At 69.3% G+C, this 55918-nt stretch carries 52 protein-coding genes and 3 pseudogenes (2 of these 55 running past the window's edge); 40 read left to right on the top strand and 15 right to left on the bottom strand.

All coding sequences use genetic code 11. The annotated features are described in order from the left end of the window. The 3 genes from ACLBWX_RS13145 to htpG all read right to left on the bottom strand — a co-directional run. A protein-coding gene (locus tag ACLBWX_RS13145) for a DEAD/DEAH box helicase (RefSeq protein WP_447677505.1) crosses the window boundary here: on the bottom strand, positions 1–232 show its beginning. It extends 1415 nt beyond the left edge of the window; only the first 232 of its 1647 coding nucleotides appear in the window; it begins with the start codon at positions 230–232; its stop codon lies beyond the left edge, outside the window. A 165-nt stretch (positions 233–397) separates the two neighbouring features. Further along, positions 398–559, bottom strand: coding sequence for a hypothetical protein (locus ACLBWX_RS13140; protein WP_447677504.1), 162 nt, complete (start codon positions 557–559; stop codon positions 398–400). A gap of 253 nt (positions 560–812) precedes the next feature. After that, entirely contained in the window at positions 813–2648 is a 1836-nt protein-coding gene (gene htpG / locus ACLBWX_RS13135) for a molecular chaperone HtpG (RefSeq protein ID WP_447677503.1), read from the bottom strand. Between the two features lie 278 nt (positions 2649–2926). On the opposite strand from htpG, the gene ACLBWX_RS13130 reads away from it, so the two are divergent. Further along, positions 2927–3175: a hypothetical protein gene (locus tag ACLBWX_RS13130; protein ID WP_447677502.1), complete on the top strand. Its 249-nt coding sequence runs from the start codon at positions 2927–2929 to the stop codon at positions 3173–3175. 40 nt (positions 3176–3215) lie between these two features. On the opposite strand, the gene ACLBWX_RS13125 is transcribed toward ACLBWX_RS13130, so the two are convergent. Then, positions 3216–6104, bottom strand: a complete 2889-nt coding sequence (locus ACLBWX_RS13125; RefSeq protein WP_447677501.1) for an EAL domain-containing protein — start codon at positions 6102–6104, stop codon at positions 3216–3218. A 213-nt stretch (positions 6105–6317) separates the two neighbouring features. Between ACLBWX_RS13125 and ACLBWX_RS13120 the strand changes: the two genes are divergently transcribed. After that, positions 6318–6665, top strand: coding sequence for a hypothetical protein (locus tag ACLBWX_RS13120; protein WP_447677500.1), 348 nt, complete (start codon positions 6318–6320; stop codon positions 6663–6665). A gap of 65 nt (positions 6666–6730) precedes the next feature. Here the strand turns inward: ACLBWX_RS13120 and ACLBWX_RS13115 are convergent, their stop codons facing one another. Next, a complete protein-coding gene (locus ACLBWX_RS13115) occupies positions 6731–7732 on the bottom strand; it encodes a hypothetical protein (RefSeq protein WP_447677499.1) in 1002 nt (333 codons plus the stop codon). 309 nt (positions 7733–8041) lie between these two features. On the opposite strand from ACLBWX_RS13115, the gene ACLBWX_RS13110 reads away from it, so the two are divergent. After that, positions 8042–8203: a hypothetical protein gene (locus ACLBWX_RS13110; RefSeq protein ID WP_447677498.1), complete on the top strand. Its 162-nt coding sequence runs from the start codon at positions 8042–8044 to the stop codon at positions 8201–8203. Between the two features lie 32 nt (positions 8204–8235). Here ACLBWX_RS13110 and ACLBWX_RS13105 read toward each other — a convergent pair whose 3' ends face one another. Continuing rightward, a complete protein-coding gene (locus ACLBWX_RS13105) occupies positions 8236–9327 on the bottom strand; it encodes a cytochrome-c peroxidase (protein WP_447677497.1) in 1092 nt (363 codons plus the stop codon). Positions 9328–9565: 238 nt separating this feature from the next. On the opposite strand from ACLBWX_RS13105, the gene ACLBWX_RS13100 reads away from it, so the two are divergent. Continuing rightward, complete coding sequence (locus tag ACLBWX_RS13100; protein WP_447677496.1) at positions 9566–10606, top strand: glutamine synthetase beta-grasp domain-containing protein; 1041 nt, start codon at positions 9566–9568, stop codon at positions 10604–10606. A gap of 120 nt (positions 10607–10726) precedes the next feature. Here the strand turns inward: ACLBWX_RS13100 and ACLBWX_RS13095 are convergent, their stop codons facing one another. Further along, positions 10727–11320, bottom strand: a complete 594-nt coding sequence (locus ACLBWX_RS13095; protein WP_447677495.1) for a glutathione S-transferase family protein — start codon at positions 11318–11320, stop codon at positions 10727–10729. 75 nt (positions 11321–11395) lie between these two features. Between ACLBWX_RS13095 and ACLBWX_RS13090 the strand changes: the two genes are divergently transcribed. Continuing rightward, positions 11396–12118: a helix-turn-helix transcriptional regulator gene (locus ACLBWX_RS13090; protein ID WP_447677494.1), complete on the top strand. Its 723-nt coding sequence runs from the start codon at positions 11396–11398 to the stop codon at positions 12116–12118. Between the two features lie 31 nt (positions 12119–12149). Here the strand turns inward: ACLBWX_RS13090 and ACLBWX_RS13085 are convergent, their stop codons facing one another. Beyond that, positions 12150–13079: a glutaminase gene (locus ACLBWX_RS13085; RefSeq protein WP_447677539.1), complete on the bottom strand. Its 930-nt coding sequence runs from the start codon at positions 13077–13079 to the stop codon at positions 12150–12152. Between the two features lie 515 nt (positions 13080–13594). Here ACLBWX_RS13085 and ACLBWX_RS13080 point away from each other — a divergent pair. From ACLBWX_RS13080 to ACLBWX_RS13065, 4 genes and pseudogenes are all read left to right on the top strand, one after another. Continuing rightward, complete coding sequence (locus ACLBWX_RS13080) at positions 13595–13846, top strand: NepR family anti-sigma factor (protein ID WP_447677493.1); 252 nt, start codon at positions 13595–13597, stop codon at positions 13844–13846. After that, entirely contained in the window at positions 13843–14427 is a 585-nt protein-coding gene (locus tag ACLBWX_RS13075) for a sigma-70 family RNA polymerase sigma factor (protein ID WP_447677492.1), read from the top strand. Before ACLBWX_RS13080 ends, ACLBWX_RS13075 begins: the two co-directional genes overlap by 4 nt. Next, a pseudogene (locus ACLBWX_RS13070) lies at positions 14387–15123 on the top strand (YciE/YciF ferroxidase family protein). The gene ACLBWX_RS13075 and the pseudogene ACLBWX_RS13070 overlap by 41 nt, the downstream one beginning before the upstream one ends. A gap of 184 nt (positions 15124–15307) precedes the next feature. Continuing rightward, positions 15308–17452, top strand: a complete 2145-nt coding sequence (locus tag ACLBWX_RS13065) for a helicase-related protein (protein WP_447677491.1) — start codon at positions 15308–15310, stop codon at positions 17450–17452. 116 nt (positions 17453–17568) lie between these two features. Here the strand turns inward: ACLBWX_RS13065 and ACLBWX_RS13060 are convergent, their stop codons facing one another. Next, entirely contained in the window at positions 17569–17934 is a 366-nt protein-coding gene (locus ACLBWX_RS13060; RefSeq protein ID WP_056476824.1) for an SWIB/MDM2 domain-containing protein, read from the bottom strand. Between the two features lie 614 nt (positions 17935–18548). On the opposite strand from ACLBWX_RS13060, the gene ACLBWX_RS13055 reads away from it, so the two are divergent. Together ACLBWX_RS13055 and ACLBWX_RS13050 are read left to right on the top strand one after the other, a co-directional pair. Then, complete coding sequence (locus tag ACLBWX_RS13055; RefSeq protein WP_447677490.1) at positions 18549–18674, top strand: hypothetical protein; 126 nt, start codon at positions 18549–18551, stop codon at positions 18672–18674. A 236-nt stretch (positions 18675–18910) separates the two neighbouring features. After that, positions 18911–19348, top strand: a complete 438-nt coding sequence (locus ACLBWX_RS13050) for a PRC-barrel domain-containing protein (RefSeq protein ID WP_447677489.1) — start codon at positions 18911–18913, stop codon at positions 19346–19348. A 17-nt stretch (positions 19349–19365) separates the two neighbouring features. Here ACLBWX_RS13050 and ACLBWX_RS13045 read toward each other — a convergent pair whose 3' ends face one another. Then, complete coding sequence (locus ACLBWX_RS13045; RefSeq protein ID WP_447677488.1) at positions 19366–20025, bottom strand: response regulator; 660 nt, start codon at positions 20023–20025, stop codon at positions 19366–19368. Between the two features lie 142 nt (positions 20026–20167). Here ACLBWX_RS13045 and ACLBWX_RS13040 point away from each other — a divergent pair, with 142 nt between their 5' ends. From ACLBWX_RS13040 to ACLBWX_RS13010, 7 genes are all read left to right on the top strand, one after another. After that, entirely contained in the window at positions 20168–21355 is a 1188-nt protein-coding gene (locus ACLBWX_RS13040) for an FIST N-terminal domain-containing protein (protein ID WP_447677487.1), read from the top strand. Continuing rightward, positions 21352–22710 carry an ATP-binding response regulator gene (locus ACLBWX_RS13035; protein WP_447677486.1) on the top strand — a complete coding sequence of 453 codons (1359 nt, stop codon included), beginning with the start codon at positions 21352–21354 and terminating at the stop codon, positions 22708–22710. Before ACLBWX_RS13040 ends, ACLBWX_RS13035 begins: the two co-directional genes overlap by 4 nt. Positions 22711–23033: 323 nt before the next feature. Beyond that, positions 23034–25007: an acyl CoA:acetate/3-ketoacid CoA transferase gene (locus ACLBWX_RS13030; RefSeq protein WP_447677485.1), complete on the top strand. Its 1974-nt coding sequence runs from the start codon at positions 23034–23036 to the stop codon at positions 25005–25007. Positions 25008–25061: 54 nt separating this feature from the next. Next, entirely contained in the window at positions 25062–26012 is a 951-nt protein-coding gene (locus ACLBWX_RS13025) for a LysR family transcriptional regulator (RefSeq protein WP_447677484.1), read from the top strand. A 201-nt stretch (positions 26013–26213) separates the two neighbouring features. Beyond that, complete coding sequence (locus ACLBWX_RS13020; protein WP_447677483.1) at positions 26214–26969, top strand: glucose 1-dehydrogenase; 756 nt, start codon at positions 26214–26216, stop codon at positions 26967–26969. A gap of 79 nt (positions 26970–27048) precedes the next feature. Next, on the top strand, positions 27049–27969 hold the full coding sequence (locus tag ACLBWX_RS13015; RefSeq protein ID WP_447677482.1) for a bestrophin family protein: 921 nt from the start codon (positions 27049–27051) through the stop codon (positions 27967–27969). Between the two features lie 145 nt (positions 27970–28114). After that, positions 28115–28678 carry an N-acetyltransferase family protein gene (locus ACLBWX_RS13010; RefSeq protein ID WP_447677481.1) on the top strand — a complete coding sequence of 188 codons (564 nt, stop codon included), beginning with the start codon at positions 28115–28117 and terminating at the stop codon, positions 28676–28678. 150 nt (positions 28679–28828) lie between these two features. On the opposite strand, the gene ACLBWX_RS13005 is transcribed toward ACLBWX_RS13010, so the two are convergent. Further along, positions 28829–29941, bottom strand: coding sequence for a type II asparaginase (locus ACLBWX_RS13005; RefSeq protein WP_447677480.1), 1113 nt, complete (start codon positions 29939–29941; stop codon positions 28829–28831). A 325-nt stretch (positions 29942–30266) separates the two neighbouring features. Here ACLBWX_RS13005 and ACLBWX_RS13000 point away from each other — a divergent pair, with 325 nt between their 5' ends. The 3 genes from ACLBWX_RS13000 to ACLBWX_RS12990 all read left to right on the top strand — a co-directional run bounded on the left by ACLBWX_RS13000 (position 30267) and on the right by ACLBWX_RS12990 (position 34215). Continuing rightward, the gene (locus ACLBWX_RS13000; RefSeq protein ID WP_447677479.1) at positions 30267–31199 is read left to right on the top strand and encodes a LysR family transcriptional regulator; all 933 of its coding nucleotides are present in this window, start codon (positions 30267–30269) and stop codon (positions 31197–31199) included. Between the two features lie 204 nt (positions 31200–31403). Then, positions 31404–31706: a hypothetical protein gene (locus ACLBWX_RS12995; protein WP_056476849.1), complete on the top strand. Its 303-nt coding sequence runs from the start codon at positions 31404–31406 to the stop codon at positions 31704–31706. Between the two features lie 424 nt (positions 31707–32130). Further along, on the top strand, positions 32131–34215 hold the full coding sequence (locus ACLBWX_RS12990; RefSeq protein WP_447677478.1) for a TonB-dependent siderophore receptor: 2085 nt from the start codon (positions 32131–32133) through the stop codon (positions 34213–34215). 35 nt (positions 34216–34250) lie between these two features. On the opposite strand, the gene panB is transcribed toward ACLBWX_RS12990, so the two are convergent. The 4 genes from panB to ACLBWX_RS12970 form a co-directional block, all read right to left on the bottom strand. Continuing rightward, positions 34251–35075, bottom strand: a complete 825-nt coding sequence (gene panB / locus ACLBWX_RS12985) for a 3-methyl-2-oxobutanoate hydroxymethyltransferase (RefSeq protein WP_056476855.1) — start codon at positions 35073–35075, stop codon at positions 34251–34253. Positions 35076–35538: 463 nt separating this feature from the next. Continuing rightward, positions 35539–36129, bottom strand: coding sequence for a rhodanese-like domain-containing protein (locus ACLBWX_RS12980; RefSeq protein ID WP_447677477.1), 591 nt, complete (start codon positions 36127–36129; stop codon positions 35539–35541). A gap of 13 nt (positions 36130–36142) precedes the next feature. After that, the gene (locus ACLBWX_RS12975; protein WP_447677476.1) at positions 36143–36994 is read right to left on the bottom strand and encodes a quinoprotein dehydrogenase-associated SoxYZ-like carrier; all 852 of its coding nucleotides are present in this window, start codon (positions 36992–36994) and stop codon (positions 36143–36145) included. 84 nt (positions 36995–37078) lie between these two features. Further along, on the bottom strand, positions 37079–38047 hold the full coding sequence (locus tag ACLBWX_RS12970; RefSeq protein WP_447677475.1) for a quinoprotein relay system zinc metallohydrolase 2: 969 nt from the start codon (positions 38045–38047) through the stop codon (positions 37079–37081). Positions 38048–38196: 149 nt separating this feature from the next. Here ACLBWX_RS12970 and ACLBWX_RS12965 point away from each other — a divergent pair, with 149 nt between their 5' ends. From ACLBWX_RS12965 to ACLBWX_RS12875, 19 genes and pseudogenes are all read left to right on the top strand, one after another. Beyond that, a complete protein-coding gene (locus ACLBWX_RS12965) occupies positions 38197–38793 on the top strand; it encodes a TetR/AcrR family transcriptional regulator (RefSeq protein WP_447677474.1) in 597 nt (198 codons plus the stop codon). 43 nt (positions 38794–38836) lie between these two features. Next, positions 38837–39820: a CobW family GTP-binding protein gene (locus ACLBWX_RS12960; RefSeq protein WP_447677473.1), complete on the top strand. Its 984-nt coding sequence runs from the start codon at positions 38837–38839 to the stop codon at positions 39818–39820. A gap of 128 nt (positions 39821–39948) precedes the next feature. Then, positions 39949–40206 (top strand): hypothetical protein, encoded by a 258-nt coding sequence (locus ACLBWX_RS12955; RefSeq protein WP_447677472.1) that lies wholly within the window; start codon positions 39949–39951, stop codon positions 40204–40206. Positions 40207–40382: 176 nt separating this feature from the next. Next, positions 40383–41549 (top strand): FtsW/RodA/SpoVE family cell cycle protein, encoded by a 1167-nt coding sequence (locus tag ACLBWX_RS12950; protein WP_447677471.1) that lies wholly within the window; start codon positions 40383–40385, stop codon positions 41547–41549. Beyond that, complete coding sequence (murG, locus tag ACLBWX_RS12945; protein ID WP_447677470.1) at positions 41546–42655, top strand: undecaprenyldiphospho-muramoylpentapeptide beta-N-acetylglucosaminyltransferase; 1110 nt, start codon at positions 41546–41548, stop codon at positions 42653–42655. The genes ACLBWX_RS12950 and murG overlap by 4 nt, the downstream gene beginning before the upstream one ends. A 71-nt stretch (positions 42656–42726) precedes the next feature. Beyond that, positions 42727–44142, top strand: coding sequence for a UDP-N-acetylmuramate--L-alanine ligase (murC, locus tag ACLBWX_RS12940; RefSeq protein WP_447677469.1), 1416 nt, complete (start codon positions 42727–42729; stop codon positions 44140–44142). Between the two features lie 4 nt (positions 44143–44146). Then, positions 44147–44266, top strand: a pseudogene (locus ACLBWX_RS12935) (DUF559 domain-containing protein); the annotation flags it as partial. Between the two features lie 22 nt (positions 44267–44288). Beyond that, a pseudogene (locus tag ACLBWX_RS12930) lies at positions 44289–44686 on the top strand (endonuclease domain-containing protein). Then, entirely contained in the window at positions 44683–45615 is a 933-nt protein-coding gene (gene murB / locus ACLBWX_RS12925; RefSeq protein ID WP_447677468.1) for a UDP-N-acetylmuramate dehydrogenase, read from the top strand. Before ACLBWX_RS12930 ends, murB begins: the two are co-directional and overlap by 4 nt. Before the next feature lie 37 nt (positions 45616–45652). Beyond that, entirely contained in the window at positions 45653–45886 is a 234-nt protein-coding gene (locus ACLBWX_RS12920) for an AbrB/MazE/SpoVT family DNA-binding domain-containing protein (protein ID WP_447677467.1), read from the top strand. After that, entirely contained in the window at positions 45873–46247 is a 375-nt protein-coding gene (locus ACLBWX_RS12915; RefSeq protein ID WP_447677466.1) for a type II toxin-antitoxin system PemK/MazF family toxin, read from the top strand. The genes ACLBWX_RS12920 and ACLBWX_RS12915 overlap by 14 nt, the downstream gene beginning before the upstream one ends. A 38-nt stretch (positions 46248–46285) precedes the next feature. Continuing rightward, on the top strand, positions 46286–47209 hold the full coding sequence (locus ACLBWX_RS12910) for a D-alanine--D-alanine ligase (protein ID WP_447677465.1): 924 nt from the start codon (positions 46286–46288) through the stop codon (positions 47207–47209). Continuing rightward, complete coding sequence (locus tag ACLBWX_RS12905; protein WP_447677464.1) at positions 47176–48147, top strand: cell division protein FtsQ/DivIB; 972 nt, start codon at positions 47176–47178, stop codon at positions 48145–48147. The genes ACLBWX_RS12910 and ACLBWX_RS12905 overlap by 34 nt, the downstream gene beginning before the upstream one ends. Positions 48148–48213: 66 nt before the next feature. Continuing rightward, the gene (gene ftsA / locus ACLBWX_RS12900; RefSeq protein ID WP_447677463.1) at positions 48214–49536 is read left to right on the top strand and encodes a cell division protein FtsA; all 1323 of its coding nucleotides are present in this window, start codon (positions 48214–48216) and stop codon (positions 49534–49536) included. Between the two features lie 118 nt (positions 49537–49654). Next, positions 49655–51463, top strand: coding sequence for a cell division protein FtsZ (ftsZ, locus tag ACLBWX_RS12895; protein WP_447677462.1), 1809 nt, complete (start codon positions 49655–49657; stop codon positions 51461–51463). A gap of 329 nt (positions 51464–51792) precedes the next feature. After that, positions 51793–52740 (top strand): UDP-3-O-acyl-N-acetylglucosamine deacetylase, encoded by a 948-nt coding sequence (lpxC, locus tag ACLBWX_RS12890; RefSeq protein WP_447677461.1) that lies wholly within the window; start codon positions 51793–51795, stop codon positions 52738–52740. A 219-nt stretch (positions 52741–52959) separates the two neighbouring features. Beyond that, positions 52960–53838, top strand: a complete 879-nt coding sequence (locus ACLBWX_RS12885; RefSeq protein WP_056476901.1) for an outer membrane protein assembly factor BamD — start codon at positions 52960–52962, stop codon at positions 53836–53838. A gap of 132 nt (positions 53839–53970) precedes the next feature. Continuing rightward, positions 53971–55638, top strand: a complete 1668-nt coding sequence (gene recN, locus ACLBWX_RS12880; RefSeq protein ID WP_447677460.1) for a DNA repair protein RecN — start codon at positions 53971–53973, stop codon at positions 55636–55638. A gap of 146 nt (positions 55639–55784) precedes the next feature. Continuing rightward, positions 55785–55918: the 5' portion of a hypothetical protein gene (locus tag ACLBWX_RS12875; protein WP_447677459.1), read on the top strand. It continues 49 nt past the right edge of the window; only the first 134 of its 183 coding nucleotides appear in the window; the start codon lies at positions 55785–55787; its stop codon lies off the right edge, out of view.

The raw sequence follows: 55918 nt of genomic DNA, 5'->3' as shown, positions 1-55918 counted from the left end.
CTGGCCAGAGCGCCAGAAGCTCACGGTGGTTCTGCGCGATGAGTTCGCGGGTGTGAGTGACGACGACGATGCGGTGGCGCGGATCGCGATCGAGCGTCTCCCGCACGAGGGCGGCGATCACCAGTGACTTGCCGGCGCCGGTCGGGAGGACGATGAGGCCGGGGCCATCCCGCCGACCCCACGAAGCGTAGAGGGCGTCGATGCTGGCGCGTTGATAGGGGCGAAGATTCATATCGGCGGCGCTTCTAGCGCCTGTCGGCCCCGGCGTCCGTGGCCAATCTGCCGCGCGCCCGGATCACGGGTGTCCGACGCCCCGATGCCCCGCGGACCCATCGGGTGTGCGAGGCATCGTCGTTTCGTCTTGCGTCTCGGAAGTCGTCGGCCTCGGGCGCCCGGATCAGCCGTTGTCGGCGCCGTCACCCTTCACGACCTGACCCTCGGCGGGCTTCTTCGCGCCGCTTCCGGATGGGGTGTTGGAGCCGACGTTTTTCATCGCGCCGACGGTGCCGGGCAACACCTTCGAGCCCGAGCCGCCATCCACGGTCGAAGAGGTGTCCATCGAGGCAGACTTGTCCGTCACGGAACTGGTGCCGCCTGTCGCGCAGGGCGCCGCGAACGCGGCAGTTGCCGTCGGCATCAGGGAGGCGGTCGCGACAGCGAGATATCGTATGGTCTTGTTTTCTCCAGGAACGGGTATTCTGGAGTCCAAATCCGGTCAGAATCGGCACGTTCCGAAATCATACCTCAAGTGATGCTTGCTTGTTCCGGCGGAAGCGATCCGCCGGAACATCGTCTTGGGTTTTAGATCGTTCTCAAGCTGCCGCCAGGGCTGCTGCCATCTTCTGGGCGAAGGCGACGGGATCCCGCGGCGTATCGCCGTCCTGTACGCGGGCGAGATCGAGGAGCGTCCCGGCCGCCTCGGAGATCGCTTCCTGCGCCTCGACCTTAGCGCCCAGAGTCCGGATCAGGGGATGGTGCGGATTGATCTCCAGCACCGGCATGCCGCCGCCGCCCCGGCCGGCGCGGCGCAGGAGCCGCTGCATCTGCAGGTCCGGGCCATGACCCGAGGCGGAGAGCACCACGGCGCTCTCGACGAGCCGGTCAGTGGCGCGCACGTCGGACACGTCGGGGCCGAGCGCTTCCTTGAGGGCCGCGACCAGCGCCGCGACGAAGGCCGGGGCCTCCGCGTCCTCGGACGCCGCGTCCGCGAACTTCGAGAGGTCGACAGCGCCTTGCGTCACCGAGCGCAGCGGCTTGTCGTCGAAACGGGCCAGGGCCTCGGGCCAGAACGCATCGACGTGGTCGGAGAGCAGCAGCACCTCGATACCGCGAGCGCGGAAGCCCTCGAGCTGGGGCGAGCGCGTCAGGGCATCGGCATCGTCGGCGACGAGGTAGTAGATCGCCTCCTGGCCGTCCTTCATCCGCGCGACGTAGTCGGGCAGGGATGTCCAGCCCTCGACGGCCGAAGAGTGGAAGCGCAGCAGCGGGGCGATCTCAGGCCGGCGCTCGTGGTCCTCGTAGATGCCTTCCTTGAGGACGGGTCCGAAGTTCTCCCAGAACGGGCGGTAGCCCTCGGCGTCCTTGGCCCGGGTGGTGAGCTCCGAGAGCACCCGGCCGGTCACGGCGCGGCGGATCTTCGTCAGCACAGGGGTGGCCTGCAGCATCTCGCGGGAGACGTTGAGGGGCAGGTCCTCGGTATCGACCACGCCCTGAACGAAGCGCAGCCAGGAGGGGAGGAGTTCCGCCTCGTCGGTGATGAACATGCGCCGCACGTGCAGGCGCACCTTGCTGGCACGCTCGCCCTCCACCGCCTGGAACGGCTTCATGCCGGGTACGAACAGCAGCGCCGAGAATTCCAGCGCGCCTTCCGCGCGCCAGTGCAGCGTCGCCCAGGGCTCGTCGAAGTTCATGCCGACATGGCGATAAAACTCGGTGTACTGCTCGGGCGTGACCTCGGACTTCGCCTTGCGCCACAGCGCCGTGCCCTGGTTGGCGTTCTCCTCCTTGCCGTCCTCGCCGCGGATCGCGACCGGCACGGTGATGTGGTCGGCCCATTTGCGCACGACGTGGTCGAGCCGGTAGCTCTCCAGGTACTCGTCGGCATCCTCTTTCAGGTGCAGGACGATATCGGTGCCGGGCTCCGTCCGGGTGGCGGGCTCCAGGGTGTAGCTGCCCTGGCCCTCCGAGGCCCAGGTCCAGGCCTCCTCGGAGCCGGCGCGGCGCGAGGTGACGGTGACGCGGTCGGCGACCATGAAGGCCGAGTAGAAGCCGACGCCGAACTGCCCGATCAGGCTCGGCTTGTCCTCCGGCTTGGCATCGCTCAGGCTCTGGCTGAAGGCGCGCGTGCCCGATCGCGCGATGGTGCCGAGGTTCTGGGCCAGCTCCGCCTTCGTCATGCCGATGCCGGCATCGGTGATGGTCAGGGTCCGGGCCGCCTTGTCCGGGGCGATGCGGACCTTGGCGTCGGCAGGCAGCGCGGAGGCCTGATCGGTCAGCGCCTCGAAGCGACGGCGGTCCATGGCGTCGGCGGCGTTGGCCACCAGCTCGCGCAGGAAGATCTCCCGGTCGGAGTAGAGGGCGTGGACCACGAGGTCCAACAGCCGTCCGACCTCGGCACCGAATTCGTGCCGTTCCACGGTGTCGCTCAAGGGAACGCCTCCTGATGTCGAAGAGTGAGTGAAGCGTGCGCGATATGCCGTCGCGTCCCGGGGAATTCAATGGCGGCCAAGGTCGTGACGGGTCGTTGCGGAGGGACTTCGGCCGGGACGGCGGGAGCGTGCGCGGCATACCAGCCAATTTCACCGGGCCGGCGCGCAACCTTCGCGGGTCTCGGACGTAGCCGTGCCTTCACACGACAGCGAGAAGGTCCGCGATGGAACCGATGAAGCCGATGGCTCCCATGAAGCCCATGGAACCAATGAAGCCGATGAAGGGGTCCGACCCCTGGTGGCCGCAGGAACTGGGACAGCCCTCCACCAGCGGTGGCCAGAACGACATGCGCTACGCGTTCTTTCGCGACAAGCATCGCCTGCTGATCGAGCGGGACGGCAAGCTGACGACCTATGACAGCGGCGACCACAGGATCAGCGGCGTCTCGCAGGCGAACGGACGCTCGCCGACCTTCTCGAGCCAGAACGGCGACGTGGCGTTGGACGACCTCAAGGTCGTCGACTGATTCGACGACCCGGTCGGTCCCGACGGGCCGAAGCGCCGTCTCAGGCCACGGCCCGGGCGGCGTCGGTGTTCCCGCGCGACCAGCGCTCGATCATCTTCGGCACCTCCGCGGCGGGGCTCGGCTTGGCGAAGAAGTAGCCCTGGCCCTCGTCGCAGCCCTCGCTGCGGAGGCGGTCGAACTGCGCCTCCGTCTCGATGCCTTCGGCTGTGGTCCGCATGCCCAGGCTGAGGCCGAGCCCGATCACCGCACGGACGATCAGTCCGGAATCGGTCTTGTTGGTGATGTCGCGCACGAAGGACTGGTCGATCTTGATCTTGTCGAAGGGGAAGCTGCGCAGGTAGCTCAGGGACGAGTAGCCGGTGCCGAAATCGTCCATGGCGATCCGTACCCCGAGGCGGCGCAGCGCGTAGAGCGTCGCGAGGGTCGCGAGGTTGTCCTTGAGCAGCACCGATTCGGTGATCTCCAGCTCGAGGCGTCCCGGCGGCAGCCGGCTCTGCGTCAGTGCACGGCGCACGGCTTCGACGATGATCTCGTCGCGGAACTGCACCGCGGAGACGTTGACCGCCACCTTGATGCCGTCGGGCCAGCGCATCGCCTCGGTGCAGGCGGTGGTGAGGCACCATGCCCCGAGCGGCACGATGAGGCCGATCTCCTCGGCGACGGCGATGAACTCGCCCGGAGGAACGAGGCCGCGGACCGGGTGCCGCCAGCGCACCAGCGCCTCGAAACCGCCGATGCGGCGGGCACGGAAATCGTAGATCGGCTGGTAGTGCAGCTCGAACTCCTCGCGCGTCAGGGCTTCGCGCAGGTCGAGTTCGAGGGCCCGGCGCTTCTGGAGGCTGACATCCATCTCCGCCTCGAAGAAGCGCCAGGTTCCGCGCCCGTCCGCCTTGGCGCGGTACAGGGCGACGTCGGCGTTCTTGAGGAGCTTGTCGCAGGTGGTGCCGTCGCCGGGCGCGAAGCAGATGCCGATGCTGACTCCAACGCTGGCGCGGTGACCGTCGAGGTCGTAGGGCGCGCTGACCACCTCGACGATCCGGCGGGCGAGGATCGCGGCTTCCTGCGGCCGCTCGGTCTGCGCCAGGATGATCGCGAACTCGTCGCCGCCGAGCCGGGCCACGGTGTCGACTTCGCGCACGCAGGCCCGCAGCCGGTCGGCGACCGCGCGCAGCAGGGCGTCGCCCACGGGGTGGCCGAGGGTATCGTTGACCTCCTTGAAGCGATCGAGGTCGAGGCAGAGCACCGAGAACGGGCTCCCGCGCCCGAGATGCGCGACCGCCTCCTCGATCCGCTCGCCGAACATCGCTCGGTTCGGCAGGCCCGTGAGCACGTCGTGCCGGGCCATGAAGGCGATGCGGGCATCCGCCTCGCGGCGCTCGGTGACGTCCTCGTAGGTCGCCACGAGACCGCCTCCGCGTACCGCCTTGTGCGAGACCGCGACCACGCGTCCGTTGCCGAAATGCAGGAAATCCGAATCGACGGAGGCGCCGCTGGCGGTCTCGGCCTGGGCCTGCGCGAAGGCGTCGGGCGCCGGCTTCGGGTAGTCGCCCCGCGCCGCGCTGAGTTCGGCGACGTCGCGATAGGACAGGCCGAGGGGAAGCTCGGCGGGCGTCAGGTCGAAGATCTCGCAGTAGCGACGGTTCACGACGGTGAGACGGCCCGCGGCGTCGAACAGGCAGAGGCCCTGGGACATGTTGTCAAGGGCGGTGTCGAGGCGCAGGTTGGCCGATTGGAGGATGGCCTCCTGCTCCTTCAGGAGCGTGATGTCGCTGCAGACTGCGATGAAGCCGCCCGCGCGCGTGGCGCTGCGGCTGATCCGAAGCCAGCGACCGTCGCGCAGGCGCAGCTCGCTGCGCTCGTCGGCGGTGGCCAGCAGTCCCCGGGCGAGGCTGCCCGGGCCGGCCTCCGCTTCCGCGAGGGCGGCGATCGTGCGGCCCGGCGGGAGGGTGCCCGCGCGAAAGCCGAGGTAATCCTCCGCCTGACTGTTGGTGAGAGTGATCCGGCCGGCCTCGTCCACGACGACGATGCCCTCCCGGGACGTCTCCAGGGCGTCGGCGAGGCGATCCTCGGCGGAAATCCTCTGGGCGACCTCCTTCTCCATCGCGTGCCGGATGTTGTCGCGCATGGTGCCCATGGCCGCCAGCAGCGTTCCGACTTCGTCGGCCCCCCCGGCCGGCATGGTTCCGCTGAGGTCGCCGCCCGCGATCCGGGTGGCCGCCTGCGAGGCGTCGGCCAGGGGTCCCATGATGCGGCGCGCCAGACAGAACGCGACGGTGCCGGAGAGGAGCACGGCGATCAGGGTACCGAGAAGGTTGAGCCGGGTCTCCCGGGCCACGATGGCGCGGGCCTGCTGACGATAGATGAAGCCGTCGCCGGCCGTGTAGTTGATGAAGAGATCGAAATTCTCCTCCGCCGCAGCGGCGTGGCGGTCGAGCTCCGCGTAGGCGGCCTCGCTCCGGCCGAGGTCGGTGATCCTGGCTCGGGCTTCCGTCCATTCGGTGACGGCGCGCTCGGCCGCCTGCGCCGCGCGCGTCGCCCGATCGGACTGAGCGCGCTCCACGGCGATCTCGAGGTCTTCGGCGAGCAGGCGCTGGAGGCTCGCGAAGCGCTCGTCGAGGTGCGTGCGCGCCGCCGGATCGGTGATCATCCAGCGCCGGGCTTCGACCGTGCGCATTCCGGCGAAGTCTGTGGCGGCGGCGCGCGCGTAGTTGATGGACATCAGCGACCGGTCGAAGGTCTGGCTGACGAGTTCGTCCGCACGGCGGATGCTCGACGCCGCCGAGAGCCCGAGGGCGGCCGTGATCGCGCTCATCACGAGGAACGCGATCACGATCCGTCCCCGGATCGTACCGAGCATCGCACCGGCTGCGTCCACCAAGCCTCGGCCGGTCCGCGGTGGCGATGTCATCGGGGCTTCGGGCGATGTCATCCAGTCTATCCCGTCCAATGATGCGGATCAGGATGACGGAAAGTTGTTAAGGCGGTCTTGAGATCGCGTGTCCAGTTTCGGTTCTTAACCGGCAGTTCACTGCGGTGTGAAACCGTGATGGTAGATGCGGTCTGGCTAACTTAGGAGGCTGCTCGTCAGGTCTCGACAGTGGATCACATCAATCCTCGTCACTGGTCAACGGATGGAACGCCGATGCGGCGCCTCACACTTGTTTGCGTGGCCTTTGGATTTTTCGGTGCGGCGTGCGGCGGGCTGGCCCTGGCCGCCGTCGGGACGCCGAGCCTGCACGTGTCCCAGAAGGGGCGCGCCTTCCAGCCGAATGCCCTGATCGTCCGGCGCGGCGCCAATGTCGAAATCGTCAACGACGACGGCGACCTTCTCCATCACGTCTACATCGACTCGCCCGAGTTCACCTTCGATTCCGGAGACCTGAAGCCCGGAAGCCGGACGCAGGTGGTCTTCGACGTGAGCGGGACCTTCGCGGTCCTGTGCGGAATCCATCCGAAGATGAAGCTGACCGTGCGCGTCGACGCCCGCTGAGGTTGGCGAGGACGGTTAGGGGGGCGCTACGCTCCCGCCCCCGCGCTGCCGGCGCGACCAGGGCGTCAGAGCAGAGCCGAGCCCTGCAGCACGGCGTGGGCGCCGTAGTACAGTCCGATGAAGGCCGCGAGGGCGGCCCCGTACCCCACGGGGGTCAGCGCTAGGTTGCGCAGGCGGTACGGCGCGGCGGCATTGTCGGCGGCGAGCGCCACCATCGCCACGATGATCGGCGCGTGGCCGATGGCGTCAACCTTACCGAACTCGAAGATCGCCGAGATGAAGGTGGCGGCCAGCAGGATCGCGGCGATCCGGCGGACCAGCGGCGTGCAGACCAATGCGAAGGCGAGGGCAAACTCCACGGCACCGGCCGCTTTCATGAAGTACTCGCCGGTGAATCCAAGGGTCATCGCGGGATGCTCGATAAAGAGCGGGAACGACCATTGCGGGTAGGCCCACTTCTCCACCGAAGCCCACATCAGCGTGATTGCCGCGGTGTAGCGCACGATGTCGAGGGGGCGGACGTTGCCGGGCAGAGAGAGGCCGAGGCCGGTCAACGCGCAATAGGCCGCGACTCCGAGGAAGACCGGGTAGTCTGCGAGGTGGAACGCGCCGTACTGGACCAGGGCGGTGGTGAACAGCACGACGATGCCGAGGGCCGAGAACGGCATCGTCCGCCGCCACAGGAAGCCGGCGGCGATGGCGAGCTGGAACCACGGCAGCGCGGTGCTGGTGGTCTTGAGTTCGGGGGTCAGGATGATGCCGCCGAGGGTCCAGAGCGCAACGAAGAAGCCGCCGAGCACCGCGCGGAACAGGAGTTCGGTGTTCTCGCGTGCCCAGGCGGTGGTCCGGTCGAGGGATCGGATCAGTGCTGCCCCCAGCACAGTTCCCTCGAGGAGCCCGCCGACCATCAGGGCGAGCACGGACAGGCCGACCAGCATCTCGAAGTCCGAGCACAGGACCTCGCCGAGATCCCGGGGTGCGCCGACGAGGTCGTAGGCGCAGAACCACTTCACGTGAGCCATCGCGGCATCGGAACTGGCGAGGATGAGGACAGCCGTCGTCGTCATGACTGCGGCACGCGGCAGCCAACGTCTTCCAGATTGCATGGGAGAGGCCCTGTTCACGAAACCGGCACGGGGGCTTGCCGGCACGATGAAAACTACGCGCCTTCTCGGAATTCCGGAAGGAACTTGTTAACGAACCCTTCCAAATGGTTAATCGGTTGCTTGCCGCCATCTTCGCCCGCTACGTCGGATGCACGGCAACCGTGTAACGCTTTCATGACCATGTCTTCGGAAGCCGCGCACCCGCGCATGGTCCGCTAACCGTGCGCGGGTTAGGGGAAGAGGAACGCCGCGCCCGACCCGAAGAGCCCGATGATCGCGACCCTGAGCCTTTCGAGCCTGATGGTGGGGACCGGGCTGTCCTACGCGGCGACGCGGGCGACGAGCCGGGCCGAGGCCCTGGAGCGCTGGTCCGGACGGCTGCTCCTCGGTGGGCTCGGGCTGCTCGGTGCGGGTCTCCCGCTCTTCCGCTGACGGCGATCCGTCGCCGACGCGGAACGTGCCGTTCAGTTCAGGCGGGGCGGGGTCGCGACGCTCGCGGTCCCATCGGAACTCAGGGACTTCAGGAACGCGATCAGGTCGCGCTTCTCGGCCTCTGTCAGGCCGAGCGGCCGGATCGCGGGCGAACGGCTCGGCCGGTCGATTCCGCCCCGATCGTAGAGGTCGACGACCTCGCGCAGCGAGGCGAGCGACCCATCATGCATGTAGGGGCCGCGCTCGGCGACGTCCCGCAGGGTCGGGGTCTTGAAAGCGTAGCGCAGCTGCACCGAATCCGGGAAGAACGCGGCCCGGCCGATATCCGTGCCGGTGCCGACCCCGATGTCGTGGAACGATCCGTCCGTGAAGGTCCAGCCGGAATGGCAGGCCGCGCATTGCGCCTTGCCGTTGAACAGCGCGAACCCGGCCTTGGCGCTCGGGCCGATGGCGCGGGCATCGCCCGCCACCCAGCGGTCGAACGGCGCTTCGCCGGACACGATGGAGCGCTGGAAGGTTGCCAGCGCCAGCTCGACGGTCCGGCGGCTGATCGCACCGTCGGGGCCGGTCGCCCCCACGCGTTCGGGGAACGCGGCCGCGAAGGCGCGAACGTAGCCGGGATCCGCCTTGAGACGCCCGATCAGCGTCTCCTCGGGCAGGTTCATCGCGTTCGTGCCGGTGATGGGGGTGAAGGCGACGCCCTCCAGGTCGCGGAACTTGCCGTCCCAGCCGAGGATCGGGTTCTGGGCCACGTCGAGCAGGGTCGGCGTACGCACCTTCATGGCGGCGCCGGTCTCGCCGATGCCGCGCGGGCGGCCGTCGCTCCAGGACTGGGTCGGGACGTGGCAGCCGGCGCAGCTCATGGTGCGCTCGCCGGAGAGGAGGGTGTCGAAGAACAGGCGCTGGCCGAGGTCGGCCTTCGCCGGGCTGTAGGGGTTCTCGGGCGGGTGCAGCGCCTCGTCGACCCGCCGATAGGCTTCGCGCAGCGCCGAGAGTTCGGCCTGCGTCGTCCTGGCATCCGTTTGTCCCGGCTCGCCGGCGCCGGAGGCGCGTAACCCCAGCCCCGCCGCCGCGAGGGCGAGCAGGGCAACGCTGGCGAGCGCGGCGCTCACTTTGCGCATCACGTTCTCCTGACTCTGTCAGGGCTAGGGCGAACTCATTAACGAAGTCTCACGCGATGCCGTCGCCCCGGGGTCGCCTTCTTTCGGCCTCGGCCAGCCCGGGACGCCCCTGCCGATATGCCGCAGGCGTGGGCTCGCCGGATGTGGCGCGAACGTTGCTTAGGCGCCTCCAGCCAGCGATGGCTGCGAATCCCGTCAGGTGTCCTGGGATTTCGCATCGCTCCAGGACGAGAGGCTCGGAATGACGAAATACAAACTCGAGTATATTTGGCTCGACGGCTACACTCCGGTGCCGAACCTTCGCGGCAAGACCCAGATCAAGGAATTCGACGCATTTCCGACCCTGGAGCAGCTTCCGCTCTGGGGTTTCGACGGCAGCTCGACGATGCAGGCCGAGGGTGGCAGCTCCGACTGCATGCTCAAGCCCGTGCGCCACGTCCCGGATTCCACCCGCAAGGACGGCGTGATCGTGCTCTGCGAAGTGATGATGCCGGACGGCGTCACCCCGCACGCCTCCAACAAGCGCGCCACCATCCTCGACGATGACGGCGCCTGGTTCGGCTTCGAGCAGGAGTACTTCTTCTACAAGGATGGCCGTCCGCTCGGCTTCCCCGCCACCGGCTACCCCGCGCCGCAGGGCCCGTACTATTGCGGCGTCGGCTACAAGGAAGTCGGCTCCATCGCCCGCAAGATCGTCGAGGAGCACCTCGATCTCTGCCTCGACGCCGGCATCAACCACGAAGGCATCAACGCCGAGGTGGCCAAGGGCCAGTGGGAGTTCCAGATCTTCGGCAAGGGCTCCAAGAAGGCGGCCGACGAGATGTGGATCGCCCGCTACCTGCTCCAGCGTCTGTGCGAGACCTACGAGATCGACGTCGAGTACCATTGCAAGCCGCTCGGTGCCACCGACTGGAACGGCTCGGGCATGCACGCCAACTTCTCCACCGACCACCTGCGCACGGTCGGCGGCAAGGCCTATTTCGAGGCCCTGATGGCGGCCTTCGAGGAAAACCTCGACGACCACATCGCGGTCTACGGGCCGGACAACCACATGCGCCTGACCGGCAAGCACGAGACCGCGGCGATCGATCAGTTCAGCTACGGCGTCGCCGATCGCGGCGCCTCGATCCGCGTGCCGCACAGCTTCGTCAACAACGCGTATAAGGGCTACCTGGAAGACCGCCGTCCCAACAGCCAGGGGGACCCCTACCAGATCGCGTCGCAGATCCTGAAGACCATCGCTTCGGTTCCGACCGCGACCGATCAGCAGGCTGCGGCCTAAATTCTAGGCACGCCATCGCGTATTCTGCTCGTCTGATGGTCAGGGCCTGCCGCGAAAGCCGCGGCAGGCCCTCTTTTTGCACTTCCTCTGAGCAGCCGCTTCGGGTGGGCCGTACCGGGTTCACGCCGCGGCGTCGAACGCCGCGGCGAACCGCGCGGCCGGCCTCTCCAGGCAGCGCTCGACCCAGGCGTCCAGGATCGGCTCGCCGGGCTTGCCGAACCAGGCATAGGGCGAGTGGAGCAGCAGGTCGGCCGCGGTGAAGAGGTCGCCGAGCAGGAAGGGCCCGTCCGCCAGGGCCGCGCGCAGCCGCTCCTTCACCTCCGCGTGACTCCGGAAAGTGGCCACGAGGCCGGGATGCGTGAGGCCGACCGCCTCGAGCGTCAGCACGGGCTCCACGACACCCGAGTACCATGCGAACCAGCTGAGATAGGCTCCGCGGCGTGGATGCCCCGGCGGGATGCTCAGGCCCGCATTCGGGAACAGGTCGGCGAGGTAGAGCATGATCGCACTGCTCTCCCAGATCGCGATGCCGTCATGGATCAGGAACGGCACCTTGCCGTCCGGATGCGGATTGGCCGGATCCCGACCGCCCGTGCCGTCCCGCCGCGGGATGGACACCCGCTCGATCGTCACGGCGTCGAGGGCGTCGAGGTCCTTCAGCAGGGCGACGACGCGGGTCGAACGGCTTCGGGGGGAATGGAACAGGGTCAGCATGCGGGCGCTCCGGTTGGCGGCTTCGGCATCGCAGCTTATACGGCGAGGCACCTGCCACTTTCCGTCAGTTGCACGATGGCTCGCACGGATCGCCTCTTCCGCCTGCTCCAGGTCCTGCGCGCGCTGCCGGCGCCGGTGACGGCCGCCCGCCTGGCGAAGGAGACCGAGGTCTCGGTCCGGTCCCTCTATCGCGACATCGATGCCCTGCGGGCCGCCGGTGCCGTGATCGAGGGCGAACGCGGCTACGGCTACCGCCTGATCGAGGACGGTGCGCTGCCGCCCCAGACGTTCGACCGTATCGAGATCGAAGCCCTTGCGCTGGGGCTGTCCGAGGTCCGCCACATGGGGGACCCGGCCCTGGCCCGGGCGGCCGTCGCGGTGCTCGCCAAGGTGGCCGCCACGCTGCCGGACGCGAGCCAGCAGCACCTCCTGCACGCCGTCTCCCAGGTCCGCCGGTCGGAGGCGCGCTTCGCGCCCGCGCACGGTCTAGCGACCCTGCGCGAGGGGTGCTGGCGCGAGGAGGCGGTCCGGATCCGCTATGCCGACGAGGCCGGGCGGGAGACAGAGCGCACGATCTGGCCGCTGGCGATCGTCTATCTCGACTCCAAGCTGGTGGTTCTCGCCTGGTGTTGCCTGCGTGGGGCCCACCGCATCTTCCGGGCGGACCGCATCGCTGCCGCCGCGGCCACGGGCGCGAGCTTTCGGCCCAGGCGGGTGAGCCTGCTCCGGGACTATCTTGCCGCCTTGCGCGAGACGGCCCGGCAGCGCGCGGCGCCCCCGCGTGGAACGGTTTCCTGAGCCGGGTGCCTCCGCGCCGGCGCGCGATGGTTCAGGCTCCGAAGATCGACCAGCCGAGTCGCTTCGTCAGTCGCTCCAGGGCGATCCGGCCGAGATGGGAATTGCCCGAGGCGTCGAGCCCGGGCGACCATACGGCGATCGACGCCTTGCCCGGCGCGATCGCCAGGATGCCGCCGCCGACGCCGCTCTTGCCGGGCAGGCCGACGCGGTAGGCGAACTCGCCCGAGCCGTCGTAATGCCCGCAGGTGAGCATCACCGCGTTGATGCGGCGCGCCCGCTCGGGCGAGACCACCGAAAGTCCCGTCAGCGGGTTGCGGCCCGAATGGGCGAGGAAGCGGCCCGCCTGGGCGAGCTGCCGGCATGACATGCTGATGGCGCAATGGTGGAAGTAGACGCCAAGGGTGAAATCGACCGGATTGTCGAGCACTCCGAAGGATTTCATGTAGTGGGCCAGCGCCATGTTGCGGAAGCCGGTGCGCAGTTCGGAGGCGGCCACGGCCTCGTCGATGGCGATGGTCGGATCCTGCGCCAGGAACTGCATGAAGCGCAGGATCTCGCCGAGGGCCTCGCGGGGCTGGTGCCCGGACAGGATCAGGTCGGTGACCGCGATGGCCCCGGCGTTGATGAACGGATTGCGTGGGATGCCGCGCTCGCGCTCGAGCTGCACGATGGAGTTGAAGGGGCTGCCGGAGGGTTCGCGGCCGACCCGGCGCCAGAGCCGGTCGCCGGCCATGCCGAGGGCGAGGGTCAGGGTGAAGACCTTCGAGATGCTTTGGATCGAGAAGGCCGCGTCGCAGTCGCCCGCGGCCGCGACGCGGCCCTCGGCGTCGATCACCACGAGGCCGAAGGCCTTGGCATCGACCCCGGCGAGCTCCGGGATGTAGGTCGCAACCTCGCCCCGGTCCGGCCGCTCCCGCATCTCGTCGGCGATCTCGCGGACGACGTGATCGAGATCGGACAGGTCTGACGGCATCGGGCAGCGCTTCCGCGGTGGGGGGCGAGGGGGTTGGCCGACGCGCGCAAGCGCCGGGCCACGCGGGCCTCCGCGGCAGAGTGCAACGCGTGATGCGTGCTGGCTCCGCTCGGCGCCGCGCGGCGGGAGAGCGACCAAGCTACGCTTCCGTACTGTTCAGTTTGGCGACAGGATCGTGATACTATAAGTTTCCAACGGCGAAGCTTGACCAATGTATCGACATTGTTTCTAATCGTTTCCAACTGATGCTCATGATCTTTCGCCTGCATTTGGCGGCTTAAGATCGGATGAATGCTTTTTTCAGAGCTCGTTAAATCGCGCAGCCCTAGCACGGCCGCTGAAATGACGGCGCTCCGGACTCTCCGGCCCCGGCCGTCGAGCGATGAGCAGCAATGAGCATTGATTCGAGCGACCCGAACCGCAGAACCGAACCCGGCGCTGTCCATCTCGCGACACCGATGACGGGCAGCCTGATGCAGGCGGGACCGGCACCCGTGACACGGATGCGGTCGGACGTTGCCGGGCTTGGAATCACCGCCGTCGACATTGCGCACGCGATCGTTCCCGGCATCACGCCGTCCCCGCAGGTCCGAACCGGCCCGGGCGAAGCCGGGATGACGGCGGAGGCCCGGCGGCGCATCGGGCGCAACCTGCGCCTCCTCTACGCCGAGGTGCTGAACCAGCCGCTACCCGGCCGATTCGATGCCCTCCTCGCCGATCTGGCCGCCAGCAACACCACGCGAGGATCTTCATGACCAACGCGATGCCAGCCCCGGTCGGTACACCGCAGGGCGCCGACGACGAAATGCGCGGACTCCTGCTCGGGGCGATCCCGGCCCTGCGGGCCTTCGCGTTCTCGCTGACCTACGATCTCGACCGCAGCGACGACCTCGTCCAGGACACCCTGGTACGGGCCTGGACCAAGGCCGACAGCTTCACGCGAGGCACCAACCTCACGGCGTGGCTGTTCACGATCCTGCGCAACCTGTTCTATTCCGAGCAGCGCAAGCGCAAGCGCGAGGTGGAGGATGCCGACGGCGCCCTGGCCGGGCGCCTGACGAGCCTGCCCGAGCAGGAGATCCGGGTCGAGATGCTGGAGTTCCAGGAGGCGCTGAACGCGCTACCCTTCAGCCAGCGCGAGGCCCTGGTCCTCGTCGGTGCGCAGAGCTTCACCTACGAGGAGGCGGCCGAGATCTGCGGCGTCGCCGTGGGGACGATGAAGAGCCGCGTCAGCCGGGCGCGCGGCCGCCTCATCGAGAGCCTCGGAATGAACGGGACCGACGATATCGGCGCCGATGCCTTCACCCGGGCGGCATTGGGGGCACCGCCCGGGTAGCAATCGCGCGCCGGGCAAGGCGCCGCCCAGAGGCGATCGCGTGGAGGCGATCACCTGGACGGCCTCTCAGACGCCTGCCGTCGCGCAAGGCGGGCGCCTTCAGGACGCGTGCAGGTCCTCGATCAGCCCTCCGTGGGCCTCGCCGTCGCGGGCGAGCACCGGCTCGAACCCGGGACGTGACGTCGTTCGCCACCAAGGCCCAGAATGCGGTCGGTCCGGCGGAACTCTCGTGTATCGCACCGCTTCCCTGGCGTACGTGGTCGCGCAAGGATCGACGACGCGCCGTCGCGGCTGCGCAACCCGCTTCGACCCACCCGACTGCGCCGAGAACCAGATCACGAAGGCGTTGCCCAAGATCATCGCCGAGGCGACCCATCCGGAACCGAAGCAGAGCTTCGACGCTCGCCACCGTCAGACGGAGGATCGGATCCAACGCCCGGAGAAGGTCTTTCGGGAGCGCGGGCACAGCCCCAGGGCGGTCACCCGACCGGCGATCTACGGCATCGTCGAGGAGGCCAACGGGGTTGCCGGTGAGATCGCCGGCAAGGAGACGTGCCGGACGCCGCCCGCGTGGCCACGGCCCAGCCGATGGAGCATCGGGAGATCACCCGCTACGGAACCCTGATTGCCTGGGCCAAGCGTCTGGGGCGGAAGGAGTGCGCCAGCGTTCTCCGGCGGAACCTCGACGAGGAGTAGTCTACGGACCATCTGCTCACCGGCCCGGCGGAGCGGCAGGTGAACCAGCGCGCGGCCGGAAGCGGCCCGGTGCACGGTTGGGATTGCGCTGATCCGAGCCGTTGCTTTTTGGGCCGCGTCCCGCGCACCCTGGTGCGGCCCGGTCGTCCGTCCGCGGCGGATCGAGACCCCCGAAGAGAGGCCCATGGCCCGCAAGCGCGCGCGACCGACGAACGAGATCCTGCTGGAGGCGGCGGCCCGCCTCGGCCTGCCGCCCCGCAGCGTCGAGGTGGACGCCCTGCGGCTTCATCTCGGCCTGCCCGATTATGGCGGCCTCGTCGAGGATGCGGTGGTCGCCAAGGCCCTGCGCGAGCTGAGGGCGCGGCGAGCCTTCGCCGAGGGCGGTGTCGCGGCCGTGAAGAAAGCGGTTCCTGCCCTGCGCGCGGCTGTGATGCGGGACGGCAGTATCGCCTGGACCATCCGGACCCTGATCCCCGTCCTCGACGGCGGGCGTCTCGACCTGCGGGTCGATGCGACGCCCGAGACCGGCATCGCCGGCATCCTGTCCGGCATGGCTCATCGCAACGATCCGAATTGGCGCCTCGAGGAACTGCGCGCCGCCGTCGCCGAGACCCAGCTGCGGACCGCGAAAGCCCTGCGCCGAGCGGTGGAGCGTCTGCGTGACCAGGTCGCCGAGGACCTGCGCGAGGTGGGAGCCGATGCCGCCACCTATATCGACCACCTCGACCGATCCCTGCGCTCGCGCGCCTTCCTCTTCTCGCCCAACCTGAACCAGTCGCTGACCGATACCCTGAAGGGCGTGCGCACCCGCGCCCGCAGCGTGGCGCGGGAGGATTCGCGCCTGCGCCGTCTGCGCGATCAGGTCGGCTTCGGCGCCTACATCGAGAAGTTTACCGCCGCCCGGCGCCTCGGCCGGCGCATCATCTTCCACATGGGTCCGACCAATTCCGGCAAGACCTATGCGGCCCTGGAGATGCTGCGGGCAGCACCCACCGGCACCTACCTCGCCCCCCTGCGGCTGCTGGCGCTCGAAAACTACGAGGCCCTGGCCGAGCGCGGCCTGCGCGCCGGCATGGTGACGGGCGAGGAGACGCTGGGCGATCTCGACCCGACCCATACCGCGCGCACCATCGAGACCGCCGACCTCACCCGGCCCGTCGACGTCGCGGTGATCGACGAAATCCAGATGATCGCCGATCCCGACCGGGGCTGGGCCTGGACCAATGCCCTGTTCGGCGTCGCCGCTCGCACCGTGGTGGTCTGCGGTTCGGACGACGCGCTGGCCGCCGTGCGCCGCGCCGCTGAGGCCGCCAACGAGTCCTTCGAAGTGATCACCTTCGTGCGCAAGACGCCGCTGGTGCTGCAGGAAACACCGGTTCCCCTGGAGAAGGTTACGCCGGGCGACGCGGTGGTGGCGTTCTCCCGCCGGGCCGTCCACGAGAACCGTGAGATCCTGGTGGCGGCCGGGCACCGGGTGGCGACGATCTATGGGGCGCTCTCGCCCGAGGTGCGGCGCGCGGAGGCCGCGCGCTTCCGGGCGGGTGACGCCGATGTCCTCGTCACCACCGACGCCATCGGCATGGGCCTCAACCTCGGTCCGCTGAGGCGGATCGTCTTCTCGGCGGTGCGCAAGTGGGACGGCGTCGGCGAGCGGGCTCTGACCAATTCCGAGATCCGTCAGATCGCCGGGCGCGCCGGCCGCTTCGGGCACCAGGACGAGGGCTACGTCGCCGCCGTCGACGAGACAGGGCTGGAGCCGATCCGGGCGGCGCTCGCCGGCGCGCCGACCGCGCCCGCCGCCGACACGCGCTTCTTCGTGCGCCCCGACCTCATCGCGATCAATTCCGTGGCCGAGGAGATGCGCACCGACAGCCTGCGCGAGGTGCTGACGCACTTCGCTCGCGCCACCTTCTACGCCGGCTCACCGTTCCAGCCCTCCGCCCTGGAGGAGATCCTGGAGATCGCCCGGGTGGTGGACAAGGCGCGCTTGCCGATCGCGGAGAAGTTCGCGTTCTCGGTCTGCCCGGTCAACCGGCGCGACCCCGTCTCCCTTGGGATGCTGGAGCGCTGGACCCAAGCCCGGGCGGCGGGCACGAGCGTGCCGGCCCTGCGGGCGAACCTCGCGGGCGAACTGGACTACCAGGAACGGACGGTGAAGCTCGCCAGCGCCTATCTCTGGCTGTCCCGGCGCTTTCCCGAAACCTTCGACGATGCCGATGCCATGCGGGCGATGCGTGCCAAGGCGAACGGCGAGATCGAGCGCCATCTCAGGGAGACGGCAACCCGCAAGGTCGAGCGGCGGACCCGGCGGGCGGGCGCGCGGGGCTGATGGGTCAGTCCCTCTGCGCCCGCCATGATCCGCCGTAGTGACCGGTCGGNCGGCCAGGGGGAGGGGAAATCCCCTCCCCCTGGCCGATCCGGGACGCGTGTCGAGCGGGTCGCGGCTCAGGCCGACTTGAGGTGCGCAGCCAGGTGCTTGTTCATCTCGAACATGGTGCACTTGTCCTTGCCGAAGACCTTCTTCAGCTTGTCGTCGGCCAGGATCTCGCGCTTGTTCTCCGGGTTCTGGAGATTGTGCTTCTTGATGTATTCCCAGACCTTGCTCACCACCTCGCCGCGCGGCAGAGCGGCATCGCCGACGACGGCGGCGAGCTCGGAGGACGGCTTCAGCGGCTGCTGCAGGGCGTTCGGCTTGGCACCCTCGCCCTTCGGCGCGGCGACCTTCTTGCCCTTGGCGGCGGGCTTCTCGGCGTCCTTCGGGGCAGCCTTGGGGGCGGCCTTCTCGGCGGTCTTCGTGGTGCTCTTTGCCATGGGGTCTTCCTCCGGATGTCGACGGTGAGCGCCGGTACGCCCACGGCCGGTGGCCTCGCAGCGCATAGCTGCAACAACTAAGCGGTGCCGCGAGCGTTCCAAGGGGAAACCGTCCTCTGCGCGCCTGTCATCCACAGGCGCAGAGCCGGCTGTGCGGTCGAGGCCGCTCCGCACAGAGAAGAGACGGCTTCGACTTGGTGAGAACTTGGTCTGCGCCGACCTGTACTTCGGCGCGGAGTCGGGGCAGGGCGCCCATGCGGGTGGGCGTGAGCACGGGTAAGAAAAATCATTGGGCAGCAAGGGTTTGTCGGGATGTCCGAGCGGATGCGCTCCAGCGTCCGCGCGGCCGGCCGCACCGACGTCGCCGGCTGGCGTCGCGCCGTGCCGACGGGGAACCGGTCCGGGCTCGCGTACAGTCCGAAGGGCGCCGCCCCGCGCGCAAGATTTTATGGCGGCGACGAAGAATTGATGCGCAAGACTTACTGGAAACGACGGGGGCGGACGATGGAACCGGCAGGGCTCGAACCGGTCGTCACGCCGCGACGCGCAGTTTTGGGACGGAGCCGGCCCAGGAGCATCACCGAACCTTAAGGGAGACCGATGATACCGAGGGCATGATCCTCCTTGCCTTCACGCTCTCGCTGGGTGCCGCAGCCGCACTCATCATCGGCCTCGGCACGCTGGTCTCGGTCGAGGCCCAGGCCGGCCCCGGCGCCCGTGGCGATGCCGGCCTGATCTGACGGCCGGCGCCCGAACCGCCTGCGCCCTCGAACGCTGCACCCGGGTTTTCTTCCTGTCCGGGTTCGAGCCGTTTCCGGAGAGCCGCGGGCTGCGCCGGAGGATGGCCCCGCAGATCGGCGTGCCGGTCGTCGAGCGGGCCGGAGGCCGGAACCCCCGCGCGGGTCGCGGCTTGTCCGGTCGAGCGCCGCGTCCGGTGTTCTCACGTCGCCGAACCCATCTGCAGAGAGGAATGCGCATGCCGACGGACCTTCCGAACGAGCGCAGCATCCGCCCGGCCGGGTCGATGGAACTCGATCCCTCGGCCGAGGGTGTCGCCATCGACGAGACCCGCCGCTTGATCGCCTCGAACAAGGTCGAGGGCACCGCCGCTTACAGCCACGACGGCGAGCACGTCGGTACGGTCTACAACTTCATGGTCGACAAGGTCTCGGGCCAGGTCGCCTATGCCGTCATCTCCTTCGGCGGGTTCCTCGGTCTGGGCGAGAGCTACCATCCCGTGCCCTGGCGTGCGCTGACCTACAGCGTCGATCTCGGCGGCTACGTCGTCGACATCGACCGCGACACCCTGGCGGGCGCGCCGACCCACGGCCCCGGTGAGGATCCCTTCGCCGACCCGGCCTTCGGCGAGCGCGTCGACGGCCATTACGGTGGCTCGAAGATCCCGACCGCCTGAGGCGCCGGACGGGCGCCTCAGTTCTCCGGCGCCGCCAGGATCCGGTCGAAGTCGAGGAGTGCGGTCTCGATGACGATCTGCGTGCGGCTGATCACGTCGAGCTTGCGCAGAATCTCGGAGACGTGCGCCTTCACGGTGGAATCCCCGACCTGAAGCTCGTGCGCGATCTGCTTGTTGAGCAGGCCCTGGCGGATCATCGCCAGAACCCGCACCTGCTGCGGGGTCAGGCTCGCGACCCGCTCGGCGATCGGCGCCTTGCGGGTGAAGGACGGCGCAAGCGTCGCGGTCGGTAGCTTCGCCGGCACCGAGAGGCCTCCAGCCAGCACATCCGCGATGGCCCGCGTCAGCGTCGCCTTGTCGACCGCCTTCGGCACGAAACCGGCCGCACCGTGGTCGAGCGCCTCCCGGATGATTCGCGGATCTTCCAGGCCCGAGACGACGAGGATCGGCACCCGCGGCGCCTGCGCCCGGATCGCCAACAGCCCCTCGAAGCCGGTCACGCCCTGCATCGACAGGTCGAGGAGGATGATCTCGATGGCAGGCTGCGCCCTCAGTACCGCGCAGGCGCTGGCGATGCCGTCGGCCTCGTGCAGGGTCGCGTCCGGATAGGCGAGGCCCACTGCGCTGGCGAGGGCGTCGCGAAAGAGCGGGTGATCGTCGACGATGAGGAGATGCATGCCCGTTCCGCCCGGTGCGTGCGCCCCTGTTCCGGAGCCGTTCGGTGCCGCATTGCGCGGGAACCGGCCGCCCGACATACTCGTGTCATCGCACAGAACCGGGCGTCAAGTCCGGCACGCGTCGAGCATTGGGGAGCGCAACGTGGCAGAGGGGACGCAGGTGCGTACGCATCTGTGCGGCATCACGACGGCGTGGACGGACGCCGCCGCGGCCGCCGTGGCGATCGCCGAGATCGGCGAGGCCATTGGCCCGCGTCCCGTCGCCCAGATCGTGGCCTTCTTCTCGGCCGATTACGACGTCGAGACCTTAAATCGCGGGCTCTGCGCGCGCTTTCCGGGCGCGGGCATCGCGGGCTGTACCATGTCGGGCGGCATCTCGCCGGCGGGCGGCCTCGATCGGGGCCTCGTCGTCATCGCGTTCCCGAGGGCGGGTTTCCGCATCGTCTCGACCTTGCTGGACGCCATCGACCATCTCGACGTGGAGCGGACCGCCTCCAGCGTGCGGACCCTTCGCCGGAGTCTCGACGGGGTGGGCGCCGATCCGGCATCCGGCCGCTACTTCGCCGTTTCTCTGATCGACGGACTCACCAATGCCGAGGAGACGGTGGTCTCGGCCATCGCCTGGGCGCTCGACGGCATCCCCCTCGTCGGCGGCTCGGCCGGCGACGATCTCACCTTCCGCGAGACCGTGTTGCTCCATGACGGCCGCATCCACCAGCGCGCCGCCGTCCTGCTCCTCGTCGAATCCGATTTCCCGGTCCAGATCTTCAAGAGCGACAATTTCGAGCCGACCGGGACCAAGTTCGTGGTCACCGCGTCCGACGACGAGCAGCGCATCGTGCATGAGCTCAACGCCGAGCCGGCGGCGCGCGAATACGCCATGGCGGTGGGTCTCGATCCCGAGCGCCTGTCGCCGATGAGCTTTGCCGCTTATCCCCTCGCGGTGAAGGTCGGCGGCGAGTATTTCTGCCGGTCGATCCGGCGCATGAACGCGGATGGCTCGCTCAGCTTCTTCTGCGCCATCGACGAGGGGGTGGTGCTGACCCTGGCGCGTCCGCGCGACATCGTGGCGGCGACGGAGGCCGAACTCGCCCGCCTCGACGCGGCGCTGGGTGGCATCGACCTCGTCATCGGCTTCGAATGCGTCCTGCGCCGTCTCGACGCCGAGAGCCGGCAGGTGCGGCACGGCATCGTCGATCTCTACCGACGCTACGACATCGTCGGTTTCGACACCTACGGCGAGCAGTACCGGTCGATGCATCTCAACCAGACCTTCACCGGCATCGCCATCGGGCGGGGCGAGCCGGGCCGCGGCGGGGCCAAGCCATGATCGTCCTGCCGCCGGAGGCCGCACCGCGCGCGGTCGCGGAGGACGCGCACCTGCGGCGCATCGCCAAGCTGGAGCGCATCAATGCGGCCCTGATGGCGCATGTCGAGCGCAGCATGGACCAGCAGGGCGGTGCCTACTCGCTGTTCCAGACCGCCACTATGCTGGAGGGCCGCGTCCGTACCCGGACCGAGGAGTTGACCGGGCTGATGCACCGTTTGGAACGCTCCAACACGGCGCTGGTGGCGGCCAAGGAGGAAGCGGAGAACGCCAACCGCTCGAAGACCCGCTTCCTCGCCGCCGCGAGCCATGACCTGCTGCAGCCGCTCAACGCGGCCCGGCTCTCGGCCTCCGCCCTGGCCGATTTGCCCCTGGGACCGGAGGCGGCGGCGATCTCGGGTCAGATCGAGCGCGGGCTCCAGATCATCGAGGACCTGATCAAGACCCTGCTCGACATCTCGAAGCTCGATGCCGGCGTGGTGCGCCCGGCGATCAAGCCGGTGGCCCTCGGCGAGCTTCTGGCCAGCAGCGTTGCGAGCTTTCGCCCCTTCGCCGAGCGCAAGGGACTGCGCCTCACCCTGCGCGGACCCGACCTGGTGGTGGCCAGCGACCCGATGCTGCTTCAGCGCATCCTGCAGAACCTCGTCTCGAACGCCATCCGCTATACCCGGCACGGCGGCGTGCTCGTCGCGGTCCGGCGGCGAGGCGACGCCTGCCTCATCGAGGTGCTCGACACCGGCTGCGGAATCGCCCCGGCGGAGCAGGGCCTGGTCTTCGAGGAATTCTTCCGCGGCGGCGCGGATGGGGAGGGGGACGAGCCGGGCCTCGGGCTCGGCCTCTCCATCGTGCGTCGCATGGCCCAGGCCCTCGGCCATCCCCTCGACCTTGCCTCGCGGGTCGGGTGCGGCACCCGAATGACCCTGACCGTGCCGGTGAGCCTGACGCCGCCGGAGCACGCGGTCCCCGCCGCCCCGGTCACGACCCGGCTCACGGGCGCGCGGGTTCTGGTGGTGGAGAACGACCCGCCCACTGCCGATGCCCTGGAACGGCTCCTGCGCGCCTGGGACGCCGAGGTCTGCGTCCACCGCGACCTTGCCGGGGTCCAAGCGGCGCTCGCGGCGGGCATGGATCCGCCGGACCTGCTCATCCTCGACTACCATCTCGACAACGGTGCCTGCGGCCTCGACGTGGCGACTTATCTCGATGGCCGTGCCGAGACCCGCCTGCCCGTGATCGTCACCACTGCCAACCACTCCCCGGAGATCGAGGCGCAGGTCGCCGAACTCGGGGCGCAACTCGTCCACAAGCCGGTCCGGCCGGCCCAGTTGCGGGCGCTCCTGACCTATCTGCTGGCCTGAGCGCACATCCAGGGCGTGCGCGCCCGAAGAGTATTTTGAATAAACTTGGCCGTATCGGAGGCATCGTTCCGTCTTGTCACGCTTCCGTCGGCGGAATGTGAAATCTTTTGCAGGCCCGCTTTCAGTCCAGTTTGATGCTCGATTGAAAAATTTGCATTGCACCAAGATGAAATTGCGCTGCAGCGACAGTTGAACCGCTCTTGCGAAGCTTCCTGCAGGTCTTTACGCTCACGCGCCAGAATAAGACTTCCCCAAGCGCGCGCCGCCGCAGGTCATGACCTGTCGTCCGTCGCCGGCCTGGGATGCGGAGGACGGCCCGGTTCATGAAGAAAAACAAGGTCATCACGGCCGGCGAGGCGATCGCGCTGATCCGGCACAACGACGTGGTCACCACGACGGGCTTCGTGCAGAGCTGCATCCCGGAGGCGCTTCACGCCGCCCTGGAGACCCGCTTCGTCGAGACCGGCGCTCCCCGCGACCTCACCCTGATCATGACGGCGGGGGCGGGCGACAGCAAAGGCCTCGGCACCGGGCGCCTGCACCACGAGGGCCTTCTCCGCCGCGTGATCGCGGCCAATTTCGGCCGCATGCCGAAGGTCGCGCAGGCCGCGCAGGCGGACAAGATCCTGGGCTACAACCTGCCCCAGGGCGTGATCTCGCAGCTCTACCGGGCCTGCGCCGCCGGCCAGCCCGGCCTGTTCTCGAAGGTGGGCCTGCACACCTATGTCGATCCGCGCCATGGCGGCGCCCGGGTCAACGCCGTTACCACGGACGAGATCGTCAAGCTCGTGGAGGTCGATGGCGAGGAGTGGCTGTTCTACACCGCCACCAAGATCGACGTCGCCTTCATCCGCGGCACCTCGGCCGACCCCTCGGGCAACATCTCCTTCGAGAAGGAGGCCCTGACCCTCGATTGCCTCGCCCAGGCGATGGCGGCGCGCAACAACGGCGGCATCGTCATCGCGCAGGTGGAGCGCATCGTCGATGACGGATTCCTGCTGCCCAAGGACGTCCGCGTTCCGGGCATCCTGGTGGATTGCGTGGTGCTGGCCGAGCCCGAGATGCACCGCATGAACTACGGCGTGCAGCACGATGCGGCGCTGGCCGGTCAGATTCGCGTCCCCGTGAGCGGCATGAAGAAGATGCCCCTCGATGCCCGCAAGGTCATCGCCCGGCGCGCGGCCTTCGAGCTGCCGCCCAACGGCGTCGTCAATCTCGGCGTCGGCGCGCCCGAGGGCATCTCGGCGGTGGCCAACGAGGAGAAGGTCACCCCCTACATCACCCTGACCACCGAGGCCGGCGCGGTGGGCGGCGTCCTCGCCTCCGGGTCGAGTTTCGGCGCGGCGACGAACGCCGACTGCGTCATCGACCAGAATCAGATGTTCGATTTCTACGACGGCGGCGGCCTCGACATGACCTGCCTCGGCCTCGCCGAGTGCGATCAGCACGGCAACGTCAACACCAGCATGTTCGGCGGCCGCCTCAACGGCTGCGGCGGCTTCATCAACATCAGCCAGAACGCCCGCTCCGTGGTCTTCGCCGGCACCTTCACGGTGGGCGGCCTGGAGACCGTGATCGAGGACGGCAAGCTCCGGATCGTCACGGAAGGCCGCTCGCAGAAATTCCTGCCGCAGGTGGAGCAGATCACCTTCAGCGGGCACTATGCGCAGATGCGCGCGCAGCCGGTGATCTACGTGACCGAGCGCTGCGTCTTCCAGCTCACCGACGAGGGCCTGGAACTCATCGAGGTCGCCCCCGGCATCGACATCGAGCGGGACATCCTGCCCCACATGGGCTTCCGGCCGATCATCAAGCAGCCGATGCCGATGGATGCCCGGCTGTTCCGAGACGAGCCGATGGAGCTGCTGGCCGACCTGCTCAACCTCAACCTTCCCGAGCGGGTCAGCTACGATTCCGAGCGCAACATCCTGTTCGTGAACCTGGAGGGCTGGCACGCCCGTGCCAAGAGCGACCTCGACGACCTGCGCCTGGTGCTGGTGGGCGCCTGCAAGAAGGCCGGCCAGCGGGTCAACACCGTGGTCAACCACGACGGGTTCCGCATCAACGAGAACCTGTACGACGACTACGCGCACATGATCCAGTACCTGCAGGCGAACTACTACCTCACCACCACCCGCTATGCGACCAGCGCCTTCCTGCGCCTCAAGATGGAAGAGGCGCTGACCCGGCGCGGCGTCGCGCCCCACGTCTTCGAGCGCAAGGAGGATGCCCACGCCTTCCTGGACGGGGCCGGCAAGATCCGGCGCGCTTCCACAGCGATCGCCTCGGCGGCGTGAGCCCGGGGGCGGCGCCCGTCCCGGAGCCGGCGGCGTCGACGATGAAGACGGCTCATGGTGCTTGCGTCGGCACCCGAGCGTGGGCACAACCGATCCGTGCCGCCCAGCCGTACGAGCCTACCCGCCCTCGGGGCCTTCCTGGCGATCGCGAAGCATCGCAGCTTCCGGCGTGCAGGCCTTGAACTGGGCGTCAGCGCCTCGGCGCTGAGCCATGCCCTGAAGGGCCTGGAATCGCAACTCGGCGTGCGCCTTCTCAACCGCACGAACCGGAGTGTCACGCTCACGGCCGCCGGCGAGGACCTCTTCGCCTCGCTCGACGGGCCGTTCGCGGCGATCGGACAGGCCGTCGAGGCGTTGAACCGTCATCGCGGCGAGCCGGCCGGCCGCGTGCGCCTCAACGTGCTGGAGCACGCGAGTGCGCTCCTCCTGGCCCCGGTCCTGCCGGTCTTCCTGGCGCGCTATCCGGATATCGCGATCGATGTCCGCGTCTCGAACACCCTGCTCGACGTCGTCGAGGCGGGGGCCGATGCCGGGATCCGCTACGGCGACACGGTTCCGGAGGACATGATCGCGCAGCGCCTCTCCGCCGAGATCCGCTGGGTCGTCGTCGGCGCGCCCGCCTACCTGGCGCGCTTCGGTGTGCCGATGCATCCCAACGATCTGCTCGCCCATCGCGGCCTGGGCATCCGGCTCGGCAACGACCGCATCTATCGCTGGGAGTTCGAGCGGCACGGCGAGGCCGTCGCCCTGGATGTGCCGGGGGCATTGACCCTCGACAACACCGGGCTGGCGATCGCCCTTGCCCAGGCCGGCGCCGGCCTGGCCTACCTGCCGGAACCCTGCGTGGCGACGCCGGTCCGGGAGGGGACCCTTCGGCGCGCGCTCGACGACTGGTCCCCGGCCGGCCCCGCCTTCCATCTCTATTACCCCGGCCGCCGGCAGCTCCCGACCGGTCTGCGGCTGCTCATCGCGTTGATCCGCGAGATGCGCCCGCTCGGGCTCTGACACCGTCGCCTTCGCACGAAACGATGAGTAGGGCTCATCGCCCCGATGAGGTGGCACGGGCTCACCCCGCCGGATCGTCCCGCCTACATCCAGGCCGACGCTCCGGGACGGTGTCCACCGGCGACGGCGCGCAGGGCGCGGTCATCGGGACATCCTCCGGATCATTGGCGCTTCCACTCTTCGAACCCGTGAGGTCCTGCCATGTCCCGCCCCGATCGATTCACCGGCCGCGTCGCGTTCGTCACCGGAGCCGCCAGCGGCATCGGACGCGCCACCGCGGTCGCCTTCGCCCGGGAAGGGGCTCGGGTCGCCGTCCTCGACCGGACCGTGGCCGCCCTGCAGCAGACCGCGGAAGCGATCCGGGAGGCCGGCGGCGAGGGGCTGCACCTTGCCTGCGACATCGCGCGACCTGAGGAGGTGGAGGCGGCGGTCGCCGAGACGGTCGCGACCTTCGGCCGGCTCGACATCGCCTTCAACAACGCTGGTGTGGAGAACATCGCGGCGCCGGTGGCGGACATCGCCCTCGACGAGTGGGACCGCATCCTCGACATCAACCTGCGCGGCACCTTCGTCTGCATGAAGCACGAGATCGCGCAGATGCTGCGCCAGGGCGGCGGCGTGATCGTCAACACCGCGTCGGGAGCCGGCATCCGGGGCGTCGCCGGGGGCGCCAGCTACGCCGCTTCGAAGCACGCCGTGATCGGTCTGACGAAGTCGGCCGCGCTCGACTATGCCACCGCGAACATTCGGGTGAACGCGGTCCTGCCCGGCAACATCGCGACCCCGATGATGGACCGCTTCACCGGGGGCGACATCCAGAAGGCGATCGATCTGGAGCCGGTCGGCCGCCTGGGCCGGCCCGAGGAGATCGCGGAGGCGGTCCTGTGGATGAGCGCCGACCTCGGCGCGTTCGTCACCGGCGCCGCGGTCTCCGTCGACGGCGGCTGGTCGCTCTGATCATCACATTTGCGGCTCGGGCCGTCCCGCCGAGGAGGCCCCGGTTGCGGGACGCGCCGTGGCCTGAGAAGACGATGGGATGATCGTTCGTTCGCGCCCGAGCCTCCTCGATATCCTGTTCACCCTGCGCGGCTCGATCCTGCCGCAGGTCGCCCTCAAGGTCGTGGGCATCACCCTGGTGGCCGTGGTCGTGGTGGCGGCGGAGCGACGCTGGCCCGAGGCGTTTCCGATCACCGCCGGCATCGGGCCCTTCACCCTGATCGGGATCGCCCTCTCGATCTTCCTGAGCTTTCGCAACAGCGCCTGCTACGACCGCTGGTGGGAGGGGCGCCGGGCCTGGGGCAGCCTCGTGGTCGAGGCGCGGGGGCTCGCCCGGCTCGTGCCCGCCCTCCTGCCGGGCGAAGCCGCCGAGCCCCTGCGCGGGCGCAGCCTCCGGCGCCTCTCGGCTTTCGCCCACGCCCTGCATGCGCAGCTCCGCGGCGGCGATCCTCGCGCCGCGGCCGCGCCCTGGCTCCCGGAGGCGGAGGTCGCGCCGCTGGCCCGGCATCCGAGTTCGGCGGATGCGGTGCTGGCCGGGCTCACCGCCGATCTCGCCGGGGCCTATCGCCAGGGCATTCTCACCGACGTGCTGTTGGCCGCTCTGGAGCACAAGATCGCCGCCCTGGCGCAGGTCCAGGTGGTGTGCGAGCGCATCCAGAACACGCCGCTGCCCTTCGCCTACACCCTGCTCCTCTACCGCACGGCCTGGGTCTACTGCCTGCTGCTGCCCTTCGGTCTGGCTGCCTCCCTCGGCTGGGCGACGCCGGTGGCCACGGCGCTGGTCGCCTACACCTTCTTCGGCCTCGATGCGCTGGGCGACGAATTGGAAGAGCCGTTCGGGCTGGCCCCCAACGATCTGCCGCTCGACGCTCTGCTGAACACCATCGACGGCATCGTGCTCGATGCGCTCGGCGAGACGGCGCCGCCGCCCCTGGAGCCGGAACGCTATCTGCTGACGTGAGAGCGGGGGCGTTCGTCCGGCGTCGCCGGCTGGGCCGCTCCGCCGACGTCCGGAATGGGTGGATCTCGAGCCTTCCGCGTCCGAGTGAGAGCGGGGACCGGCCGATGTCGTGTCGCTTCCCCTCACGGACAGGAGCGTGCCTCACTTGATCGGACCGCTGTCTGAAGAAGGCTGGGACAGGGTCGAATTCACGTACCGAGCAGCGGAAAAATTGGATGCTGCAGCAATCGCGACGGTCCACCTGGCAAGCTGGAGGGACGCCTACCGTTCGATTCTGGACCCGACGTTCCTCGCTGGTCCCATCGAAGAGGATCGCCACGCTTTCTGGTCTGAGAGGCTGAGCAATCCGCCGCCTAACCTGCTGGTCGAGACCGCCCGAGGACCGAACCGGCGGTTGGTCGGTTTCATCGCGGCCTACCGCGACTTCGATGAGCGTTGGGGTAGTTTAGTTGACAATCTTCATGTCCTGCCAGAGCTGCGCGGCCAGAGGATAGGCGAACGTCTGCTTCGTTCAACAGCACGCCAGTTGGTGACGCTGGGCTCATGCAGTGGCCTGCATCTCTGGGTTTTCGAGGAAAACCGGAACGGCCTCCGGTTCTATCGGAGGCTCGGCGGCCGTGTCGTGGAGCGCGCCACATCACGCATCCCTGCCGCGAGCGGAAAAGCGATCTTGCGGATCTCCTGGCCTTCCCTCTCGACACTCGTTTGACGGTGGCGAAGGATCAGCTTCGATCCCAGGCCGATTTCGAGCGGCGGCAATCACATATCCGAGTTCCGGCGACGCCGGCAGGCACGTATGCGCCACGGTCGGGGTCGACAGCGGACGCAGTCCAAGCCATCCGCCATCGACCCGAACCGCTCAGTACTCCCAGAAGATCCGCTGCAGTTCCTTCGAGTCCTGCGTCTTCGTGAGTGCCACGGCGGCGAGGATCTTGGCCTTCTGCGGGTTGAGGTCGTGGGCCACCACCCAGTCGTATTTGTCGTCGGGCTGCTCGGCGTTGCGCAGCACGAAGCCGTCGCCGACGCGGGAGGAGCGGATGATCTGCACGCCCTTGGCGCGCAGATCCTTCAGGGTGTCGACGAGGTAGCCCGCCACCGAGCCGTTGCCGGTGCCCGCATGGATGATCGCCTTGGCGCCCCCCGCAACGGCCGTGGTGTAGGGCTCCGGGTGCATGTTGCCGGAGCCGTACACGATGGCGACCTCCGGCAGGCTGTCGATGGCGTCGATGTTGAACTCGGAGGTGGTGCCGTGGCGCTTCACCGGCGCGCGGAACCAGTAGGTCTTGCCCTCCACCACCATGCCGAGCGGCCCCCACTGGCTGAAGAACGCCGACGGCTTGATGTTCACGCGCTTCGTGGTGTCGCGCCCGGCCTGGATCTCGTCGTTCATGGTCAGGAGCACGCCCTTGGCGCGGGCATCCTTGGCGCCCGCCACGGTGACGGCGTCGAGGAGGTTGAGGGCGCCATCCGCCGAGATCGCGGTGGAGGGCCGCATCGAGGCCACCATCACGATGGGCTTGTCGGTCTTCACCACGAGGTCGAGGAAATAGGCGGTCTCCTCCACCGTGTCGGTGCCATGGGTGATGACGATCCCGTCGACGTCGTCGCGCTTGACCAGGGCGGAGACCTTCTTGGCGAGCTCGATGAGCTGCGCGTTGGTGAAGCTCTCGGAGGCGATCTGGAAGGCCTGCTCGCCGCGCACGTCCGCGACCTGCGCGATGGCCGGCACGGCGGCGATGAGCTTGTCCACCGGCACCTTGGCGGCCTGGTAGGTGGCGCTGTTGGCCGCGTCCGCGCCGGCTCCCGCGATGGTGCCGCCGGTGGCCACGATGACCACCCGGGGCTTGGCCGAGGCGGCCGGGGCCGTGGCCGTCTCGCCGGGCTTGGCCGGAATCGGACCCTCCAGCGCGCGCGCGGGATGAACGGTTCCGGCCATCAAGGCCATCAGGGCGATCGGCAGAGTGCGGCGCATGGGGATTCTCGGGTCGTTTCGGGACCGGCATTGTGGCCCGGCCCGGCGATCAGGCACAGCCGAAAATCGCGTCCGCCCCCGCTCAATGGCGAGGCAGGCGGGCGCGAGGCGCGACGCTCCTTTCCGCTGGTGCGCAGGCGCCGGAAGTGGGGCTCGTCCCTCGGACGAGGGAGGCCGGCGGCGCCACGCCCGCGCCTCGGCTCCCCCGGGAAGGCAAGGGGGCAGGATGTGCTCGCCGCGACGAGGCGCCGTTGCCTCCGATTTCCCTTGCCTCCGCGGCGCGGATGCTGCGCGGTGCGCCCGGACCAAACACAACGCAGCGATCATGACCATCGATCACATCGATCTGTCCCGGGTCGACCTCAACCTGCTCGTCGCCCTCGACGCCCTGCTGGCGGAGCGCAGCGTCACCCGCGCGGCCGCCCGCATCGGCATCGGGCAATCGGCGATGAGCAGCAGCCTCGCGCGCCTGCGCACCCTGTTCGCCGACGAACTCCTGACGCGCGCGCCCGACGGCATGCGCCCGACCCCGCGGGCGCTGGCCCTCGCCGAGCCGGTGCGGACCCTGCTGCGGCAGGTCCAGGCGCTGGTGCGCCGTGACGATGCCTTCGATCCCCGCACGGTGACCCGCACCTTCACCATCGGCCTGCCCGACAGCGCCGAGGTGCTGATCGGCCCGCGCCTCCTCGCCCACCTGCGCAACGCGGCGCCGGGCATCAGCCTGCTCCTGCGCTCCATCGACCGCATCCGCATCTTGCAGGAACTCGATGCCGACCGGGTCGACCTCGGCATCGGGTTCTTCTCGGACGGGCAGACCCACCACAAGCAGCGCCTGCTCTATCGCGACAGCTACCTCTGCATGTTCAACGCCGACCTCGTCGGCCTGGCGCCGCCGATCGCGCTGGACGACTACCTGCGCTTTCCCCACGTGCTCACGAGCCTCAAGGAGACCGCCCACGGCGTGGTCGACGATGCCCTGGCGCGGCTCGGACGCCGGCGCGTCCTGGCGGTGACCACGCCGCGCTTCCTCGCGGTGCCGTTCCTGGTGCGCAGTGCCCCCGTACTGACCACGATGCATTCCCGGCTCGCCACCTTCTTCGCCGGGGCCCTCGGCCTCACCGTGAGCCCGGCCCCGGTGGACCTGGAGGACGTCGCGATCTCGATGCTGTGGCACGCCTCCTACGACGACGACCCGGCCCATCGCTGGCTGCGCCGCACGCTCCGCGCCCTGGTCGAGGAACCGACCGGAACGATCTGACGGCCGGGCGCCGGGATGCGGCCATGGAAGCGGCCATGGAAGCGGCACAATCCTGCGCGATCTGCATGGGCGCGTGAGGATTCGCACGGATGCGATTCGTCGGGATGGCGCTGTGCGTTACCGTTCATCAACCGTTCGGTGATTCCCTCCCAACGTGACGCTACGGATTTGGCACAGGCTCTTCGGGATCAAAGGAACGGAGCTATGAAGAACTCGCTGGTCGCGGCCCTCGTGGCCACAACGGTCGCCGTCGCGGCGATCCCGAGCGCCCAGGCGCGCGATGGCATCAGCCCGGGCGGCGCGGCCGCTCTCGGCGTGCTCGGCGGCCTCGCCGTCGGCGGCGCCATCGCCTCGTCTCAGAACGATGGCGGCTACTACCCCGGCCGGCCGGTCTACCGGGCCCCCCGCCCGGTCTATGTCGAGGAAGAGGTGTGCCACATGGAGCGCCGCGGCTACGTCGATGCCTACGGCTACGAGCACGTTCGCCGCGTCCGCGTCTGCGAATAAGGCGGTCCTCAGCCACAGGACCGCGCCGTCCCGGCGCGGTCGCACCGATCGAACGACAACGGCCCCGCCACTTCGGCGGGGCCGTTGTCGTTTCAGAAAGACGCGACCAGGCCCGCGCCGCCGCATCCCGCGGAAGCATGTAATTGTATTAGTTCTAAAATGTTGCGTTGCGAGCACGTCTGGAGAAAGATCATATTCATGTTGTAGTCCGTTCGTTGACCGGCGCAGATTTTTGTTTCAACTGGTCAAAGTACATTTGGCCATGGGTTGAAACGTGTCCCGTTTGTCTGTGCTATCTTATGAAAAACCGTCGATGCACTCACGCGGCTTGAGGGCGACGCTGTTTTCCTTGGTGGCCATTCTCGCTATCGGCACCGCTTCTCCAGCGACCGCACAGCAATCGAGCCCGCCAAGTGCCTCGAGCGTGACCCTCGATACCCTGGAGGTCGTCGGCGACCGCCGGGGCGGCACCGCGATCGGCGCAGCCGAGGATCCCCGTGGACCCGTCGCCGGCTACGTGGCGACCCGCTCCGTCTCGAGCACCAAGACCGACGCCGCGATCATCCGGACGCCCCAGGCGATCTCCGTGGTGGGGCGCCAGCAGATCGACGACCAGAAGCCGGCCTCGCTCGCGGAGGCGACGCGTTACGCGCCGGGCGTGCGCGGCGAGACCTTCGGCGCCGACCCGCGCAACGACTGGTTCCTGATCCGTGGCTTCACCGCGCAGGAGTCGGGCTACTTCCTCGACGGGCTGCAGCTGTTCACCTCGGCGTTCGCCACCTGGAAGCTGGAGCCCTTCGGCCTGGAGCGGCTCGAGATCCTGCGGGGACCGAATTCGGGCCTCTACGGCGGGGCCAGTCCCGGCGGCATCATCAACGCGGTGAGCAAGCGGCCGCCGATCATACCGATCCGCTACGTCGAGACAGGCGTCGACAATTACGGCAATGCTTATGCGGGCTTCGATATCGGCGGTCCTGTGGACGCGCCGGGCACCGAGGGCAAGCTGTTCTACCGCTTCGTCGGTCTCGGCCGGGCGGGCGGCACGCAGGTGGACTACGTCAACAACGACCGCTTCTTCTTCGCGCCCTCGATCACCTGGAAGCCCGACGCCGACACCTCGCTCACCGTCCTCGCCCAGGTGCAGCGCGACCGCGCCGGCACCCAGAACTTCCTGCCCTACGAGGGCACGGTGACGCCGGCGCCCTTCGGCTTCATCAAGACGAACCGTTTCACCGGCGACCCGGCGACCGACCGCCTGACGCGCGCCCAGGATTTCGTGGGCTACGAGTTCGAGCACCGCTTCGAGAACGACGTCAAGTTCCGGCAGAACGCCCGCCACGGCTCCGTGAGCGTCAACCTCGCCAACCGCTTCGGCGGCGGCTACGCCACCAACTCTGCTGCGGCGGATCTGTCGCGTTTCGACTTCCTTGCCCAGAATACCGGGGTGCAAAGCGACATCGACAACCAGCTCATCATCCCATTTCGCACGGGTGATGTCGGTCATACTGTCCTCGCCGGCTTCGAGTATCGCCGCTATCAGCTCGACGACAATCAGCGTTTCGGATCCGGTCCTTCTCTGAACCTCATCCGACCGATCTATCCGAACACACCGCTCAACCTTTCGTTCGCCCTGAACAACTCGGTCATCACCCAGAATCAGTTCTCCGCCTACCTGCAGGACCAGATTACCTTCGGCAACTTCACCCTGCTGCTCACCGGCCGCAACGACTGGGTCGCCACCGACAACGATCCGCGCACCCCCGGCTCCGTCGGCCAGAGCCGCGACGTCAGCGCCTTCACGGGCCGCGCCGCCCTGATCTACAATGACGAATCGGGGCTCGCGCCCTACGTCTCCTACGCGCAGGGCTTCACCCCGCTCGTCGGGGTCAATACCTCCCTCCAGCAGCTCTTCCTGCCCGAGAAGAGCGAGCAGACCGAGGTCGGCCTGAAGTACAAGCCCCCGGGCTTCGACGGCTACTTCGCCGCCGCCCTCTTCGACCTCACCCGCACGAACGTGCTGACGGCGAATCCGGCGAACGTGCTTCAGTCCATCCAGACCGGTGCGGTCAACTCGCGCGGCTTCGAGGTGGAGGCCGTGGCCAATCTCGCGCCGGGCCTGCGCGCCGTCGCCTCCTACACCGCCTACGACCTCGCGGTGACTCGGGACGGTACCGCCGCCAACATCGGGAAGACGCTGGTCAACACGCCGGAGCAATACGGCTCACTCTTCGTCGACTACACGTTCCAGAACGGCTTCCTGCGCGGCTTCGGTCTCGGCGGCGGCGTACGCGGTGTCGGTCGCTCCTTCGCCGACACGGCCAACCTCTTCCGGGTGCCGGGCTACGTCGTCGGCGATCTCGTCGCCCATTACGACTGGGAAGGCTGGCGCTTCGCGCTCAACGTCTCGAACGTCTCGGACGAGCGCATCGTGAGCAGCTGCAACTCGGTCACGGCCTGCTACTACGGCGAGCGTCGCCGGGTGCTCGGCAGCATCGGCTACCGCTGGTAACCGGTCGCTCCCCCATAGCCCTATGGGGGAGCGCCTCACAGCGGCTGATACGTGTGCTCCTCGGCCGGGAAGGTGCCGGAGCGGACCTCTTCGGCATAATCCTTTACTGCGGCCTCGATCTGGCCGCGCAGGGTGCCGAAGCGCTTCACGAATTTCGGCACCCTGTCGCTCAGGCCCAGCATGTCCTCGAGAACGAGGATCTGGCCGTCGCAGGCCATGGTGGCGCCGATGCCGATGGTGGGCGTGGTGATGTCGGGGGACGTGGCGATGGCCCGGGCCACCGGCTCGACGATGCCCTCCATCACGATGGCGAAGGCGCCGGCATCGTTGATGGCGCGGGCATCGGCCATCAGACGGCGCTCGCCGTCGGCCTCGCGGCCCTGCACCTTGAAGCCTCCCATGGTGTTCACCGACTGGGGCGTGAGGCCGATGTGCCCCATCACCGGCACGCCGCGCTCGACCAGGAAGGCCACGGTCTCGGCGAAGCGTGCGCCGCCCTCCATCTTGATCGCCCCGGCTCCCGTCTCCTTGAGCACGCGGGCGGCATTGAGGAAGGCCTGCTGCGGGCTCGCCTCGTAGGAGCCGAACGGCATGTCCACCACGACGAGGGCGCGCGCTGTGCCCCGGATCACCGCCTGGGCCTGGACGATCATCATCTCCAGGGTGACGGGCAGGGTCGATTCCATGCCGTGCATCAGCATGCCGAGGGAGTCGCCCACGAGGATGAAGTCGCAGTACGGGTCGAGGATGCCGGCGGTGTGGGCGTGATAGGCGGTCAGCGCGATGATCTTGCGCCCCTCGGCCTTGCGCTTGGCCAGGTCGATCGCGCGGATGCGGCGGGACTGAACGGCTTGCGACATCGGACTCCACCCGGCTGGTGCGGCCCGCCGGAACGCGGCGGACCGTCTGCTGGTGGCGTCTCTATACACGGCCTCGCAACGGAGCGCGCGAGCCGAAAGTGACGGTCCCACGGCATTGTCGCCGCGACGCGTGCCGCAACGGGTCGATCGGGTAAATGGTATACCAGATGACGTCCATCCAGGTGCAGCAACGTTCGGAAAAGGACGTCGTGCCGCAAGTCTTGCCCGGGGGCCTCGATAACAGCGATGGCGTCGCTGCTCCGTGCTCTCTCCGGGCGTTTCCTCCCTAGACTTTCGGGCGCCTGTGGGTGCCTTTATTCCGCCACAACAGGACCGCTGTCAACTGCGGTCGTGCCAGCATTCCTGCAGAAGCGTGCCGATAATTTAAGCGTGGCCGCGCGGGCCGGAAACATCGTGCCGCGTCAAGGGGTTCGTTCCGGCCCGGACCGGTCGGGCAGCCGCCTCACCGTTGCGCTTCGCTCCCGGTGCCCGCGCGCCAGGCGGCGTCCTCGGGGATGACCGTGGTGGGATGGCGCTCCTGCCAGCCCTCGATGCCCTCGGGGAACCAGTGCACGCGGGTATAGCCCTGAAGCACCAGCCGCTTGGCCGCGTTCCAGCTGCCCCAGCACTCGGGATGGCAGAAGGCCACGACGGCCCGGCCCTTGTCGCCCCCGGTCAGCTCCGCGACGCGCTCGAGGAACAGGGCCTCGCGGGCGGGGTCGAGGGGCGCGGCGCCCGCATTGGCCATCCAGACCGCGCCGGGCACCGATCGGTGGGCCGGGAGCCAGGGCCGGTCGTCGGGAAACCCCGCCGGGCGCCGGTCGGCCAGGGAGACGTCCAGAAGCACCGGCCTGTCGCGGGCGACGAGGGCATCGAGCGCGTCGATGTCGATGACGCTCGCGCCGGCCAGGGTCGCGGGGGTGTAGCCCCGCTGCGGCCCGGTCCAGATTCCGTCCGGCTCCGGCACGTTGACGGGAGAATCCGCCGGGCTCGCCGCGGCCAGGAGGAGCAGGGCGGTTCCCGCGACCGCGATCCGGAGGAGCCGTTGCCTCATCGCCCCGGACCCATCAGTTCGTGGCGCTCGGCGCGGTGAAGCTGTGCTCCCAGCGGCCGTTTAGGTTGTCCGTGGCCACGACCTTGATCGGGCCCTGGCCCTCCGGGCGCAGGCCGAAATTGATCACCGGATTCGAGGCGATCGAGATGTCGCCGTCGAGGGTCAGCACGGCCTGGTCCCCGCGGGTGATCGTCACCTTGTTGATGTAGCGGGCCGGCGTGTAGTCGCGGGTGACCTGGTTCATCTGCATGCCGCTGAAGTTCGGATGGCGGATCATCAGCGTCGCCTCCACCGGGCGCCCGGGCTGGGCCTCCGCGAATTTCAGCTTCATGTCGCCCATGCCCTTCATCGCCTCCTCGTCGCTCATGCCCATCGGGGCCGAGCAGCCGCCGGAGGCTTTCACGAACTTCGTCGTCTCGAAGAGCTGTCCGTCCTTGGTCTCCACCACCGCGTGGATGTTGGTGTAGTTGTTCACCCGCACCCGGAGCTTGATCTCGCCGGCATCCGCCCCCGGGCCGAAGGCGATGTGGGCGGCATAGGGCGAGGGGTTGTCGTCGATGACGAGATGGACGCCGGCGATCCGGTCCTTCTCCGGCATCGTCAGCGTGATCGGCACAAGGGCCGCATCCATCGCCCGCACCGGGGCGTCGACCGTCACGAGACTGTCGGTCGGCGCGATCCGGCGATCCCCGAAGATCGACTTTTGGATCTCCTTCCAGCGGGCGAGGCGCTCGGATTCGTCGTCGCTCGCGCCGGCGGCGTGGACCGCGCCCGGCCGCAGCGCGGTGCCCGCGCTGGCCAGGGGCAGGGCGAGGGTCAGCGCCGCGAGGACGGATCGGACGAGGACGGGTTTGGCTGGGCGCATCACGGCGTTTCTCCCGGTGGACGATCGGTTTCGACTCTTTGCATCATCATGTGGCGTGGGCGATGCCGGGCTCAAGTCGCCGGCTCACTCCCATTCCAGTTCCTTGAAGGCCTGGGTGACGTTGCGGCCGTTATAGGTGTCGAAGAGGACCCACTTGTCGCGCTCGGCCTGGCCGACGGTCTGGACCGCCTTCTCGATCGGAACGTCCGCCGCGATGGCCTTCCGGGTCTCGTCGCGCAGGGTCGTGAGATAGCGGGCGAGGTCGTCCAGGGCGGGCGCGACATCGACCAGCCTCGGCCCGTGGCCCGGGACCGCCTGGGTCGCCCCTGTCGCGCGCAGGCGATCCACCTCCCTGAGCCAGCCCACGAGGCTGCCGTCGAGGGAAGGAATGCGGGTCACGAACAGGAGGTCGGCGGGAAACAGGATGCCGCTGGCCGAATCGCGCATGGAGAGGTCGCAGTTCGTATGCGCAGCTCCGTGAGCGGTGAAGCGCAGGACGCGCCCGCCGAGGTCCGCCTCGGCGCCGTCCGCCACGTCCAGGGTGGGATAGACCACGCTGCCGGCCCGGTCGGCGCCCAGGATCTCGGCGAGGCGGCCGCGATAATAGTCGCCGCGGGCGTCGAGGGCGGCGCGCAGGGCGTGATGCCCGATATAGACCGGCCTGTCCTCGGCGAAGGCCGCCGCCCCGAAGCAATGGTCCGGGTGGACGTGGGTCAGCACCAGGTGGCTGATCGGCTTGTCGGTGCGCTTCCGGATCTCCGAACGGAGCCAGGCCCCGTCGGCAAGGCTGCCGCCCGATTCGGTGACGAGCACGGACCGCTCGCCCACGATGAAGCCGATATTGGCGATGGCGTCGTCGTTCTCCGGAGTCGCCTCGGCGTCGGGGCCGCGTCGGATGAAGATGCCGGGGCCGACCTCCTGCAGATCGAAGCCCTCGGCCGAGCGCCCCAGGGTCGGCAGGCAGCACAGGCACAGGCCGCCGAACAGGGCGCCGCGCCGCGTGGTACTCCCGCGCGACGTGCTCCGGTGCGATCGGCCGGCGTCAGCCCGCATGGTAATCCTCCGTTTTCTTATTCTACCAAGTAGTAGGTAGATTTTCGCCCGCGTCAACGGCATAAGCCGGGATGCCGTCCGCCGGGCGATCACGGATCCGCGCGGGCCCGGTCGAACCAAAGCGGCCGGACAACGGAGAGGACGGGACGATGAGGGACACCCGCGCCGCGTTGCTGCTGCAGGCCGAGACCCTGGTGCGCCGCCGGGGTTATGCCGGCTTCAGCTACGCGGACCTCGCCGGGACGGTCGGGATCCGCAAGGCGAGCATCCACCACCACTTTCCCACCAAATCCGACCTGGCCCGCGCCCTCGTGGCGGCCTACGACGCCCGCTACGACGCGGCGCTGGCCGAGATTCGCGCCGGCGAGCCGGACGCGATCCGGCGGATCGCCGCCTACGGCGCGCTCTATCTCGGCGGGGTCGAGGCGGGCCTGGGCTGCCTCTGCGCCGCCCTGGCCATCGAGGGTGACGCCCTGCCGGATTCACTCCGCTCCGACATCGCCCGCTTCTTCGAGAAGCACATCGGATGGCTCGAGGGCGTGCTCGCCGAAGGCGTCGCCGCAGGGTGCGTGCGCGCCTCGGCCGAGCCTGCCGCCATGGCCCGCATGGTGATCGCCGCCCTCGAGGGGGCCCTCCTCATGGAGCGCCTGCTGGCGGGGCCGGCGGGTTTTCGCGACACCCTGAGCGCCCTTTGCGACGGGCTGCGGTCCGTCGGGGTTTCATCCCGCCGGGCTGATACAATATAACAGGCTGCAGCGACGCCTCCCGCGCCACCGACGAAGAGCCTCCATGTCCGACAGCCCGAACACCGCCTCCTCGAAGATTCCCGTCACGGTGCTGACCGGCTACCTGGGCGCCGGTAAGACGACGCTCCTGAACCGCATTCTCACCGAGAACCACGGCAAGCGCTACGCGGTGATCGTCAACGAGTTCGGCGAGATCGGCATCGACAACGACCTCATCATCGGCGCCGACGAGGAGGTGTTCGAGATGAACAACGGCTGCGTCTGCTGCACGGTGCGCGGCGACCTGATCCGCATCATGGACGGCCTGGTGAAGCGGCGCGGCAAGTTCGACGCGATCATCGTCGAGACCACGGGCCTCGCCGATCCCGCCCCCGTCGCCCAGACCTTCTTCATCGACGAGGATGTGGGCGCGGCCGCCCGCCTCGATGCGGTGGTGACGGTGGCCGACGCCAAGTGGCTCTCGGACCGCCTCAATGATGCGCCGGAGGCCAAGAACCAGATCGCCTTCGCGGACGTGATCCTGCTCAACAAGTCCGACCTCGTCGGGGAGGCCGACCTCGCCCGGGTCGAGGGCCAGATCCGCGCGATCAACCCCTACGCCAAGGTCCACCGCACCGAGCGCTGCGCGGTGCCCCTCGAGGCGGTGCTGGAGCGCAACGCCTTCGACCTCGGCCGCATCCTCGACATCGAGCCCGACTTCCTGGAGGAGGGCCACCACCATCACCACGACGAGGACATGCAGTCGGTCTCGGCCAGCATCGACGGGCCGGTGGACCCGGAGAAGTTCATGCCCTGGATCTCGACCCTGACCCAGGTCCAGGGCCCCGACATCCTGCGCTGCAAGGGCATCGTCGCCTTCCCGGACGAGCCCCAGCGCTTCGTCTTCCAGGGCGTGCACCAGATCCTCGACGGCGACCTCCAGGGACCGTGGAAGGCCGACGAGCCCCGCGTCTCGCGGGTGGTCTTCATCGGCCGCAAGCTCGATCCGGCGGAGATCCGCGCCGGCTTCGAGGATTGCCGGGCCTGACCGGGGCGGGGCATCGGCGCCGCTGCCTCGGCGAACCGATCGCGGAGCGGCGCATTGTCCGTGCGGTCGTCGCGCTCCCACCGCGGAGCACGGCGATGCCGGATGCGTCCCCCGATCGGAATCCCGCCATGACCCTGCGCCGAACCCGTCTGCGTCTTGCCTGCCTGCGTCTTGCCTGCCTGACCGGCCTTGTCTGCGCCGCGCCCCTGTTCCTCGCTTCGGGCGCGATGGCCGGACCGGCGCAGTCCTACCAGTTCCAGCAGCGCGGCGCCGCCCGGGCCTGCCCGCCCCCGCTCAAGTTCGCGGCCGGCGCCTGCGTCCGGCAATGTCCCGCGGGCTATCGCGACGCCGGCCGCACCTGCCGCTTCAAGTCCATGCGCCACTAGGGCGGAGCGGGGCCGGCAGCGCCGTCCCCGGGCGCGCCCGCCCCCGGCCAAACGCCGTTCCCGCAACACTTGGTTTACCATTCCGGCAGAGGATCGTTTCCGTGCCGGCGTGACGCTGCCGGTCGCATACGGCTGCCCGGTTCGGGCGCCGTGAGGTCCCGGAGAGCGCTGATCCCATGATGTCCCGCGCCGAACGCACGCCCCTGACGGACTGGTGGTGGACCGTCGACCGCGGCCTGCTCGCCGGGCTGGGGGCGCTCATGGTGGCGGGGCTCGTCTTCCTCATGGGCGGCGGGCCGCCGGTGGCCGAGAAGATCGGCCTGCCGACCTTCCACTTCCTCAACCGGCAGGCCCTCTACCTCGCGCCCACGATCCTCATCATCGTCGGCGTGTCCTTCCTGTCCCTGCGCCACATCCGGCGCGTCGCGCTCTTCACCTGGATGATGGGCGTCGCCCTGTGCATCCTGGCGAGCAAGTTCGGGCCGGAGATCAAGGGCGCCCATCGCTGGATCCAGTTCGGGGCCATCGGCATCCAGCCCTCGGAATTCGTGAAGCCCGCCTTCGTGGTGGTGGCGGCCTGGGCCTTCTCGGAAGGTGCGCAGCGCCGCGACATGCCGGGCGGTTTCCTGGCGATCCTGCTCCTGCCGGTCACCATCGTGCCCCTCGTGCTGCAGCCCGATTTCGGTCAAACCATGCTCATCACCATCGTGTGGTGCGCGCTCTTCTTCGTGGCCGGCCTGCACTGGTTCTGGGTCGCGGGCCTCGGTGCCGGCGGCCTGATCGGCGTCGCCGCCGCCTACCGCTTCCTGCACCACGTCCGCGAGCGCATCGACCGCTTCCTCGACAGCGATTCCGGCGACAACTTCCAGGGCTACTGGGCGCGGCAATCCTTCAATTCCGGCGGCTGGTTCGGCACCGGCCCGGGGGAGGGCGTCGCCAAGCGCCACCTGCCCGACGCCCATACAGACTTCATCTTCTCGGTGACGGGCGAGGAGTTCGGCACCATCGTCTGCCTCGGGCTCGTGCTGCTGTTCGCCTACATCGTCATGCGCGGCCTCAAGCTGGCCCGACGCACCGACGACACCTTCTCGCGCCTGGCGATCACGGGCCTGACCACCCTGTTCGGCCTCCAGGCCTGCATCAACATGGCGGTGAACGTTCGGCTGATGCCCGCCAAGGGCATGACGCTGCCCTTCGTCTCCTACGGCGGCTCCTCGCTGATCTCGCTGGCGCTGGGCATGGGCTTCCTCGTGGCCTTGACCCGCAAGCGCCCCCGGACCACCACCCTGAGCCAGAAGCCGCCGGGCACCGCGCCGGCGACCATCGCCGGAGTGATGCGTTGACCGTTGCGACCGCCACGATCCTGCTCTGTGCCGGTGGCACGGGCGGGCACCTGTTCCCCGCCGAGAGCCTGGCGCATGCCCTGCGCGCCCGGGGCGTGCGGGTCGTGCTGGCGACCGATGCCCGGGTGGATTCCATCGCCGCCGGCTTCCCGGCCTCCGAGATCGTCACCATCGCCTCGGCGACGCCGTCCGGCCGGTCCCTGATCAAGCGCGGCACCGCGCTCCTCACCCTGGGGCGCGGCTTCGGCGTCGCCGCCCGGCAGATCAAGCGCATCGACCCGGCCGCCATCGTCGGCTTCGGCGGCTACCCCACCGTGCCGCCGATGCTGGCCGGGCAGATCCTGCGCGTGCCGACCGTCCTGCACGAGCAGAACGCCGTGATGGGGCGGGCCAACGCCTTCCTGGCCCGGGGAGCGCGGGCGATCGCCACCGGCTTCCGGGAAGTCCGCGGCGTGCCGGTCAAGGCCCTCGCGCCCCGGACCCACACCGGCAACCCCCTGCGCCCCGCGGTGCTCGAGGCCGCGAAGGTCTCCTACCCGCCGGCCGGTGCCGGTGACCCGCTGCACCTCCTCGTCTTCGGCGGCAGCCAGGGCGCCCGGGTGATGGGCGAGGTCGTGCCCACCGCCATCGCCAACCTGCCCGCCGACCTGCGCGCCCGCCTCCGCCTGGTGCAGCAGGTGCGGGCCGAGGACCTGACGCAGGTCCAGAACCTCTATCTCGGCCTGGGGCTCGCCGGCTTCGAGGCTGCGCCCTTCTTCAAGGACCTCCCGGCCCGCATGGCGGCGGCTCACCTCGTCATCGGGCGATCGGGCGCCTCGACGGTCTCGGAGCTCGCCGCCATCGGCCGGCCCGCCATCCTGGTGCCGTTGCCCGGTGCCCTCGACCAGGACCAGGCCGCCAACGCCGCGACGCTCGCCGCCATCGGCGCCGCCCAGGCGATCCCGCAGACGGCCTTCACGCCGGACCGCCTCACGGCGGAACTCGTGGACCTCTTCACCAATCCCGAAAAATTGACCGCGGCGGCCTCAGCGGCCAAAAGCGCAGGAATTCACGACGCCGCCGAGCGGCTGGCCGACATCGTCATCGCGACGGCGGCGAACCCTTGAGCCCTTCCGCCTGATAGACCCCGTCGGCGCCGATCCGTCCGCGTCCGACGCCCCTGAGACTGGTCCTTCCCATGAAGCTGCCCGACAAGCTCGGTCCCATCCACTTCATCGGCATCGGTGGCATCGGCATGTCCGGCATCGCCGAGGTGATGCACAACCTCGGCTATACGGTGCAGGGGTCGGACGCCAACGACAACGCCAATGTCCGGCGGCTGGCCGAGAAGGGCATGCGCACCTTCATCGGCCACGAGGCCGGCAACGTCGAGGAGGCCGCCCTCGTGGTGGTCTCCACCGCGATCCGGCGCGACAACCCGGAACTGGTCGCCGCCCGCGAGCGCCGCCTGCCGGTGGTGCGCCGGGCCGAGATGCTGGCCGAACTGATGCGCTTTAAGTCCTGCGTCGCCATCGCGGGCACGCACGGCAAGACCACGACGACCTCCCTCGTCGCCACCCTGCTCGATGCCGGCAACCTCGACCCCACCGTGATCAACGGCGGCATCATCAACGCCTACGGCACCAACGCCCGCATGGGCGAGGGCGAGTGGATGGTGGTGGAGGCCGACGAATCCGACGGCACCTTCCTCAAGCTGCCGGCGGACGTGGCGATCGTCACCAACATCGACCCCGAGCACCTCGACCATTTCGGCTCCTTCGACGCGGTCAAGGACGCCTTCCGGCGCTTCATCGACAACATCCCGTTCTACGGCTTCGCCGTGATGTGCATCGACCACCCGATCGTTCAGGACCTCGTCGGCCACATCGAGGATCGCCGCATCATCACCTACGGCGAGAACCCGCAGGCCGATGTCCGCCTCATCGACGTGGATCTGCGCGGCGGCCAGAGCAAGTTCCGGGTGATGATCCGCGACCGGCGCCCGGGCTTCCGCCTGGAGATGGAGGATCTCGTCCTGCCGATGCCGGGCAAGCACAACGCCCTGAACGCCACCGCGGCGCTGGCCGTCGCGCACGAACTCGGCGTCGAGCCGGAAGCGATCCGCAAGGCGCTGGCGGGCTTCGGCGGGGTGAAGCGCCGCTTCACCAAGACGGGTGAGTGGAACGGCGCGCTGATCTTCGACGATTACGGACACCATCCGGTGGAGATCAAGGCGGTGCTGAAGGCCGCCCGCGCCTCCACCGAGAGCAACGTCATCGCCATCGTCCAGCCGCACCGCTACACGCGCCTCGCCTCGCTGTTCGACGATTTCTGCACCTGCTTCAACGATGCCGACACGGTCATCGTCGCCCCCGTCTACGCGGCGGGCGAGGCCCCGATCGAGGGCATGGACCGCGACGGTCTCGTCTCGGGCCTGAAGTCCCGCGGCCATCGCGACGCCATCGCGCTGCAGCGGTCCGAGGATCTGGCCGGCATCGTCGCCGGCCGCGCCAAGCCCGGCGACTACGTGGTCTGCCTCGGCGCCGGCAACATCACGCAATGGGCCTACGCCCTGCCGGGCGAACTCGCCGCCCTGGACGGCGTGAAGGCGTGAGGCCGTGTGCGGCGCCGCGACGGAACGGACGCGTTTCCGCCGGGGCCTGCGGGCGCCGGAAACGGAAGCCGAGCGGCGTCTTTGGTCCCGCCTGACGGATCGGCGCCTCGCCGGCTTCAAGTTCGTCCGGCAAGTTCGTCCTGCAAGTGCGGGTCGGGCCTTCCATCGCGGATTCTCCCTGCCGCGAGGTCCGGCTGATCGTCGAGGCGGATGCCGGCCAGCATCGGATAGCGCGCGCGATCAAGTCCGGGACGCGTGGCTCGTCGAGCGGGGTGACCGCATCCTGCGCTTCTGGAATACGGACGTCATGAACCAGACCGTTGACGTCCTCGCGACGATCCTCCCCTCTCCCCGCTCGCCGGGAGAGGGCGCCGAACCCCTCGCCGGGTTCGGCGTGAGCCCGAAGGGCGACGGTGAGGGGGCGATTCCGAAGGCGTCTCACATGGAATCACCCCCTCACCCTCGGCTGCCGCCTCGCCTCGCCGCCGACGAGGTCGGCAAAGTCCTCTCCCCGCAAGCGGGGAGAGGGGGAGAACACGCATGACCGCCTTTCCGGACATCACCCCCGACATCCGCGCCCGGGCGCCGGCCCTGCGCGGGCGGCTCATCGCCAACCAGCCCCTGTCGGATTTGACCTGGTTCCGGGTCGGTGGCCCCGCCCAGGTGCTGTTCACTCCGGCCGATGCGGAGGATCTCGGCCTCCTGCTCGCGGCCCTCGACCCCACGGTTCCGGTGACGGTGATCGGCCTCGGCTCGAACCTCATCGTGCGCGACGGCGGCGTGCCGGGCGTCGTGGTGCGCCTCGGCGGACGGGCCTTCGGCACGGTGGAGATCGACGGCGAGACCCTGCGCGTCGGCACGGCGGTGCCGGACATGCGCCTCGCCAAGGCGGCGGCCGAGGCCGGGCTCGATGGGCTCGCGTTCTTCCGCGGCATTCCCGGTTCGGTCGGCGGCGCGCTGCGGATGAATGCCGGCGCCCATGGCGGCGAGACCACCGACGTGCTGGTGGAGGCCCACGGCGTCGACCGCGGGGGCCGGGCGCGTCGCTTCAGCCACGCGGAGATGGGCTTCACCTACCGGCACAGCGGCGTTCCCGACGACGTGATCTTCACGCATGCGGTGTTCCGCGGGCGGTCCGGCGAGCGCGCGGCCATCGAGGCCGAGATGGAGCGGGTGACGGCGGCGCGCGAGGCGGCCCAGCCGATCCGCGAGCGCACCGGCGGCTCCACCTTCAAGAACCCGCCCGGGGCCAAGGCCTGGCAACTCGTCGACGCGGCCGGCTGCCGCGGCCTGAGGATCGGCGGCGCGCAGGTCTCCGAGATGCACTGCAACTTCCTGATCAACCGCGACAACGCCACCGCGGCCGACATCGAGGGGCTCGGCGAGACGGTGCGGCGGCGCGTGCACGAGACCTCCGGCATCGAGCTCCACTGGGAGATCAAGCGCATCGGACTGTCGACACAGGCGCAGTAAGGCGGTAAGGCGTAAGTATTTTAGCGGGAGGGTGCCGATGACCGGACGGGACGTCCTGACAATCTACTCGAAGGTCTCCGTGAAGAGCCAGACCGTGCTCCCGGCCGAAGTCCGCGAACGCCTCGATATCCGCCCGGGTGATCGCCTTCGCTACGTGATCGCGCCGGACGGTATCCGTATCGAGAAGGCGCGGCCCGAGGGCGAAGATCCCTTCGTGACCTTCACGGAATGGGCCGGTGCCGCCGACGAAGAAGCCTATGGCAATCTCTAGGGACCCCGGCGAACGCACATTCCCCGCCGGGACCGTGGTGGTCGTACCGTTTCCCTACTCCGACCGTCTCGCCGAGAAGCGTCGCCCGGCCGTCGTGATCTCGGGACAAGCCGTCGCCGAGGCGGGGTTCGTCTGGATCGCGATGATCACCAGTGCGAACAACCCCGCCCTCGGGGGCGACCTGGCGATCGCCGATCTTGCCGCCGCCGGACTCGATGTGCCTTCAGTCGTCAGACCCATCAAGCTGGCCTGCATCGAACCGGCTCGCATTCTCAGGCGGATCGGAACACTGCCGCCGGTGGCGGCCGGGGCGGTCTTCGATGCGATCCACGACAGGATCGGTCCACGACGGCCGGCGTGACGACGCAACTCGTATCCGGGTCATTCTCAGGAGTTCCCATGTCCAAGCACGTCGCCGTCCTGATGGGCGGGTGGTCCTCCGAGCGGCCGGTCTCGCTGAATTCGGGGCATGCCTGCGCGGACGCCCTCGAAGGGCAGGGCTTCCGCGTCACCCGGGTCGACGTCCAGCCGGACATCGCGACGGTGCTGACCGACCTGCGGCCCGACGTGGCGTTCAACGCGCTGCACGGGCCGGCGGGCGAGGACGGCACGATCCAGGGCCTGCTGGAGCTGCTGCGCATCCCCTACACGCATTCCGGCGTGCTGGCCTCGGCGCTGGCGATGCACAAGGAGCGTGCCAAAGTGGTCATGCGGGCGGCCGGCGTCAGCGTCCCGGAGGGCCGCGTCGTTAACCGTCATGAGGCCGCCAGGTCACACGTGCTGACGGCCCCCTACGTGCTGAAGCCGGTGGCCGAGGGCTCCTCCATGGGGGTCATCATCGTGCGCGACGGACGCTCCCATCCGCCCCAGGAAGTGGGCCGGGAGGATTGGGGCTACGGCGATGAAATCCTTGCGGAAACCTACGTCGCCGGACGCGAGCTGACCTGCGCCGTGATGGGCGACAGGGCCCTCGGGGTGATCGAGATCAAGCCGGCTTCGGGGGAGTGGTACGACTTCGACGCGAAGTACGCCGAGGGGGGGTCGATCCACGTCCTCCCGGCAGAAATTAAACCAAATCTTTACCAGCGTGTCCAAGAGTTGTCGTTAACGGCGCATCAAGCACTCGGGTGCCGGGGCATCAGCCGTGCGGACCTTCGCTACGACGACACACCGGGGGGAACCGGTGCCCTCGTCGTGCTGGAGGTCAACACGCAACCCGGCATGACGAAGACGAGCTTGGTCCCGGAGATGGCAGCCCATGCGGGCTATAGTTTCGGTGAGCTCGTTCAATGGATGGTGGAGGACGCAACGTTGGGCCGGTAGGGGCCGAAGGTCCGCCGAGCGGCCACGGCCCGCTCGGCCCGGCCGCCGGCACGATCGCCTCCGTCCGCGCGGCGCTCAGCGCCCGCCTGCGCCGCTTCACGCCCCCCGGCCGCCGCTCCCGCCTCGCCCTTCCGATCGAGCGCCGCATCCCGCGCCACCTCGGCACGGCCGCCTTCTCGGTCTCCTTCGCGGCCCTGGCGCTCGCCGGCTTCGCCGGCAGCGGCGCCTACGACCGTTTCGTGGCCGAGCACGGCCGCCCCCTCGACATCATGGCGCGCCTCGCCGGCTTCGGCGTCGAGCGCGTCACCATCTCGGGCATCGCCCGGCTCTACGAGCGCGAGGTGCTCCAGGCCGCCGGCATCGACGGCCACTCCTCGGTGGTCTTCCTCGACGTGGCCGAGGCCCGCGAGCGCCTGCTGGCGGTGCCGCTGATCGCCAGCGCCTCCGTGCGCAAGGTCTACCCGAACGAGATCGTCATCACCCAGGTCGAGCGCGAGCCCGCCGCCCTGTGGCAGCGCAACGGCGAGATCGCCGTGATCGCCGCCGACGGCACGGTGATCGACCAAATGCGGGACGACCGCTACGCCGCGCTGCCCCTCGTGGTCGGCGACGACGCCAACCTCAAGCTGAAGGACTATCTCGCCCTGATCGAGGCGGCCGGCACCCTGGCCGAGCGCGTCAAGGCCGGCACCTACGTCTCCGGCCGGCGCTGGACCCTCAAGCTCGACGGCGTCGACATCCGCCTGCCCGAGACGGGCGCCACCGAGGCCCTGGCCCGGCTGGTCAAGCTCGAGCGCGACAACCGGATCCTCGAGAAGGACATCATCGCGGTGGACCTGCGCATGCCCGACCGGGTGGTGGTGCGGCTCACCGAGGAGGCGGCCGCGGCCCGCGCCGAATCCCAGAAGAAGACGAAGCCCAAGGGGACCAGCACATGAGCCGCGCGATCCGTTCGGCGCATCCCGCGTCCCGTCCCCGCCACACCCGTTCCGCCTGGTAGCCCGATGCACGACCCGCACGGCCTCACCCCACGCCTGAAGCCTCTCTCCGCCCGGCGCAGCACCACCCTCTCGGTGCTCGACATCGGAACGAGCAAGATCGTCTGCCTCATCGCCGAGCTCCAGCCGGCCGAGGCCCTCACCACCCTGCGCGGGCGCACCCACTTCGCCCGCGTCATCGGCATCGGCCACCAGCGTTCGCAGGGGCTCAAGGGCGGCGTCATCGTCGACCTCGAGGCCGCCGAGGGCGCGATCCGCCAGGCGGTCCACGCCGCCGAGCGGATGGCGAAGGTCGAGGTGCAGTCGGTCATCGTCAACATGTCCGGCGGCCGCATCGGCTCGCAGCACTTCGAGGCCCGTGTCGGCACCCGCACCGGCACCGTCACGGGCTCCGACGTCGAGCGCGTGCTGGAGACCGCTTCGGCCCACGGCGTCAGCCCCGGGCGGGCCGTGCTCCACGCCCTGCCCACCGGCTATGCCATCGACGGGCAGGGCACGGTCATCGATCCCTCCGGCATGATGGGCGACGCCCTCGGGGTCGACCTGCACGTGGTCACCGGCGAGGCGGCCGCCGCCCGCAACCTCATGCTCGCCGTCGAGCATTGCCACCTCGGCGTCGAGGCGGTGATCGCCACTCCCTACGCCGCCGGCCTCTCGGCCCTGGTGGACGACGAGGCCGAGATGGGCGTCGCCGTGGTCGACATGGGCGGCGGCACCACCAGCGTCGGCGTGTTCTCCGGCGGCCACCTCGTCCATGTGGATGCGGTGGCGGTCGGCGGCCACCACGTCACCATGGACATCGCGCGCGGCCTCTCCACCCGGGTCGCGGCGGCCGAGCGCCTGAAGACCCTCTACGGCTCGGCCATCGCCACCGCCTCCGACGAGCGCGACATGATCGCGGTCCACGGCGTCGGCGAGGACGAGGGCGACGCCCCCAACCACGTGCCGCGCTCGCAGCTCGTGCGGATCATCCGCCCGCGCGTCGAGGAGGTGGTGGAACTGGTGCGCGACCGCCTGCGCGCCGCCGGCTTCTCGGCCCAGGCCGGAAGACGGGTGGTGCTGACGGGGGGCGCGAGCCAGCTCGTCGGCCTGCCGGAAGTCGCCCGCCGGGTGATGGAGGGCCAGGTCCGCATCGGCCGGCCGCTGGGCATCCGCGGCCTGCCGGAGGCCGCCAAGGGTCCCGCCTTCTCGGCGGCGGTGGGGCTCCTGGTCTACCCGCAGGTGGCGCATGCGGAGCATTTCGAGCCGCGGGGCCACGGGGCCTTCGCCGGCACGGGAACGGACGGCTACCTCTCGCGCGTCGGACGCTGGATCCGCGAGAGCTTCTGAGACGACCGCCGGCACGCCCGGAACCCCGCGGGGTGGGCGTGGACGGCCAGACCCAATCGGCGCTCCTGACTCAGGCAGGCGTCAAACGAAACGTGAAAGGCACGAGAGGCTCGACACCATGGCCATCAGTCTGCAGGCGCCGGATATCCGGGAACTCAAGCCCCGCATCACCGTCTTCGGTGTCGGCGGAGCCGGCGGCAACGCCGTCAACAACATGATCGAATCCGGCCTGCTGGGCTGCGAATTCGTGGTCGCCAACACCGACGCTCAAGCGCTGACCTCCTCGAAGGCCGAGCGCGTGATCCAGATGGGCCTCGGCGTGACGCAGGGGCTCGGCGCCGGATCGCACCCCGAGGTCGGCTCGGCTGCGGCCGACGAGGTCATCGACGAGATCCGTGACCAGCTCTCGGGCGCCCACATGTGCTTCATCACCGCCGGCATGGGCGGCGGCACAGGCACCGGCGCGGCCCCCGTCATCGCCCGCGCCGCCCGCGACATGGGCATCCTCACCGTCGGCGTCGTCACGAAGCCCTTCCAGTTCGAGGGCGTGCGCCGGATGCGCACGGCCGAGGCCGGCATCCAGGAGCTCCAGGCGGCCGTCGACACGCTGATCGTGATCCCGAACCAGAACCTGTTCCGGGTCGCCAACGAGAAGACCACCTTCGCCGACGCCTTCGCGATGGCCGATCAGGTGCTCTACTCGGGCGTCGCCTGCATCACCGACCTGATGGTCAAGGAAGGCCTGATCAACCTCGACTTCGCCGACGTCCGCGCGATCATGCGCGGCATGGGCAAGGCCATGATGGGCACCGGCGAGGCTTCGGGCGAGAACCGCGCCAACCGCGCGGCGGAAGCCGCCATCGCCAACCCGCTCCTCGACGACGTCTCGATGAAGGGCGCCCGCGGCCTGCTGATCTCGATCACCGGCGGCAACGACCTCACCCTCTACGAGCTCGACGAGGCCGCCACCCGCATCCGCGAGGAGGTCGACTCGGACGCCAACATCATCCTGGGCGCCACCTTCGACGAGAGCCTCGACGGCATCATCCGGGTCTCGGTCGTCGCCACCGGCATCGAGCCGGCGCTGATCTCCGCCAACTCCCAGAACAACCCCGACATCGTGCAGACCGAGCAGCGCATCGCCGAGGTCGCCGAGCGTCTGCGCGCGGAAGCGAGGGCGCGGGCCGCACAGCCCGCGTCGACCTTTCGCCCCGTCGGACAGGACGGAGCCGTAGCGGCCCCGGCCGCGCAGTCCGCCCCGGCGTCGCTGCAGGTCGCCCCGCTCCAGGCTGCTCCGCTCTATGCCGCTCCGGTCCAGGCGCCGGCGCAGCAGACCCTGCGCGCCCCCGAGCCGGTGGCCCTCGCCCTCGAGCCGATGCGGGTCGAGCTGCCGCAGGCGCCAGTGATGCGCGACGAGGTGATGCTGACCCAGACCCAGCCGCGCGCCGCCATGTCCTACGAGCCCGCGCCGATGCCGGCCCCCGAGCCCGCGCCCCAGCACGCCGCCGGCCCGTTCGTGCCGCCCCGGCCGGCCGTGGCCGTGGCCCGCGCCCCCCGCATGCCGCAGATCCAGGACCTGCCGCTTCCCGCCCAGGCCCAGCTCCGGGCCCGCGAGGAGCAGCCGGTCGAGCCGGCCGCCGACTCCAAGCGCATGACGCTCCTGCGCCGCCTGGCGACCGTGGGCTTCGGTGGACGCCGCGAGGACGTGGAGGCCGCTCCGCTGCCGCAGATGCGGGCTCCCGCCGCTCCGGCTCCCCACGTCGCGCCGCCGGTTGACTACGCCAAGCGCGCGCCCGTGCAGGCGCCGCCGGCCTACCGTCCGGCCCAGGGCAACCTCGATCCACAGGGTCGTGTCGCGCCCCAGGCCCGCATGATGGACGACGACCAGCTCGAGATCCCGGCCTTCCTGCGCCGCCAGGCGAACTGAAGCCGAGGTCCGGCGGACCTTTCGACCCCACGGCTGAGACATTTCAGCCACAGGCCCGGAGCCTCACGGCTCCGGGCTATGCCTATTGTTAAAGCGTTGTTCCAAAACGAGATTCGGATTCGCTAGTGGAAACCGCGGCTGTAACACAGCGTAAGAATCCGTGATTTGGCCTGCCTTTGAGGCGCGGCTATACGAATTTTGGAACGACAAGGCGCGGTGGTTTCGACCATCAGACGCCGGCAGGGGCTTCAAGCAGCGGACGGATCGCAAGGGGCTGAAGGCCCATCCCGACGGGATGGGCGCGCCCGATCACGGCCGAGGGCTATGGAATGCGAACGAACCAACAGACGACACTCAAAGCCCCCGCGACCCTGAGCGGCATCGGCGTCCATTCCGGAAACCCGGTCGCGATCACGCTGCATCCGGCGCCCGCCAATCACGGCATCGCCTTCCTCCGCACCGGAATGCCCACCGGCAACGACCGGCTCATCAAGGCCCACCACGCCTGCGTCTCCGCCACCGAGCTCTGCACCGTCATCGGTGACGTCGAGAGCGGCGCGGTCGCCACCATCGAGCACCTGATGTCGGCGCTCTACGGTCTCGGGATCGACAACGTCCTCGTCGAGATCGACGGCCCCGAGATGCCGATCCTCGACGGCAGCGCCCTTCCCTACGTCCAGGCCATCGACGCCGTCGGCACCGCGGCCTGCGGAGCTGCCAAGCGCTGGATCAAGGTTCTCCGCTCCGTCCGCATCGAGGTCGGCCGGGCCTTCGCCGAGCTTCGCCCCATCGACCGGGGCTTCCGCCTCGACGTCGAGATCGATTTCGAGAATCCGGTGATCGGCCGCAGCCGCAAGGCGATGGACCTCACCCCCTCCGCCTACCGCCGCGAGATCGCCGGCGCCCGCACCTTCGGCATGATGCGCGACGTGGAACGCTACTGGAAGGCGGGCTTCGCCCTCGGCGCCTCCCTCGAGAACACCGTCGCGGTCGGCGAGACCGCCGTCGTGAACCCCGAGGGCCTGCGCTACGCCGACGAGTTCGTCCGCCACAAGTTCCTGGACGCCGTGGGCGACCTCGCCCTCGCCGGACTTCCGCTCCAGGGCGGCTACCGCTCCTATTGCGGCGGCCACCGCATGAATGTCGGCGTCCTGACCGCCCTGTTCTCCGATCGCGCCAACTACGCCATCGTCGAGGGTCCCGGCGTCCGCCGCGAGACCAGCCTGACCGAGTTCGGTGCCAGCCTCGGCATCGCCGCCTTCGTCGGCGATCTGTAGCGCCGCCGACACAGCCTTCGTTTCTGTGAAGGGCATGGCCCGCCCGCCGCTTTCGCGCCCAAATCGCCCTCCACGGTGAATCGAGCGTGAAACGGGACGTCCGTCCGGTGTGCAGCGCACCCGGATCGTGGCATGAGGCCGTCAGCCACGCGACCGACCTTTGTGATGGCTTGACGACGCGCGTCCGAGAACGGGCCCGTCTGTTGGGGGAAGACCGGAATGCGCCTTACTCATCCCAACCGCGGTGCGATGGCGGCCGTGCTGGTGTCCGTCATCGGCCTCGGCCTCGGCGGGTGCGACGCCCTCGACTCGATCAATCCCTTCGCCGAAAAGTACAAGCCCGAGGTCATCCCGGACGTTCCCGCCGACAAGCTCTACAGCGAGGGCTTGGCGCGGATGGAGGACAAGGACTACGAGGGCGCCTCGAAGAAGTTCGGCGAACTCGACAAGGCCTACAGCTATTCCGACTGGTCGCGCAAAGCGCTGCTGATGACGGCCTACGCGAATTACGAGGGCGCGAAGTACGACGACGCCATCAACGCCTCGAAGCGCTACCTGCAGCGCCATCCGGCGAGCAAGGACGCGGCCTACGCCCAGTACCTGATGGCGATGTCGCACTATAAGCAGATCCCCGACGTGACCCGCGACCAGGATCGCTCCGAGAAGGCGCTCGCCGGCCTGCAGGAGCTCGTCCAGAAGTATCCGACGTCCGAATACGCGGCGGACGCGAAGGCCAAGATCCAGATCACCCGCGATCAGCTCGCCGGCAAGGAGATGGAGGTCGGGCGCTTCTACCTCGAGCGCCGCAACTTCCCGGCCGCGATCAACCGGTTCCGCGACGTGGTCAGCAAGTACCAGACGACCCGGCACGCCGAGGAGGCGCTGGAGCGCCTGACCGAGGCCTACATGGCCCTCGGCCTGACCCAGGAGGCGCAGACCGCCGCCGCCGTGCTCGGCCACAACTTCCCCGACAGCCCCTGGTACAAGGATGCGCACGCGCTCCTGCAGAACGGCGGGCTGGAGCCGCGCGAGGAGAAGACTTCCTGGCTCAGCAAGGTCTATCGCGGCGTCATCGGTCGCACCGCCGAAGCGCAGTAGGCCTCGCTCCCGGTCCCTTCGTCGAGTGCCGCTTTGCCGCTCCCCGTCGGGGGCGGCATCTTTTTGCGTGAAGCCGGCGGCACTTCGCCGTAGACACGGCGCCAGCGTTCACAACGGGACCTCAGACGCGGCATGCTGAGCCAGCTCGCGATCCGCGACATCGTTCTCATCGACAAGCTCGTCCTGAACTTTCGCGAGGGACTCAGCGTCCTCACGGGCGAGACGGGTGCGGGCAAGTCGATCCTGCTCGACGCCTTCGCCCTGGCGCTCGGCGGCCGCGGCGACGGTCGCCTCGTGCGCCATGGGGAAGGGCAGGGCGCCGTCACCGCCGTGTTCGACGTGCCCCTCGAACACCCGGCCCGCACCCTCGCGGCACAGGCCGAGATCGATACCGAGGGCGATCTCATCCTGCGTCGCGTGCAGATGGCGGATGGCCGCACCCGCGCCTTCGTCAACGACCAGGCCGTCGGCGTCCAGGTGCTGCGGGCCATCGGCGCGGCCCTCGTGGAGATCCACGGCCAGCACGACGACCGGGCGCTCGCCGATCCCACCACCCACCGGGCCATCCTCGACGCCTTCGGCGGGCTGCAGGGCCCGCTGACCCAGGTCGGCGAGGCGGCCAAGCGCGTGAAGGGCGCGCGCGCCGTCCTGTCCGAGCACCGCGCCCGGGTCGAGGCCGCAGCCAAGGAATCGGACTTCCTGCGCCACGCCGTGGCGGAACTGGAGACCCTCGCCCCGGAGCCGGGCGAGGAGACCACGCTGGCCGAGCGCCGCACGGTGATGCAGCAGAGCGAGAAGGTCGCGCGCGAGTTGAACGAGGCGATCGAGGCCTCGGGCGGCCCCATCGTCTCGCACCTCTCCTCCGCCCTGCGAAAGCTGGAGCGGCGGGCGGCGCAGCTGCCGGCCCTGGTCGAGCCCTGCGTCGCCGCCCTCGACACGGCCCTGACGGCCCTCGACGAGGCCCATACCATCCTCGACGTGGCCCTGCGCGAGGCCGAGTTCGATCCGCGCGAGCTCGAGCGGGTGGAGGAGCGCCTGTTCGCGCTCCGCGCCGCCTCCCGGAAGTACCAGGTACCGGTCGACGACCTCGCGGCCCTGCGCGAGCGCTACGTCGCGGACGTCGCCGCCATCGATGCCGGCGAGGAGGCGCTCGGCGGACTGGAGGCTACCCTGGCGACCGCCGAGGCCGCCTACGCCAAGGCCGCCGCCAAGCTGACCGAAGGGCGCAAGCGGGCGGCCAAGGCCCTCGACGCGGCGGTGAAGGCCGAGCTGCCGCCGCTCAAGCTGGAGCGCGCCCGCTTCATCACCGAGATCGCCACCGACCCGGATTCCCGCGACGCATCGGGCTACGACCGGGTCGAGTTCTGGGCGCAGACCAACCCGGGTACGCGCCCGGGGCCGATGATGAAGGTCGCCTCCGGCGGCGAGCTCTCGCGCTTCATGCTCGCCCTGAAGGTGGTGCTCGCCGACAAGGGCTCGGCGCCGACCCTGATCTTCGACGAGATCGACACCGGCGTCGGCGGGGCGGTGGCGGACGCCATCGGGGCCCGGCTCGGGCGCCTCGCCACGCAGGTCCAGGTGGTGGCCGTGACCCACGCGCCGCAGGTGGCCGCACGGGCGGAGACCCATTTCCTGATCGCCAAGGACCCGGTCAAGGGCAGCGACCGGGTCGCCACCCGGGTCGCCTCCCTCGAAGCCCCGGCGCGGCGCGAGGAGATCGCCCGCATGCTCGCCGGCGCGACGGTGACCGACGAGGCCCGGGCGGCGGCGGCCCGGCTGCTCCAGGCCGCGGATGCCTGACGGCGGTTCGGCACGCTCGGATTAACGGTTCCTTAACCATGTTCGGTGACACTCGTGAAATGGCGAGTGCGCTCCGTTTCAGCGCCGGCGTTGGATCGCTCGAACGAGGGACTGAGACGTTGGACCAGAGAGTTTGCGACGGCGAGATGCGGGAGGACACTGCGCATGCGTGTCAGCCCAACCTGCCCGACGACACGCGGTATCGTCTCGGGACAGCCCTGCGTTCGATCTACGAAGAGACCTGCGACACCCTTCCGATTCCCGACAGCCAGATCGAACT

This window comes from Methylobacterium sp. M6A4_1b (assembly GCF_053345175.1).
This window is presented reverse-complemented; position numbering and strand designations above follow the sequence as displayed.

What these genes read in the sequence shown, in the direction of transcription:
- ACLBWX_RS13025 (WP_447677484.1), top strand. Translation starts at nt 25,062, where the DNA reads ATGGTGCTTGCGTCGGCACCCGAGCGTGGGCACAACCGATCCGTGCCG.
- ACLBWX_RS13090 (WP_447677494.1), top strand. Translation starts at nt 11,396, where the DNA reads ATGGCTCGCACGGATCGCCTCTTCCGCCTGCTCCAGGTCCTGCGCGCG.
- ACLBWX_RS12905 (WP_447677464.1), top strand. Translation starts at nt 47,176, where the DNA reads ATGGATGGTGGAGGACGCAACGTTGGGCCGGTAGGGGCCGAAGGTCCG.
- ACLBWX_RS13060 (WP_056476824.1), bottom strand. Translation starts at nt 17,934, where the DNA reads ATGGCAAAGAGCACCACGAAGACCGCCGAGAAGGCCGCCCCCAAGGCT.
- ACLBWX_RS12910 (WP_447677465.1), top strand. Translation starts at nt 46,286, where the DNA reads ATGTCCAAGCACGTCGCCGTCCTGATGGGCGGGTGGTCCTCCGAGCGG.
- murC (WP_447677469.1), top strand. Translation starts at nt 42,727, where the DNA reads ATGAAGCTGCCCGACAAGCTCGGTCCCATCCACTTCATCGGCATCGGT.
- ACLBWX_RS12970 (WP_447677475.1), bottom strand. Translation starts at nt 38,047, where the DNA reads ATGCGGGCTGACGCCGGCCGATCGCACCGGAGCACGTCGCGCGGGAGT.
- ACLBWX_RS12915 (WP_447677466.1), top strand. Translation starts at nt 45,873, where the DNA reads ATGGCAATCTCTAGGGACCCCGGCGAACGCACATTCCCCGCCGGGACC.
- ACLBWX_RS12980 (WP_447677477.1), bottom strand. Translation starts at nt 36,129, where the DNA reads ATGAGGCAACGGCTCCTCCGGATCGCGGTCGCGGGAACCGCCCTGCTC.
- ACLBWX_RS12955 (WP_447677472.1), top strand. Translation starts at nt 39,949, where the DNA reads ATGACCCTGCGCCGAACCCGTCTGCGTCTTGCCTGCCTGCGTCTTGCC.
- ACLBWX_RS13015 (WP_447677482.1), top strand. Translation starts at nt 27,049, where the DNA reads ATGATCGTTCGTTCGCGCCCGAGCCTCCTCGATATCCTGTTCACCCTG.
- ACLBWX_RS13080 (WP_447677493.1), top strand. Translation starts at nt 13,595, where the DNA reads ATGCGGTCGGACGTTGCCGGGCTTGGAATCACCGCCGTCGACATTGCG.
- ACLBWX_RS13140 (WP_447677504.1), bottom strand. Translation starts at nt 559, where the DNA reads ATGGACACCTCTTCGACCGTGGATGGCGGCTCGGGCTCGAAGGTGTTG.
- ACLBWX_RS13095 (WP_447677495.1), bottom strand. Translation starts at nt 11,320, where the DNA reads ATGCTGACCCTGTTCCATTCCCCCCGAAGCCGTTCGACCCGCGTCGTC.
- ACLBWX_RS12960 (WP_447677473.1), top strand. Translation starts at nt 38,837, where the DNA reads ATGTCCGACAGCCCGAACACCGCCTCCTCGAAGATTCCCGTCACGGTG.
- ACLBWX_RS13075 (WP_447677492.1), top strand. Translation starts at nt 13,843, where the DNA reads ATGACCAACGCGATGCCAGCCCCGGTCGGTACACCGCAGGGCGCCGAC.
- ACLBWX_RS13030 (WP_447677485.1), top strand. Translation starts at nt 23,034, where the DNA reads ATGAAGAAAAACAAGGTCATCACGGCCGGCGAGGCGATCGCGCTGATC.
- ACLBWX_RS13115 (WP_447677499.1), bottom strand. Translation starts at nt 7,732, where the DNA reads ATGACGACGACGGCTGTCCTCATCCTCGCCAGTTCCGATGCCGCGATG.
- ACLBWX_RS12975 (WP_447677476.1), bottom strand. Translation starts at nt 36,994, where the DNA reads ATGCGCCCAGCCAAACCCGTCCTCGTCCGATCCGTCCTCGCGGCGCTG.
- ACLBWX_RS12995 (WP_056476849.1), top strand. Translation starts at nt 31,404, where the DNA reads ATGAAGAACTCGCTGGTCGCGGCCCTCGTGGCCACAACGGTCGCCGTC.
- ACLBWX_RS13130 (WP_447677502.1), top strand. Translation starts at nt 2,927, where the DNA reads ATGAAGGGGTCCGACCCCTGGTGGCCGCAGGAACTGGGACAGCCCTCC.
- ACLBWX_RS13000 (WP_447677479.1), top strand. Translation starts at nt 30,267, where the DNA reads ATGACCATCGATCACATCGATCTGTCCCGGGTCGACCTCAACCTGCTC.
- lpxC (WP_447677461.1), top strand. Translation starts at nt 51,793, where the DNA reads ATGCGAACGAACCAACAGACGACACTCAAAGCCCCCGCGACCCTGAGC.
- ACLBWX_RS13055 (WP_447677490.1), top strand. Translation starts at nt 18,549, where the DNA reads ATGATCCTCCTTGCCTTCACGCTCTCGCTGGGTGCCGCAGCCGCACTC.
- ACLBWX_RS13065 (WP_447677491.1), top strand. Translation starts at nt 15,308, where the DNA reads ATGGCCCGCAAGCGCGCGCGACCGACGAACGAGATCCTGCTGGAGGCG.
- ACLBWX_RS12950 (WP_447677471.1), top strand. Translation starts at nt 40,383, where the DNA reads ATGATGTCCCGCGCCGAACGCACGCCCCTGACGGACTGGTGGTGGACC.
- murB (WP_447677468.1), top strand. Translation starts at nt 44,683, where the DNA reads ATGACCGCCTTTCCGGACATCACCCCCGACATCCGCGCCCGGGCGCCG.
- ACLBWX_RS12920 (WP_447677467.1), top strand. Translation starts at nt 45,653, where the DNA reads ATGACCGGACGGGACGTCCTGACAATCTACTCGAAGGTCTCCGTGAAG.
- ACLBWX_RS13050 (WP_447677489.1), top strand. Translation starts at nt 18,911, where the DNA reads ATGCCGACGGACCTTCCGAACGAGCGCAGCATCCGCCCGGCCGGGTCG.
- ftsA (WP_447677463.1), top strand. Translation starts at nt 48,214, where the DNA reads ATGCACGACCCGCACGGCCTCACCCCACGCCTGAAGCCTCTCTCCGCC.
- ACLBWX_RS13110 (WP_447677498.1), top strand. Translation starts at nt 8,042, where the DNA reads ATGATCGCGACCCTGAGCCTTTCGAGCCTGATGGTGGGGACCGGGCTG.
- ACLBWX_RS12965 (WP_447677474.1), top strand. Translation starts at nt 38,197, where the DNA reads ATGAGGGACACCCGCGCCGCGTTGCTGCTGCAGGCCGAGACCCTGGTG.
- ftsZ (WP_447677462.1), top strand. Translation starts at nt 49,655, where the DNA reads ATGGCCATCAGTCTGCAGGCGCCGGATATCCGGGAACTCAAGCCCCGC.
- ACLBWX_RS13120 (WP_447677500.1), top strand. Translation starts at nt 6,318, where the DNA reads ATGCGGCGCCTCACACTTGTTTGCGTGGCCTTTGGATTTTTCGGTGCG.
- ACLBWX_RS13020 (WP_447677483.1), top strand. Translation starts at nt 26,214, where the DNA reads ATGTCCCGCCCCGATCGATTCACCGGCCGCGTCGCGTTCGTCACCGGA.
- recN (WP_447677460.1), top strand. Translation starts at nt 53,971, where the DNA reads ATGCTGAGCCAGCTCGCGATCCGCGACATCGTTCTCATCGACAAGCTC.
- ACLBWX_RS12885 (WP_056476901.1), top strand. Translation starts at nt 52,960, where the DNA reads ATGCGCCTTACTCATCCCAACCGCGGTGCGATGGCGGCCGTGCTGGTG.
- ACLBWX_RS13100 (WP_447677496.1), top strand. Translation starts at nt 9,566, where the DNA reads ATGACGAAATACAAACTCGAGTATATTTGGCTCGACGGCTACACTCCG.
- ACLBWX_RS13045 (WP_447677488.1), bottom strand. Translation starts at nt 20,025, where the DNA reads ATGCATCTCCTCATCGTCGACGATCACCCGCTCTTTCGCGACGCCCTC.
- ACLBWX_RS13125 (WP_447677501.1), bottom strand. Translation starts at nt 6,104, where the DNA reads ATGACATCGCCCGAAGCCCCGATGACATCGCCACCGCGGACCGGCCGA.
- ACLBWX_RS13035 (WP_447677486.1), top strand. Translation starts at nt 21,352, where the DNA reads ATGATCGTCCTGCCGCCGGAGGCCGCACCGCGCGCGGTCGCGGAGGAC.
- ACLBWX_RS13005 (WP_447677480.1), bottom strand. Translation starts at nt 29,941, where the DNA reads ATGCGCCGCACTCTGCCGATCGCCCTGATGGCCTTGATGGCCGGAACC.
- panB (WP_056476855.1), bottom strand. Translation starts at nt 35,075, where the DNA reads ATGTCGCAAGCCGTTCAGTCCCGCCGCATCCGCGCGATCGACCTGGCC.